Source organism: Aeromonas allosaccharophila (genome assembly GCF_000819685.1).
GTDB lineage: Bacteria > Pseudomonadota > Gammaproteobacteria > Enterobacterales > Aeromonadaceae > Aeromonas > Aeromonas allosaccharophila.
The window spans coordinates 1-43,418 of sequence record NZ_CDBR01000055.1; the positions used below are offsets into that span (position 1 = coordinate 1).

General features: G+C 57.5%; 43 protein-coding genes and 1 pseudogene. 21 read left to right on the plus strand and 23 right to left on the minus strand.

Features of this window, described 5'->3' with window-relative positions; translation table 11 throughout:
- A pseudogene (locus BN1115_RS21640) lies at nt 1-1,014 on the plus strand (IS4 family transposase); the annotation flags it as partial.
- A gap of 53 nt (nt 1,015-1,067) precedes the next feature.
- On the opposite strand, the gene nqrM reads toward BN1115_RS21640, so the two are convergent.
- The 9 genes from nqrM to BN1115_RS11020 all read right to left on the minus strand — a co-directional run bounded on the left by nqrM (nt 1,068) and on the right by BN1115_RS11020 (nt 8,927).
- Nucleotides 1,068-1,292 carry a (Na+)-NQR maturation NqrM gene (gene nqrM / locus BN1115_RS10980; protein WP_005338668.1) on the minus strand — a complete coding sequence of 75 codons (225 nt, stop codon included), beginning with the start codon at nt 1,290-1,292 and terminating at the stop codon, nt 1,068-1,070.
- A 9-nt stretch (nt 1,293-1,301) separates the two neighbouring features.
- Complete coding sequence (locus BN1115_RS10985; protein WP_042657195.1) at nt 1,302-2,339, minus strand: FAD:protein FMN transferase; 1,038 nt, start codon at nt 2,337-2,339, stop codon at nt 1,302-1,304.
- A gap of 3 nt (nt 2,340-2,342) precedes the next feature.
- Nucleotides 2,343-3,566, minus strand: a complete 1,224-nt coding sequence (gene nqrF / locus BN1115_RS10990; RefSeq protein ID WP_005338656.1) for an NADH:ubiquinone reductase (Na(+)-transporting) subunit F — start codon at nt 3,564-3,566, stop codon at nt 2,343-2,345.
- A gap of 32 nt (nt 3,567-3,598) precedes the next feature.
- Nucleotides 3,599-4,195 carry an NADH:ubiquinone reductase (Na(+)-transporting) subunit E gene (gene nqrE, locus BN1115_RS10995; protein WP_005338645.1) on the minus strand — a complete coding sequence of 199 codons (597 nt, stop codon included), beginning with the start codon at nt 4,193-4,195 and terminating at the stop codon, nt 3,599-3,601.
- 3 nt (nt 4,196-4,198) lie between these two features.
- A complete protein-coding gene (locus BN1115_RS11000) occupies nt 4,199-4,831 on the minus strand; it encodes an NADH:ubiquinone reductase (Na(+)-transporting) subunit D (protein WP_005338644.1) in 633 nt (210 codons plus the stop codon).
- The gene (locus BN1115_RS11005) at nt 4,824-5,612 is read right to left on the minus strand and encodes a Na(+)-translocating NADH-quinone reductase subunit C (RefSeq protein ID WP_042657196.1); all 789 of its coding nucleotides are present in this window, start codon (nt 5,610-5,612) and stop codon (nt 4,824-4,826) included. Before BN1115_RS11005 ends, BN1115_RS11000 begins: the two co-directional genes overlap by 8 nt.
- Nucleotides 5,602-6,831, minus strand: coding sequence for an NADH:ubiquinone reductase (Na(+)-transporting) subunit B (locus BN1115_RS11010; protein WP_042058348.1), 1,230 nt, complete (start codon nt 6,829-6,831; stop codon nt 5,602-5,604). The genes BN1115_RS11005 and BN1115_RS11010 overlap by 11 nt, the downstream gene beginning before the upstream one ends.
- A 3-nt stretch (nt 6,832-6,834) precedes the next feature.
- A complete protein-coding gene (locus BN1115_RS11015) occupies nt 6,835-8,178 on the minus strand; it encodes a Na(+)-translocating NADH-quinone reductase subunit A (protein ID WP_042058352.1) in 1,344 nt (447 codons plus the stop codon).
- A gap of 434 nt (nt 8,179-8,612) precedes the next feature.
- Nucleotides 8,613-8,927 (minus strand): BolA family protein, encoded by a 315-nt coding sequence (locus BN1115_RS11020; RefSeq protein WP_042058354.1) that lies wholly within the window; start codon nt 8,925-8,927, stop codon nt 8,613-8,615.
- A gap of 204 nt (nt 8,928-9,131) precedes the next feature.
- Here BN1115_RS11020 and BN1115_RS11025 point away from each other — a divergent pair, with 204 nt between their 5' ends.
- From BN1115_RS11025 to BN1115_RS11045, 5 genes are all read left to right on the plus strand, one after another.
- On the plus strand, nt 9,132-10,265 hold the full coding sequence (locus BN1115_RS11025; protein WP_042657197.1) for a methyltransferase: 1,134 nt from the start codon (nt 9,132-9,134) through the stop codon (nt 10,263-10,265).
- A gap of 17 nt (nt 10,266-10,282) precedes the next feature.
- The gene (locus BN1115_RS11030) at nt 10,283-10,867 is read left to right on the plus strand and encodes a YajG family lipoprotein (RefSeq protein WP_005349692.1); all 585 of its coding nucleotides are present in this window, start codon (nt 10,283-10,285) and stop codon (nt 10,865-10,867) included.
- Nucleotides 10,868-10,869: 2 nt separating this feature from the next.
- Nucleotides 10,870-11,457 (plus strand): peptidylprolyl isomerase, encoded by a 588-nt coding sequence (locus tag BN1115_RS11035; protein ID WP_042657198.1) that lies wholly within the window; start codon nt 10,870-10,872, stop codon nt 11,455-11,457.
- A 173-nt stretch (nt 11,458-11,630) separates the two neighbouring features.
- The gene (locus BN1115_RS11040) at nt 11,631-13,010 is read left to right on the plus strand and encodes an AmpG family muropeptide MFS transporter (protein ID WP_042657199.1); all 1,380 of its coding nucleotides are present in this window, start codon (nt 11,631-11,633) and stop codon (nt 13,008-13,010) included.
- A 156-nt stretch (nt 13,011-13,166) separates the two neighbouring features.
- A complete protein-coding gene (locus BN1115_RS11045; protein ID WP_042657200.1) occupies nt 13,167-14,018 on the plus strand; it encodes a nucleoside-specific channel-forming Tsx family protein in 852 nt (283 codons plus the stop codon).
- A gap of 107 nt (nt 14,019-14,125) precedes the next feature.
- On the opposite strand, the gene BN1115_RS11050 is transcribed toward BN1115_RS11045, so the two are convergent.
- Nucleotides 14,126-14,608, minus strand: a complete 483-nt coding sequence (locus tag BN1115_RS11050) for a YajQ family cyclic di-GMP-binding protein (RefSeq protein ID WP_042058365.1) — start codon at nt 14,606-14,608, stop codon at nt 14,126-14,128.
- Nucleotides 14,609-14,808: 200 nt separating this feature from the next.
- On the opposite strand from BN1115_RS11050, the gene BN1115_RS11055 reads away from it, so the two are divergent.
- Together BN1115_RS11055 and BN1115_RS11060 are read left to right on the plus strand one after the other, a co-directional pair.
- Nucleotides 14,809-15,762 carry a ketopantoate reductase family protein gene (locus tag BN1115_RS11055; protein ID WP_042657201.1) on the plus strand — a complete coding sequence of 318 codons (954 nt, stop codon included), beginning with the start codon at nt 14,809-14,811 and terminating at the stop codon, nt 15,760-15,762.
- 37 nt (nt 15,763-15,799) lie between these two features.
- Entirely contained in the window at nt 15,800-16,360 is a 561-nt protein-coding gene (locus tag BN1115_RS11060) for a DJ-1 family glyoxalase III (RefSeq protein WP_042657202.1), read from the plus strand.
- Between the two features lie 111 nt (nt 16,361-16,471).
- Here the strand turns inward: BN1115_RS11060 and BN1115_RS11065 are convergent, their stop codons facing one another.
- Entirely contained in the window at nt 16,472-16,678 is a 207-nt protein-coding gene (locus tag BN1115_RS11065; RefSeq protein ID WP_042657203.1) for a hypothetical protein, read from the minus strand.
- Between the two features lie 131 nt (nt 16,679-16,809).
- On the opposite strand from BN1115_RS11065, the gene dinB reads away from it, so the two are divergent.
- The 6 genes from dinB to rlmM all read left to right on the plus strand — a co-directional run bounded on the left by dinB (nt 16,810) and on the right by rlmM (nt 23,424).
- Entirely contained in the window at nt 16,810-17,865 is a 1,056-nt protein-coding gene (gene dinB, locus BN1115_RS11070; RefSeq protein ID WP_042657204.1) for a DNA polymerase IV, read from the plus strand.
- A gap of 66 nt (nt 17,866-17,931) precedes the next feature.
- The gene (locus BN1115_RS11075; protein WP_042657205.1) at nt 17,932-20,073 is read left to right on the plus strand and encodes a methyl-accepting chemotaxis protein; all 2,142 of its coding nucleotides are present in this window, start codon (nt 17,932-17,934) and stop codon (nt 20,071-20,073) included.
- A 283-nt stretch (nt 20,074-20,356) separates the two neighbouring features.
- Entirely contained in the window at nt 20,357-21,277 is a 921-nt protein-coding gene (locus BN1115_RS11080; RefSeq protein ID WP_042058376.1) for a transcriptional regulator GcvA, read from the plus strand.
- Nucleotides 21,270-21,899, plus strand: a complete 630-nt coding sequence (locus BN1115_RS11085) for an alpha/beta family hydrolase (RefSeq protein ID WP_042657206.1) — start codon at nt 21,270-21,272, stop codon at nt 21,897-21,899. Before BN1115_RS11080 ends, BN1115_RS11085 begins: the two co-directional genes overlap by 8 nt.
- 51 nt (nt 21,900-21,950) lie before the next feature.
- Complete coding sequence (locus BN1115_RS11090) at nt 21,951-22,337, plus strand: DUF423 domain-containing protein (RefSeq protein ID WP_042657207.1); 387 nt, start codon at nt 21,951-21,953, stop codon at nt 22,335-22,337.
- The gene (gene rlmM / locus BN1115_RS11095) at nt 22,330-23,424 is read left to right on the plus strand and encodes a 23S rRNA (cytidine(2498)-2'-O)-methyltransferase RlmM (protein WP_042058383.1); all 1,095 of its coding nucleotides are present in this window, start codon (nt 22,330-22,332) and stop codon (nt 23,422-23,424) included. Before BN1115_RS11090 ends, rlmM begins: the two co-directional genes overlap by 8 nt.
- A gap of 82 nt (nt 23,425-23,506) precedes the next feature.
- On the opposite strand, the gene BN1115_RS11100 is transcribed toward rlmM, so the two are convergent.
- The 7 genes from BN1115_RS11100 to queF all read right to left on the minus strand — a co-directional run bounded on the left by BN1115_RS11100 (nt 23,507) and on the right by queF (nt 32,733).
- On the minus strand, nt 23,507-23,965 hold the full coding sequence (locus tag BN1115_RS11100; RefSeq protein WP_042058386.1) for a hypothetical protein: 459 nt from the start codon (nt 23,963-23,965) through the stop codon (nt 23,507-23,509).
- 117 nt (nt 23,966-24,082) lie between these two features.
- Entirely contained in the window at nt 24,083-25,090 is a 1,008-nt protein-coding gene (locus BN1115_RS11105) for an isocitrate dehydrogenase (protein WP_042058388.1), read from the minus strand.
- Between the two features lie 159 nt (nt 25,091-25,249).
- Nucleotides 25,250-26,050 carry a flap endonuclease Xni gene (gene xni, locus BN1115_RS11110; protein ID WP_042657208.1) on the minus strand — a complete coding sequence of 267 codons (801 nt, stop codon included), beginning with the start codon at nt 26,048-26,050 and terminating at the stop codon, nt 25,250-25,252.
- 140 nt (nt 26,051-26,190) lie between these two features.
- Nucleotides 26,191-27,546, minus strand: coding sequence for a nucleotide 5'-monophosphate nucleosidase PpnN (ppnN, locus tag BN1115_RS11115; RefSeq protein ID WP_042657209.1), 1,356 nt, complete (start codon nt 27,544-27,546; stop codon nt 26,191-26,193).
- Nucleotides 27,547-27,694: 148 nt separating this feature from the next.
- The gene (locus BN1115_RS11120) at nt 27,695-29,311 is read right to left on the minus strand and encodes a GGDEF domain-containing protein (protein WP_042657210.1); all 1,617 of its coding nucleotides are present in this window, start codon (nt 29,309-29,311) and stop codon (nt 27,695-27,697) included.
- An 83-nt stretch (nt 29,312-29,394) separates the two neighbouring features.
- A complete protein-coding gene (locus tag BN1115_RS11125) occupies nt 29,395-31,674 on the minus strand; it encodes a tetratricopeptide repeat protein (protein ID WP_042657211.1) in 2,280 nt (759 codons plus the stop codon).
- A gap of 210 nt (nt 31,675-31,884) precedes the next feature.
- A complete protein-coding gene (queF, locus tag BN1115_RS11130) occupies nt 31,885-32,733 on the minus strand; it encodes an NADPH-dependent 7-cyano-7-deazaguanine reductase QueF (RefSeq protein WP_042657221.1) in 849 nt (282 codons plus the stop codon).
- A 204-nt stretch (nt 32,734-32,937) separates the two neighbouring features.
- Between queF and syd the strand changes: the two genes are divergently transcribed.
- The gene (gene syd / locus BN1115_RS11135; protein WP_042657212.1) at nt 32,938-33,486 is read left to right on the plus strand and encodes a SecY-interacting protein; all 549 of its coding nucleotides are present in this window, start codon (nt 32,938-32,940) and stop codon (nt 33,484-33,486) included.
- A gap of 101 nt (nt 33,487-33,587) precedes the next feature.
- Here the strand turns inward: syd and BN1115_RS11140 are convergent, their stop codons facing one another.
- The 5 genes from BN1115_RS11140 to BN1115_RS11160 form a co-directional block, all read right to left on the minus strand.
- The gene (locus BN1115_RS11140; protein ID WP_042657213.1) at nt 33,588-34,373 is read right to left on the minus strand and encodes a Zn-ribbon-containing protein; all 786 of its coding nucleotides are present in this window, start codon (nt 34,371-34,373) and stop codon (nt 33,588-33,590) included.
- A gap of 3 nt (nt 34,374-34,376) precedes the next feature.
- On the minus strand, nt 34,377-34,673 hold the full coding sequence (locus tag BN1115_RS11145) for a DNA-binding protein (RefSeq protein ID WP_042657214.1): 297 nt from the start codon (nt 34,671-34,673) through the stop codon (nt 34,377-34,379).
- An 83-nt stretch (nt 34,674-34,756) separates the two neighbouring features.
- On the minus strand, nt 34,757-34,993 hold the full coding sequence (locus tag BN1115_RS11150; protein ID WP_042058408.1) for a DUF2789 family protein: 237 nt from the start codon (nt 34,991-34,993) through the stop codon (nt 34,757-34,759).
- Nucleotides 34,994-35,067: 74 nt separating this feature from the next.
- Entirely contained in the window at nt 35,068-35,367 is a 300-nt protein-coding gene (locus BN1115_RS11155; RefSeq protein ID WP_042657215.1) for a DUF3301 domain-containing protein, read from the minus strand.
- 111 nt (nt 35,368-35,478) lie between these two features.
- Nucleotides 35,479-36,519 carry a DUF3549 family protein gene (locus BN1115_RS11160; protein WP_042657216.1) on the minus strand — a complete coding sequence of 347 codons (1,041 nt, stop codon included), beginning with the start codon at nt 36,517-36,519 and terminating at the stop codon, nt 35,479-35,481.
- 276 nt (nt 36,520-36,795) lie between these two features.
- Here BN1115_RS11160 and BN1115_RS11165 point away from each other — a divergent pair, with 276 nt between their 5' ends.
- The 6 genes from BN1115_RS11165 to ptsG all read left to right on the plus strand — a co-directional run bounded on the left by BN1115_RS11165 (nt 36,796) and on the right by ptsG (nt 43,164).
- A complete protein-coding gene (locus BN1115_RS11165; protein ID WP_005358652.1) occupies nt 36,796-37,131 on the plus strand; it encodes a YqcC family protein in 336 nt (111 codons plus the stop codon).
- Complete coding sequence (truC, locus tag BN1115_RS11170; RefSeq protein WP_042657217.1) at nt 37,128-37,901, plus strand: tRNA pseudouridine(65) synthase TruC; 774 nt, start codon at nt 37,128-37,130, stop codon at nt 37,899-37,901. Before BN1115_RS11165 ends, truC begins: the two co-directional genes overlap by 4 nt.
- Nucleotides 37,902-37,990: 89 nt before the next feature.
- Nucleotides 37,991-38,431, plus strand: coding sequence for a flavodoxin (locus tag BN1115_RS11175; RefSeq protein WP_042657218.1), 441 nt, complete (start codon nt 37,991-37,993; stop codon nt 38,429-38,431).
- Nucleotides 38,432-38,960: 529 nt separating this feature from the next.
- The gene (locus BN1115_RS11180) at nt 38,961-40,259 is read left to right on the plus strand and encodes a maltoporin (protein ID WP_042657219.1); all 1,299 of its coding nucleotides are present in this window, start codon (nt 38,961-38,963) and stop codon (nt 40,257-40,259) included.
- A gap of 91 nt (nt 40,260-40,350) precedes the next feature.
- Entirely contained in the window at nt 40,351-41,310 is a 960-nt protein-coding gene (locus tag BN1115_RS11185; protein WP_042657220.1) for a MalM family protein, read from the plus strand.
- A gap of 423 nt (nt 41,311-41,733) precedes the next feature.
- Nucleotides 41,734-43,164, plus strand: coding sequence for a PTS glucose transporter subunit IIBC (ptsG, locus tag BN1115_RS11190; RefSeq protein WP_042058424.1), 1,431 nt, complete (start codon nt 41,734-41,736; stop codon nt 43,162-43,164).
- Nucleotides 43,165-43,418 lie beyond the last annotated feature (254 nt).

Sequence of the window (43,418 nt, forward strand, 5' to 3'; positions counted from 1 at the left end):
CTGGTCTGGGCCATCATCGGCATGGCCATATTCCGCCACGTCCCCATGACCCAGCTGGTCAATCAGCTCGATATCCTCTTGCCCGGTGACCGCCCCTTTGTCGCCCACAGTGCCTTCCTGCAAGCTCGCCAAAAGCTCGGGGACAAGAGCATCGAGCGGCTGTTTAACGAGACCGACTATTGCAGGTGCGCATGCTCTGTCAGATGGAGCTCACCAGCCATCTGCTCACGCAAGCCGTCATGGAGAGCTGATACTGGCCGACAGCTTGCCGCACACACGCCAGACCACTCGCTGACCCTGTTTGACAGGGGGGGGCTATTCGCTTGGCCTGCTCCATGCCTAGCAAACCGCGGCTGTGAGCGTCACTGGCTGCTGCTGCTCAAAAAGGGCGCGCAGTATGAGGTGGTGCGCAAGCTGGGCCGCCAGGATGTGCTGGTGCGCCTGACGACCAGTCCATAGGGACGCAAGAAGTGGCCACAACTGCCCGAGACGGTGGAAGCCCGCTTGCTGACTTGTACTATCAACGGCAAGGCGCGGCAGGTACTGACCTCGATGGTCGACCCGATGCGCTTCCCGGGAGCAGACATCGTCAAGCTCTACAACCATCGCTGGGAAATCGAACTGGGTTCTCGGGAAATGAAGCACAGCCTGCAACAACACCGACTGACCCTGCACAGCAAGAAGGCGATGGGAATACGGCAAGAGCTATGGGGCGGGCTGCTGGCGTACAGCCTGCTGCGCAGCCAGATGGTGAAGATGGCGGCGAGCCTGAAGGGATACTCGGCGAGTCAGCTGAGTTTTCACATGGCGTCGGTGTATCTCATCCATGAACTGAGCTGCATGCCGTACCTGTCACCGGGTACTATCCCGAAGCGGGTAGCTGAGCTGGAGAAACAGGCGGGGCAGTTTGTGCTGCCGGAACGAAGGGAGCGAAGTTACCCCCGCTGTGTGAAGCCAAGGCCCCAGAGGTATAGTGTGAAAAAAGCCAATAAAAACAATGCCAGTCAGACTTAACTGACTGGCATTATGCCGATGGCGCGCTTTTGTTTACCGAAAAACCAGAGTCATCAGATGATGCGGTTCTCTTCCAGCATCTTGCGACGGGCCTCTTCCTTGGCCATCTTCTTCTTGCGGTTGTCGCAGGGTTCCGGGCAATCGCACTCTTTCTCGATGCCGACGCTACCCAGACCGCCACAGGAGCCGGAGATGGTCTTCTTCTGGAAGATGTAACCGATAGCCATGGCGGCTATCACCAGCATGAATACCCCGAAGGTGATCAGAAAAATCTGCATCTCTACCTCTTACTTCTTGACCAGATAGGGCTTGAAGGCATCGGAGTAAGCCTCTTCAAAGCCGTTGTCGGTCTTGGTGATCACGAAGATCGCCAGGCCGCGCTCGTTGGCATAGGCCAGGCTTTTCTCGGTCCCCATCACCATAAACACGGTGGCCAACCCGTCTGCAGTCATGCAGGAGGGATGGATCACGGTGACCGACACCAGACGGTGCTGGATCGGCTTGCCGCTGCGCGGATCTATGGTGTGGGAGAAGCGCTGACCATCCAGTTCATAGTAGTTGCGGTAATCGCCGGAGGTGGCCACCCCGTTGTCACCGGGCACGATCACCTCTTGCACCGTGCCGGTGCCTGCGGTGGGCTTCTCGATGGCCACGCGCCAGGGGTGACCCTTGCCGTTGACGCCATTGATCCGCAGCTCGCCGCCAATCTCCACCAGATAGTTGCGCGCACCCAGTGACTCCAGATATTCGGCTACCTTGTCCACACCAAAGCCCTTGGCGATGGCAGAGAGATCGACGTAGAGGTCCGGAATATCTTTTTGCAGGGTATCGGCATCCACCGAGGTGATGACGTGCAGGTTGCCAAGGCCGGTCTTCTGGCGAGTCTGGGTGATCAGCTCGTCGGAGGGGATCTTGGTCGGCTTCTTGTCCGGGCCAAAGCCCCACAGATTGACCAAGGGGCCGACGGTGACGTCCAGCGCCCCCTGGCTCTCACGGCCAATGTGAATGGCCTCTGTGACGACCCGCGCGGTGTCACGGGACACCACGATCGGCGTGGCACTGCGATGCTGGTTGAAGCGCGACAGTTCGGAATCGGGGCGATAGGTCGACATCTGATCGTTGACCCGCTCCAGCAAGACATCGACCTCGGCCTGCAATTTGGCCGGATCGCTGATGGCGCTGTCCGCCACCTTGATGGAGTAGTAAGTGCCCATGGTGCTACCGGTGATGTGGATCTCCGGTTTGGATTGGACCGTTTCCTGACCGCACCCAGTCAAGAAAAAGGCTAGCCCGAAGGCTAGCCAGGTCTTTACAACACTGTGCATGGATTAACCACCAAAGTCATCCAACAGGATGTTTTCGTCTTCAACGCCCAGATCTTTGAGCATGTTGATGACGGCAGCGTTCATCACCGGAGGTCCACACATGTAGAACTCGCAATCTTCCGGTGCCTCGTGGTTCTTGAGATAGTTCTCGTAGAGCACGTTGTGGATGAAGCCGGTGTAGCCGTCCCAGTTGTCTTCCGGTTGCGGATCAGACAGCGCGACGTTCCAGGTGAAGTTCTCGTTCTCGGCGGCGAGCATGTCAAAGTCTTCGACATAGAACATTTCGCGCTTGGAACGTGCCCCGTACCAGAAGCTCATCTTGCGCTTGGACTTCAGACGACGCAGCTGGTCGAAGATATGGGAACGCATCGGCGCCATACCTGCACCACCACCGATGAATACCATTTCGGCATCGGTGTCCTTGGCGAAGAACTCACCGAACGGACCGGAGATAGTCACCTTGTCGCCAGCCTTCAGGCTGAAGATGTAGGAGGACATCTGTCCCGGAGGGGCAGTCCAGTTGCTCGGGGGCGGGGTCGCGATACGCACGTTCAGCATGATGATGCCGAACTCTTCCGGATAGTTGGCCATGGAGTAGGCACGGATGATCGGCTCATCGACCTTGGACTCAAGCTCAAAGATCTTGAAGCGATCCCAGTCACCGCGATACTCCTCGGGAATATCGAAGTTCTTGTAGTGCACGTGGTGAGCCGGGGCTTCAATCTGGATATAACCACCGGCGCGGAACGGCACGCTCTCGCCATCGGGGATCTGCAGCTTGAGCTCCTTGATGAAGGTGGCCTTGTTATCGTTGGAGATAACAGTACATTCCCACTTCTTCACCCCGAAGATCTCTTCCGGCAGTTCGATATCCATGTCGGAGCGAACGGTAACCTGACAGGCCAGACGCTCGCCATGACGGGCTTCGCCCTTGCTGATGTGATCCAGTTCGGTCGGCAGAATGTCGCCGCCACCGGATTTCACCCGTACCTTGCACTGGCCACAGGAGCCACCGCCGCCACAGGCGGAGGAGACGAAGATACCGCTGCCAGCCAATACGCCGAGCAGCTTGCCACCGGCCGGGCTGGTCACAGCCTTGGCCGGGTCACCATTGATGCTGATTGTCACGTCGCCCGCGGTCACCAGCTTGGACTTGGCGAACAGAATGACTGCCACCAGTGCCAGCAGGATCACGGTAAACATGACCACACCCAAAATAATTTCCATCTATCGTTCCTTTCTGATTGCAGGAAAGCCGATTACAAGGAGATACCAGAGAAGGACATGAAGCCCAGCGCCATCAGACCGGCGGTGATGAAGGTGATGCCGAGACCACGCAGGCCTTCCGGAACATCGGAGTACTTCATCTTCTCGCGGATACCTGCCAGCGCAACGATCGCCAGCATCCAGCCTGCCCCTGAACCCACACCGTAGACCACAGACTCCATGAAGTTGTAGTCACGCTGCACCATGAAGGAGACGCCACCGAAGATGGCGCAGTTCACGGTGATGAGCGGCAGGAAGATACCCAGCGCGTTGTAGAGTGCCGGGAAGTACTTGTCCAGCGCCATCTCCAGGATCTGTACCAGTGCTGCAATCACACCGATGAAGGTGATGAAGCTCAGGAAGCTCAGATCCAGACCGGATACCAGAGCGCCATCTTTAAGCACGTAGTTGTAGATCAGGTTGTTGGCAGGAACCGCGATGGTCTGCACCACAATAACGGCTATACCCAGACCCATGGAGGTCTTTACCTTCTTGGACACCGCCAGGAAGGTACACATCCCCAGAAAGAAGGAGAGTGCCAGGTTTTCGATGAAGATCGATTTAATCAACAGACTCAGATAGTGTTCCATACCTTAATCCTTCGCCTCCACCTGCTTGGGATCCTTGGTGCGCACGCCCCAAATGATCAGACCAATGATGAAGAATGCACTCGGCGGCAGCAGCAGCAGGCCGTTCGGGACATACCAGCCACCGTTGTTCACCAGCGGCAGCAGCTCGATGCCGAACCAGGTGCCGGAGCCCAGCAGTTCACGCACGGTTGCCACGCTCAGCAGAATGGCACCATAGCCCAGACCGTTGCCGATACCATCCAGGAAGGAGGGCAGCGGGGCACTCTTCATGGCGTACGCTTCGGCGCGGCCCATCACGATACAGTTGGTGATGATCAGACCCACGAAGACCGACAGTTGCTTGGAGATGTCATAGGCATACGCCTTGAGCACCTGGTCAACCACGATAACCAGTGAGGCGATGATCGCCATCTGCACGATGATCCGGACGCTGTTCGGGATCTGGTTGCGGATCAGGGAGATGAACAGGTTTGAGAAGGCGGTGACCGCCATGACCGCGAGGGTCATTACAAACGCAGTTTTCATCTGGCTGGTAACCGCCAGTGCAGAACAGACACCCAGCACCTGCAAGGCGATGGGGTTGTTGCCCAGCACAGGCGTCAACAGCAACTTCTTCATTTCGCTCTTGTCAGCCATTGTTGATTTCTCCTGCACGAACCTTGGCCAGGAAAGGACCGAAGCCCTTGGGACCCATCCAGAAGTCGAAGGTATGCTGAACGCCGTTACCGGTCAGGGTAGCGCCGGACAGGCCGTCGATATCATGCTCTGAACCTTCCGGAGCATGGCCCTTGATGACGCGCAGCGCCGGCATGCCATTCTGGTCGAACAGTTTCTTGTCCTTGAACAGCGCCTGCCAGGCCGGGTTTTCGATCTCGCCACCCAGACCCGGAGTTTCACCGTGGTCGTAGTAGGTGATGCCCTTGATGGTCTGGCCATCAGCGGCAACAGCGACGAAGGCATACATGGTTGACCACAGACCCTGGCCATAAATGGGCAGAATGATGTTGTCTACCTTGCCTTCGGCATCTTTGGCGAAGAACACGGGAACCAGTTTGGAGATCTGGCGCAGGCTGGCTTTGTCGTCAACAGCGGCAAGACGGATGCTGCGAGCCGGATCTTTGGCTGCCAGCTTGGTGTCGAAGTTGTCGGCATCGCCGTCAACAAATTCACCAGTGGTCAGGTCCACCAGACGGGCTTCGATCTTCTCGCCGTACAGTTTGGCCAGGTCGCGCTTGGCGACATCGCTCACATCCACACCGGCTACGGCGAGAATGTTGCTCTGCTTGTCGAGCGCCTTGTTTTCCTGCTGGGTAGAACGCAGGCCCACAGCGGCAACGGATACCACGATGGAACAGGCCAGACAGAGGCCGGTAACCACGCTGACGGTGCCGAGGGTTGAATCTTTATTAAACGCCACGTGCAATCCTCCGCTTGATGTTTGCCTGAGCGACGAAGTGGTCAAACAGGGGAGCAAACAGGTTCGCAAACAGAATGGCCAGCATCATGCCTTCAGGGAACGCAGGGTTGACCACGCGCACCAGCACGACCATCACGCCGATCAGGGCGCCATACCACCACTTGCCCTTGTTGGTAAAGGCAGCGGAGACAGGGTCGGTCGCCATGAAGGCCATACCGAAGGCGAAGCCACCCAGTACCAGATGCCAGTGCCACGGCATGTTGAACATGGGGTTGGTATCGGAACCGATGACGTTGAACAGCAGGGAGGTGGCGATCATACCGATCATCACGCCGGCGATGATGCGCCAGGAGGCGATGCGCATGTAAACGATCATGGCAGCACCCAGCAGGATCATCAGGGTAGAGACTTCACCGATGGAACCCGGCAGGTTACCCAGGAAAGCGTCCATCCAGCTGATAGCCTGACCGGTTGCACCGTTGATCAGCGACATCTGGCCGCCTTGGGCCCACTGGCTCAGAGCAGTCGCGCCGGAGAAGCCATCAACGGCCACCCATACGGCGTCACCGGAGATCTGGCCCGGGTAGGCGAAGAACAGGAACGCACGACCAGCAAGCGCCGGGTTCAGGAAGTTCTTGCCGGTACCACCGAACACCTCTTTGGCCATCACCACACCGAAGGTGATACCCAGCGCAGCTTGCCACAGGGGCAGCTCGGGCGGCACGATCAGGGCAAACAGGATGGAGGTTACGAAGAAGCCTTCGTTGATCTCGTGTTTGCGCACCATGGCGAACAGTACTTCCCAGAAGCCACCGACCAGGAATGCGGTCAGGTAGATCGGGAAGAAGTGGGTGGCGCCAATCAGCATCTTGCTGCCGATACCGGCGACAGCCGGATCGAGGGAGGCACCCAGCATGGTGGCCAGCGCATATTGCCAGCTGCTGGCACCAGCAGCCGAGCCCATGTGGGCAATGGCGGCAATCGCCTGGTTACCCACGTTGAACATGCCCCAGAACATGGCCGGGAACACGGCCAGCCACACCATGATCATCATGCGCTTCAGATCGAGCGCATCACGAACGTGGGAGGCGTTGCGGGTAACGGTACCCGGGGTGTAGAACAGGGTGTACGCCGCTTCGAACAGGGCGTAGTACTTGGCGTACTTTCCACCCGGTTCGAAGTGGTGTTCCATATTTTCAAGAAGTTGCTTGAAACTCATCGCTTAACCTTCCAGTTCAATCTTGGTCAGGCACTCACGCAAGATCGGGCCGTACTCTGTCTTGCCGGGGCAGACAAAGGTACAGAGCGCCAAATCTTCCTCATCCAGCTCCAGGCAGCCCAGTGCTTGCGCACCATCGCTATCGCCGGAGACCATGTCCCGCAGCAGCAGGGTAGGCAGGATGTCGAGTGGCATCACCCGCTCATAGTTGCCGATAGGCACCATGGAACGGTCACTACCGTTGGTAGTGGTGGTGAAGTTGATCAGCTTGCCCTTCATCAGATGAGAGAGGGTGGTCCGGGTGATAGAGAACTTGTTGGCGCTGGGGTTGATCCAGCCCAGGAACTCTTTCTCGCGACCTTCACCCAGCACGCAAACCTGATTGTGGTAGCGACCCAGGTAGTCGTGAACCCCTTCGGCTTTGGCACCACTCAGGATAGAACCGGAGATGATACGGTTTTCGTCGGCACGCAGCTCGTTGTTGGTGAGCTGGCTGATGCAGGCGCCCAGGCGGGTACGCAGCAGACGCGGCTTGAGCACGTTCGGGCCAGCCAATGCGATCACCTTGTCGGTGCAAATCTGACCGGTGGTGAACAGCTTGCCCAGCGCGATCACATCCTGATAGTTGATGTGCCACTGCACCTTGGTGCTGCTGACCGGATCCAGGAAGTGGATATGGGTACCCGGCAGACCGGCAGGGTGCGGACCGACAAAGATCTCTTCCTTGACCTGGGTCAGCGGAGAGTGGGGCAGGCTGCCTTCGCCTTTACAGACGTAAACGGTGCCATCGGTCAGGCGGGTCAATACGGCCAGGCCATCGAGGAAGGCCTGGGGCTGTTCCTTGATGATCAGCTCGGCATCGGCTGCCAGCGGGTTGGTGTCCATTGCGGTCACAAAGATGGCGCGCGGGGCTGTGCCTACCGCGGGGACTTTGCTGAACGGACGGGTACGAAACGCAGTCCACTGACCTGATGCGACCAGGATCTCTTGCACCTTGCTGCGCTCGAGCTTGGCCAGCTCGGCAGAGGCAAAATGCTCAAATGTCACCTGTTCATCGGAACCGTCGAGGTCGATGACCACGGACTGGAGAACACGTTTGGCACCACGGTTGATTTCTGAAACCACACCGGTGGCAGGAGCTGTGAATTTAACGCCCGGATTCTTCTTGTCTTCAAAAAGATCCTGACCTTTGATGACGCGATCACCTACTTTGACGAACATAGTAGGTCGCATCCCCACAAACTCCTCGCCCAGTGTCGCAACACGGGTGATGGCGGGGCCATCGTAGATTACTTGCTCTGGCGCACCCAGCACGGGGATGTCCAGTCCTCTTTTGATTGTAATCATACTCAATTGCACTACCGTTACGGGAGAGGTTGGTTAGCGCCGAGAAATACATCACGACGGGTGGTTGAATGAGTCGATGTTGTGGCTGCGCCAGGTGGTCAGGCTCAACAATTATTCAACATGCAAGCTCACTCAAAAGCGCTTGAGTTTACCACTTAAGGTGCATTTTCTGCCATGCCAAATGGGCAAAATCCCCGTGCCATCACAAAATTAACCTGCAATGAATAAGCCCCTGACACCTTGTAAGTCGTGGTTTTAAAGGTTTTTTTATTTCACTACCTCAATGGGGGTATTTGCTGTTGTTTTAACTGTCAACAACAAGCCTCGATGCGGAAAAATACCCCCTTGGATGTAGTCTTTTCGGGGCCAATGGGGGAAATTTGTTTCATTTTTGTTGGCAGGTGCGCGATGGGAATGGTGTGGTGCCGCCCGGTTCAGGAGAGTGACGGTTTGCCAACGCAGCTCGGGGTGCGCGGGGCATGGCCTTTTTCCTGCCATTCGCTTGTCGTGTAGGTATGCAGCGCCAGTGCATGAATTGCGCCGGCCAGCTCGTCGGCCAGCACGGCATTGACCTGACGATGGCGGGCCAGCAGCCGCTGCCCTGCAAATTGCTCGCTGACGATCACCACCTTGAAGTGGCTCTCTGAGCCGGGTTCCACACGGTGCATGTGGCTCTCGTTGATCACCTCCAGCACGGTGGGGGAGAGGGCGGCGGTCAGCTTGGCTTCAATCAGTTGTTGGATGGTCATCGGATCGGCTTCCAGAGTGAATGTCGGGCCATTCTATCGGCTGTCGCGTGATCGAATAAGCCCCCGTAAGGGGGAAATCACCGGTCAGTTGCCCCCTTGATGCGCATCGAACTGGTGAAATTCCTGCTCCTCGCTAGAATAGCGCCACTTTGCGTCGCCCCTGGCGCCTGTATACACGAATCAAGCCGAGGTTGGACTCTTCCTATGCAAACCCTTCTCGACACTCCCCATTGCCAGCTCACGCTCTACCGCTATCCGCGCCAGAGTCAGGAGACGCTGCAAGCCTGGGATGCGGCTGACGAATATCTGATCAACACCCTGGCGGAGTCCCCCCTCGAGCAGGCGGGCCCCGTCATCATCATGAATGACGGCTTTGGCGCGCTGGCCGCCTATCTGTATCCTCACTCCCCCTGCAGCGTCACCGACTCCTACATCAGCGAGCGGGCGACCCTGGCCAATCTGGCTGAAAACGGGCTGGATGCAGGCGGGATTACCTTGCAGGATGCGCTGGCACCGCTGCCCGATGCTCCTGCGCTGGTGGTGATCAAGGTCTCCAAATATCAGGCACTGCTGGAGCAGCAACTGCTGGCATTGCGTGCGGTGGTGACACCGGCGACCCGCGTCATCGCAGCTGGCAAGGCGAAGGATATTCATACCTCCACCCTCAAATTGTTCGAGAAGTATCTGGGGCCGACCCGTACCTCGCTGGCCTGGAAAAAGGCGCGTCTCATTCACTGCGAGCCGCAGGCAGAGCGTCCCGCGCTGGCCCATCCCTTCCCGACCGTGTGGCCGCTGGAGGGAACTGACATGCTCATCCACAACCATGCCAACGTCTTCTCGCGCACCAGTCTCGATATCGGTGCCCGCTTTATGTTGGACAACCTGCCCATCCACAGCGCCCGCAAGGTGATCGATCTGGGCTGTGGCAACGGGGTGCTGGGGTTGTCGCTGCTTGCCAAAGACAGCGAGGTGGAGGTGACCTTTATCGATGAATCCTATATGGCGGTCGCCTCGGCACAGCTCAACGTCGAGCACAATCTGCCCGATGCACTGCCGCGCGCCCGCTTTATGGTCAATAACTGTCTCGATGGCGTGGCGGTCGGTTCGGCAGATCGGATCCTCTGTAACCCTCCTTTCCATCAGTTGCAGGCGATCACCGACCATATTGCCTGGCAGATGTTCAGCGATGCGCACCGGGTGTTGCCTCAAGGGGGTGAACTCTGGATAGTAGGCAACCGTCATCTGGACTATCACAACAAACTCAAGCGCTTGTTTGCCAACGCACAAGTCGTTGCGTCGAACAGCAAATTCGTTATTTTGAAAGCCATCAAACGCTAAAGCCAAAGGAAACCATGATGAAAAAGTCACTCTTGCTGCTGGCCGCCCTGATGCTGGGCGGGTGTGCCACTCATTGGCCGGAGACGGCGCTGCTCAATCCGCAGGTGATCCCCGCCAACCAGCAATACTACTCTGGCAATCGCATCACCATGGAAGGGGTAGACAAGCGTGAGGCTGCCTACGTCTTCTCCATTAAACATAAAGAGAAGGCGCCGGTGCTGGTCAACAGTGAGCGTCCGCTCAACCTGCTGATGGCCGAGCGGCTGGCCGAAGGGCTGCGTAGCCAGGGTCTGGAAGTGGGCAACAGTGGCACCACCAACCTGACGCTGGTGATCTCCAATGCGGCAGTCAATGTGGAAGAGAAGACCTTTACCTATGTCACCAAGTCCCGTGTCAGCCTGCAGGTGATCGCCGATTTCCAGGGCAACCGTCTGACCAAGCAGTTCAACATGTCCTCCAGCAAGGAGAGCCCAAGCGAGCCAAGCATGGCCGATCTGGAGTCTACACTGAACCTGCAACTGGGTAGCGTGCTGCAGCAGATCATGGCGGATGATGCGCTGCGCGGTTACCTGAAAGGTCAACCGAACGGTGCAGGGGTCTGATGATGAAAAAACTCTGGTTGCTGGCCATGCTGATCGCCCCGCTGGCGTTCGCGGGCCCTAAAGTCAGAATGGAGACCAACCACGGCAATATCGTGGTAGAGCTGGCGTCCAAGCAGGCGCCGCAGACTGTAAAGAACTTCCTGCGCTACGTGGCTGATGGCAGCTACGATGGCAGCATCTTCCACCGGGTGATCCAGGACTTCGTGGTGCAGGGAGGCGGCTACAACCAGCAGTTCCAGCAACTGCCTACCTATGAGCCGGTGGTTAACGAATCCCGTGGCGGTCTGCCCAACAAGCGTGGCACCATCGCCATGGCCCGTACCCAGGCGGTCGACAGCGCTACTCGCCAGTTCTACTTCAATCTGGTCGACAACAACAACCTCAACGCCGGTGGCGCCGCGGGTTATACCGTGTTCGGTCAGGTGGTGCAGGGGATGGAGGTGCTGGACAAGCTGGCTCAGGTGCAGACCGGTTACAGCTCCATTCTGCGTGCCAACGATGTGCCGACCAGCCCCATCATCCTGAAGAAGGTGGTGTTGTTGGCAGAAACCCCGGCGGACAAGAAAGTCGACAAGAAAGCGGGCAAGTAACTCTCGCCGGACGTGGTTCGGCACCACGATCCCGTCATGCCACAATGCAAGGCTCATCCCGCTTGGGATGGGCCTTTTCTCTATACGGCTTCTTTGGGCCTATCTCTTTGCTCGCCTTGGCTATCTGCCATCAACCTGCCAAAATGACGCACTTTTCCAACGTCGTCAGGTAGTTGAACATGATCCGCAAACCAAGCTGGAGAGAGTCCCTCGCCGTCTATCTCGAATTTCGGGTGTTTATTCTCTTTGCCATGGGTTTTTCATCGGGTCTGCCGCTGCTGCTGGTGTTCGGTACCCTCTCATTCTGGTTGCGTGAGGCCGATGTCAGCCTGACCGATATCGGTTACATGAGCTGGGTGGCGCTCGCCTATGGCTTTAAATGGTTGTGGTCACCGCTGGTGGATCGCATGCCGCTGCCGTTGCTCTCCACACTGCTGGGACGTCGCCGCTGCTGGATGTTGTTCTCCCAGCTGCTGATCGCCGCTGCGCTGGTCGGCATGGCGTTCTGCGATCCCAAGACCGAGCTGGCCCAGCTGGCGCTGTTTGCCCTGCTGGTGGCCTTTGCCTCGGCCACGCAGGATATCGTTATCGATGCCTATCGCATCGAATCCGCCCCCGAGCGGCTGCAGGCGGCGATGGCGGCCTCCTACATGACTGGCTACCGACTGGCGATGATCATGGCGGGTGCCGGTGCGCTGGCGCTGGCGGCCTGGTTTGGCAGCAACAGCGGCTATGACTATCGTGGCTGGCAGGTCACCTATCTGGTGATGGCGGGCTTGATGTCACTCGGGGTCATCACCACCCTGTTTTGCCACGAACCGGATATCGATCTGGCCGGGCAGGGCAAGCAACAGGCTGAGCGCAAGGCGTTGCTGCTGGAACAGGGATGGCCTGCGCCGCTGGCTAGTGCCGGAGCCTGGGGCTATGAGGCGGTCTGGTGTCCGTTTGCTGACTTCTTCCGCCGCTATGGCGGCTCGGCGCTGCTGATCCTGGCGTTGATCGCCTGCTATCGGGTCGCCGATGTGGTGATGGGGGTGATGTCCAACAGCTTCTATGTGGATATGCAGTTCAGCAAGACTGAAGTGGCCACCATTACCAAGGTGTTTGGTGTCATTATGACGCTGGTCGGCGCTGCATTTGGGGGCGTGCTGGTGATGCGCTTTGGCACGTTGCGCATTCTATTTTTGGGGGCGCTGCTTACCGCCAGTACCAACCTGCTGTTTGCCCTGCTCCATCAGGTTGGTCACAACCTGGAGCTGCTGACTCTGATCATCTCGCTGGATAACCTCAGTGCCGGTATCGCCACTGCGGCCTTCGTGACCTATCTCTCCAGCCTGACCAATGTGGCATTTTCGGCCACTCAGTACGCGCTGTTCAGCTCGGTGATGTTGCTGTTGCCCAAATTGCTGGCCGGTTTTTCCGGGCAGGTCGTGGAGCAGATTGGCTACAGCGCCTTCTTTGTAGGAACCAGTTTATTGGGCTTGCCCGTGTTGTTGTTGATAGTGCTGGTAGCCAGAAAGGGGAGTGAGTTGCTCTCAGCGGCTGACAAATAGCAAGCGTTTGCGTAGAATCGGGGGTGATTAGATTCACACTTCCGGATAAAGTTCCCGAGAAGTTGTTTCTCCCCTGATTTTATTTGATTAGAATTCCTCTCGCTCCTTGTGGGCAGGCTACGGAAAACCTCAACTAACGCACAAGAGACCAATAAAATGGCCAAATTTACCAAGACTCTGATCGCTGCCGGTCTGCTGGCTGCTGCCGCTACTCCGGCCTTTGCTGCTGATTACAGCGGTGATATCCACAAGAATGACTACAAGTGGTTGCAGTTCAACGTAATGCATACCATCGACCAGCGTCCGTTCACCGATGCTGAAGGTGATTACAACGATACCTATCTGGAGATGGAATTTGGTGGTCGCTCCGGTCTGTTTGATCTGTACGGCTATGTTGACGTATTCGATATTTTCGACTCCCGCCACAGCAATAAGCATGGCACAGGTGCGAGCAATAACATCTTTATGAAGTTTGCCCCACGCCTCTCGCTGGATGCCCTGACCGGTAAAGACCTCTCTTTCGGTCCAGTTCAAGAACTGTATGTTGCCTCCTTGAACAGTATTGATGGTGGCATGATGGAAAACCTGATCGGTCTGGGGGCCGATGTGCAGGTGCCTTGGTTTGGTAAAGTAGGCATGAATCTTTATGCTCGCCACCCGACCGAAAACGACAACTTTACCCAAGAAGAAGGTCACTGGAACGGCTATCAGTTCTCCATGAACTGGTTCAAACCTTTCTACACCTTCTCCAACGGCAGCTTTGTTTCCTATCAAGGCTATTTGGATTATGCCTTCGACATGGACACCTATGATGTTGCTTCCCGTTCCGACTACGGTGTAGGCACTTTCCACGGTATCTACTGGCACTCCGATCGCTACGCCGTTGGTTACGGTCTGAAGTACTTCAACAACCTGTATGGTGTGAAGGATGGTTCGACTTCTTACAACGGCTCTGCTTGGGATAACAAAGGTTTCGGCCACTACTTCTCTGTTACCTACAAGTTCTAATCAAACTTGGGGTACAAAAAACCGGAGCATCTGCTCCGGTTTTTTTATGGCCGCGATTTAGGTAGCGTGGCGCGAGTCATCAAGTGCGCCACGGCTGAGTGGATAAATCAGTCGCGGAAGTTCTGGAACTGCATCGGTTGACCCAGTTCGGCGCCACGGACCAGTGCCATGGTCTCTTGCAGATCGTCACGCTTCTTGCCGGTGACACGCACTTCATCACCCTGGATGGCGACCTGTACCTTGATCTTGGAGTCCTTGATCAGCTTGACCAGCTTCTTGGCGATCTCTTTCTCGATCCCCTGCTTGAACTTGACGGTCAGGTGGAAGCGCTTGCCGGAGTGAACTGAGTCACCCACCTCCATGGAGCTGTTTTCGATGTTGCGCTTGAGCAGTGCCGCGCGCAGGATTTCGACCATCTGCTTGAGCTGGAAATCGGCATCGGCTTCCAGTTTTACCTCTTCCTTGTTCAACTCGAAGCTGGCTTCTACCCCACGAAAATCGAAACGGGTGGCCAGTTCACGATTGGCGTTGTCGACTGCGTTCAACACCTCGTTCATTTTGACTTCAGAGACAATATCGAATGACGGCATAGCCGGAGCTCCTCATGTTGCGTTATCGGGGGGCAAATCTACCAGAAAACGGGCAAATTTGCTGATTTTGATAGGGCTGCTCTGCTAGAATCCCCTGCGCACAGGATGGGTGGACCCGTTAGCGTCCACCAGCGAGTTCTTCACTTATCTCCGGTAACAGGTTGAGAGGATTGCAACCCTTACCCTGACAGAGTCACACCATGCCAAGCGGATTAAAAAATTCCCGACAGCCCGTTATGCCACCTGTGATCCCGCAGTGGTCACTGTTGGGTTGTGGCGCCCTCGGCGGCGTTTTTGCCTCCCTGCTGACCCAGAGCGGTCAATCCACCCGAGTCTTGTTGCGCGAACACCATAAGTCCACGCTCCATCCGGGGTTCGATTTCACCTCGCTGGAGGGGCAGGTACAACTGCTCAATATCGAGCGTGGATTTGTCAGCAAACCTGGCAAGATCAAGCGCCTGCTGGTGATGACCAAGGCCAGTCAGGTGGTTGCCGCACTGGCACCGCTGGTAAGCAAACTGGATGCTGGCGTGCCGATCGTGCTGCTGCACAACGGGATGGGCATTGCCGAGCAGGTGGTCGAGATGTTCCCGCACAATCCGGTGATTGCCGGCGTCACCAGCCATGGTGCCATGCAGGGCGGCCATTTCGTCTTCCGTCATACTGGCAAAGGCGAAACCTGGCTCGGCCCGATCAATGAAGCCGCCAAGGCCCACGCCGCGCTCGCGGATGAGCTGGCGCTGGCGCTGGGTCAGGCTGGTTGGGATGAGCAGGTATTGGTACGTCAGTGGCAAAAGCTGGCCATCAATTGTGCCATCAATCCCCTGACGGCCCTCTACAAGCTGAAAAATGGCGAGCTGGCTGGCCCCCGTTTTGCCGACGCCCTGCAGCAGATCTGCGTGGAAGTGGCGGATGTGATGTGCGCCGAAGGCATTACTACCACGGCAGAAGAGTTGCAGCGCCGGGTGATGACAGTGGTGGAACTGACCGCTGACAATTACTCCTCCATGTATCAGGATATGGAGCTGGGACGAGAGACCGAGATTGAGGCCATTACCGGCTTCCTGCTGGCCAAGGCTGCCCGGCATGGCATTGCCGTGCCGGTCAATCAGGGCCTCTATCAGGCGATCAAAGAGAAGAGTCAGACCGCCTGATCCTTTACATGGCAGAGCAAGCAGCAAGGAGGCGAACGTGAGTGTACTGGTGCTGGTGGCCCCCGGGTCGGAAGAGATAGAGACGGTCGCCATTGTCGATACCCTGGTGCGTGCCAGCATCGAGGTGGTGCTGGCTTCTTGCTGCCCCGCCGGATCCCGGCAGGTGAAAGCGTCGCGGGGGGTACAGCTGGTGGCCGATTGTCATATCGACGAGCTGACCCGTCGGGACTTTGAAGCCATCGTGGTACCCGGCGGTCTGCCCGGCAGTGAAGTGATCCGCGATACCCCGCTGGCCATCGATCTGCTCAAAGAGCAGGCCGCTCTTGGTCGCTGGCGTGCTGCCATCTGCGCCGCCCCCGTGGTGGTGTTGCAACATCATGGCCTGCTGGAGGGTGCCATCGTCACCTGTCATCCTGGCTTTCAGTCCCAACTACCGACATTGCAGCTGTCACATGAGCGGGTAGTCAGGGATGAGGCTCATCGCCTTATCACCAGTCAGGGGCCGGGCAGTGCCATCGAGTTTGCGCTCGAACTGGTCCGGGTGCTGCGCGGGGATGAGGTGGCGACCGCCGTGGCTGGCCCTATGGTGCTGCCTTGAGCGCACGCTGCTGCTGAATCAAGCTAGCCATGGGTTGAAAAACGGGCCCCGATCATCTTGATCGGGGCCCGTTTGTTATCTGCCGTTGTCAGTCACGCCATATTGTAAGGCTCAGTAGTCGTACTGTGAGCACTGTTTTTTGTTGTACTCAGTTTTCCAGCGTGCCAACTCCTGTTCCGTACCCAGTTTGTCCCCTTTCTTGATGGCCTGTTCCAGTATCTCAATCCGGTCGTACAACCAGCGGCACTCTGCCGTCGGGTTGTTCTTGCCGATGCCGGTCAGCGGCAGCAACCCGAGTCCCAGCCAAAGATATTTCATCCCGAACGCTCCTTGTCATTGTGGTGGTAAAGGTCTCCTTGGAGTCTATGATTCTAGCTCCAATGAGAGAGATAGAGCTGCGGTTATCCTTGGGGTAAGATGATGCTATGTCTGTTTATTTATACAGTGGTATGCGCAAAATCATCCATATCGACATGGACTGCTTTTTTGCCGCGGTGGAAATGCGGGACAACCCGGCGCTGCGGGAGGTGCCGCTCGCCATCGGTGGGGCCTCAGAGCGGCGCGGCGTCATCTCGACCTGCAACTATGTGGCGCGCCGGTTCGGGGTGCGCTCCGCCATGCCGAGTGCCCTGGCGAAAAAGCTCTGCTCGCCGCTGGTACTGATCCCGGGGCGGATGGCGGTGTACAAGGATATCTCCCGTCAGCTCCGGGCCATTTTTCTGCGCTATACCGATCAGGTTGAACCGCTGTCGCTGGATGAGGCCTATCTCGACGTGACCCACAGTCGCTGTTGTGGCGGCAGCGCCACCCTGATGGCGCAAGAGATCAGGCAAGCCATCGTCACCGAACTGGGATTGACCGCTTCGGCGGGTGTAGCGCCCAACAAGTTTCTCGCCAAGATCGCCTCGGAGCAGCGCAAACCCGATGGTCTGTTTGTCATTCGCCCTGACGAGGTGGCCGAGTTTGTCTGCCAGTTGCCCCTTGGCAAACTGCCCGGGGTGGGCCGCAAGACCGCCGAGCGGCTGGAGGCGCAGGGGCTCTACACCTGCGAGGATGCGCGAACCTTGTCGGCACAAGAGCTGTGCAGTCGTTTTGGCAAGCTGGGGGAGATGCTGACGACCCGGATCTGGGGGCTGGATGAGCAGCCGGTGCAGGCGCAGCGGATCCGCAAAACCATCGGGGTGGAGACTACCCTGGCGAGCGATCTCTGTGACGAAGCCGCCTGCCTGACGGTATTGCAACAACTGTTGCCGGAGCTGGAGCGGCGATTCCAGCTGGCGTGCCCTGCCGGGCAGGTGATGGGTCAGGGAATCAAGCTCAAGTTTGCCGATTTCCATCAGACCACCGTTTATCGCAGTCAGGGTGGTTATCAGCCAGCCTTGTTTGCCCCGCTGCTCAAGGAGGGATTGCAACGGGCGCAGGGGCGTTCGGTACGTCTGCTAGGGCTGGTGGTGGGTCTGCCAAAAGAGGGGGAAGTTAACCAGCTATCGCTGGATTTGCTGTGAGAGAGTTAAGTTTTTGTTTATAAAGTCGATACTCTACCCATATCTGCATGAAGTAGGAATATTGGCATGAATGCTCTTTCTGTCCAGGGTCGGATTACCCTGATCACCGGTTGCTGTCTGCTGCTCACCGCCGCCGCTCTGGTTGCCTCCTCGATTTACAACGCGAACAAGATGCAAACGCAGGTGCGACAAGCCACCCTGCACGAGGCGCAGCAGTCAGCCGAAAACTGGATGAAGGCGATGGGCTCGGAGCAGGCGGCCAAGGTGACCAGCTATCTCGATGAAGCCTATTTTCGTGCCAGCTTGCTGGCCGAGAGCGTACTGTTTCAGCGCAAGAATGGGGCCGAGAACTTTGTCCCGTCAGAGGCGCTGCGCAGCGCCATCAATCAGCAACTGCACGATGCTGCCGCCTCATCGACCAATCTGCTCGGCGTCTATACGGTGTTCGAGCCTGACCAGCTGGATGGGGAAGACAGTAACTATGAGGGCTCGACCGCGCTCGGCGCCAACGACAAGGGGCGCTTCTCCAGTTATTGGGCGTATGACAACGGCAAGTTGGTGCCCGAGGTGCAGAATGAAGATGTGCTTGCTGACGACAGCCCGACCGAGGCCGGTGGTGTTGAAAACGAGTGGTATCGCTGCAGCATTCGCACCCAGGCACTCTGCCTGCTGGAACCCTATCTGGACGATGTCGGCGACAAGAAAGTCTTGATTACCTCAGTCTCAGTGCCTTTGCTGGAGCAGGGAACATTACTGGGGGTAGCTGGCGTCGATATCTCCCTGACGACCTTGCAGGATCTGGTCTCTACCATGGACAAGGAGCTCTATGACGGCAAAGGCAGAATATTGCTGGTCAGTCATGAGGGGCGCGTGGCGGGAGCCGATGAGTTTGATGTGACCTTGGGGCGGGAGCTGGACCAGAAGTATCAGGGGCTGGCCACCGAGCTGAAAGGCTGGCTCAATCAGGGTCAGGAACAGACGCGCTGGAGCCGCGATGGCGCCCTGTTGCAGAGCTTTGTGCCGGTCTCCATGCGTGGTACCGATCGTAAATGGGGCATCTACATTGAATTACCGCGGGCCGTAGTGCTGGCCTCGGCCCAGCAACTGCAGGATGATCTGGCCAGTGAGGCCAATCGCAGCGTGGTTTCGCAACTCTCTATCGGAGTGCTGATCTCGCTGGTGGCCCTGAGCTTTATCTGGTGGATGGCGCGCCAGATCGTGGCGCCCATTCGCGCCGTGGTTGCTCGCCTCAAGGATATCGCCAGCGGCGAGGGGGATTTGACCCAGCGCATCGAGATCCAGCGGCAAGACGAGATTGGCGAGCTGGCCAAGTGGTTCAACAGCTTCCTCAACAAGCTGCAATCGACCATCAGCCAGGTGATTGATACCGTTGCCGGCACCCGCAACAGTGCCGAGCGGGCGGCGCAGGTGGCCGAGCGCACCAGCAGCGGCATGCAGGCCCAGTATCAGGAGATCGATCTGGTGGCGACGGCATTTGAAGAGCTGAGCGCCACGGCAATGCAGGTCTCCGGCAATGCCAGCTCGGCGGTGGCGGCCGCCAACACCACCGATGCCGCGGCGCAAGAGGGCAAATATGTGGTGGCTGACACCCAGGAGGCGATGCGCAAGCTGATGACCATCATCAACGATGCCCAGCCGGTGGTGGAGCGGCTCTCGGCCAACAGTGGCAACATCAATGACATTCTCACCGTTATTCAGGGGATTGCCGAGCAGACCAACTTGCTGGCGCTGAACGCGGCCATTGAAGCGGCGCGAGCCGGTGAGCAGGGGCGTGGCTTTGCCGTGGTGGCCGATGAGGTGCGCAATCTGGCCGGTCGTACCCAGAATGCCATCGTCGAGATCCAGACACTGATCAGCCAGCTGCAGTCCGGTACTAGCGCTGTGGTCAAGGCGATCCGCGATGGTCATGGCCAGGCTGACGAGACGCTCGCCAAGGTAGATCTCTCGGTGCAGGTGCTGGAGCAGATCATCCAGTCGGTCTCCACCATCCATCAGATGAACGAGCAGATTGCCCGTGCCGCACAGGAGCAGAGCCGGGTGGCGGACGAGATCAACCGTAACGTCAGCAACATTCGCGATGTGAGCCACACCATTCGGGCCGAAGCGGCGACCTCTGCCGAAAATGGTCGCGAGCTCTCCGCTCTCGCTGACAAACAGCAGCAACTGGTGGGGCAGTTCAAGGTATAGCGGGATCAAAAAAGGCGCCATCCAGCTGGAGGCGCCAAACACATTCAGATGACAGACTGGGTCAAATCGAGAAGATTTGAGCCCCTCTTCCCGCAGAGGAAGAAACACAACACCACAATCACAGTCGAAAGACTCACGAAAAACACATGTAAACCAACATGTAGTAGAAAATGTGAGCCATATGACGACTGATTGCTGGGCGAATTATGTTTATTCACTGGTCGACCCGCAACCGACAAATTATAATGCGCCCCATTAGAAAAACTCATCGTCGGCTGGTGTCATGTCTCGTCGTTTACCTCCGCTCAATGCCCTCAAGGCGTTTGAAGCAGCGGCTCGTCACTTAAGCTTTACCCGCGCAGCAGAAGAGTTGTTTGTGACTCAGGCTGCCATCAGTCACCAGATCAAGGCGCTGGAGGAGTATCTTGGCATCAAGCTGTTCCGCCGTAAAAACCGCTCCTTGTTGCTGACCGAAGAGGGGCAAGGCTATTTCCTGGATATCAAGGATATCTTTGCCTCCATCTCTGAGGCGACCGACAAGCTGCTGGCCCGCAGTGCCAAGGGGGCGTTGACCGTCAGTCTGCAGCCGAGTTTTGCCATCCAGTGGCTGGTGCCGCGCTTGGTCAAGTTCAGCGAGCGCCACCCTGACATCGATGTGCGTATCAAGGCGGTCGATCTTGACGAAGGGTCGCTCACCGACGACGTGGATGTGGCCATCTATTACGGGCGCGGCAACTGGCCGGGTCTGCGTTGTGACAAGTTGCATACCGAATACCTGATCCCGGTCTGTTCCCCCTTGCTGTTGACCGGGCCCAAACCGCTGCGTACGCCGCAAGATTTGACTCTTCATACCCTGTTGCACGATACCTCCCGTCGCGACTGGAAGGCCTGGTTCCGTCAGCTCGATATTGACGCCCCCAACGTCAATCAGGGGCCCATCTTCAGTCACTCCACCATGGTGATCCAGGCGGCGATCCACGGCCAGGGGGTGGCGCTTGGTCACAGCGTGCTGGCGCAACCCGAGATTGAGGCCGGCCGCCTGATCTGCCCGTTCGAGCAGGTGCTGGTGAGCAAAAATGCCTTTTATCTGGTGTGCCAGGAGCAACAGTCGGATCAGGGCAAGATCGTTGCCTTCCGCGACTGGATGCTGGAGCTGGTTGAGCAGGAAGAGGCGCGTCGCAGGGCAAGGCTTGCCGATGCCTGAGGTGATCCGCGAGGGGGCAGTTGATGCCCCCGTTCGCATTTTGCTGGCCCACGGTGCGGGCGCCGGGATGGAACACGCCTTTCTTGCCGAGTTGTCACGGCTGCTGGCTGGCCCCGACATCGAAGTGGTGCGCTTCAACTTTCCCTACATGACCAGGCGGGCAGAGGATGGCAAGCGCCGCCCGCCGGACAGAGCGCCGGTGTTGCTCGCCCATTGGCATGAAATGATCCGCGAGTTTGCCCATCCACGGCTGTTTCTGGCGGGCAAGTCGATGGGCGGGCGGATGGCGGCGGAACTGTATAGTGAAGGCGAGGGTGAGATGAATGCTGCAGGATTGCTCATTCTCGGGTATCCTTTCCACCCTCCGGCCAAGCCCGACAGTTGGCGAGGCGAGGTACTCAAGCATATTGCAGTGCCAACCCTGCTGTTGCAGGGGGAGCGCGACACCTTCGGTAGTCGCGCCGAACTGGCCGATTTCCCCTTCTCACCCACCGTATCGGTCCATTGGTTGACCGATGGTGATCATGGTTTCAAACCGCGTAAAGCCAGTGGTGTGAGTGAGCAGGAGAATATGCAGCATGCGGCGGCGGCCATCTGCCATTTTATCGCCCGGCACGGATAGCACGAGAGGGTTGGCCTTATGGCCAGCCGTGATGAGAGAGGGAGAGTGAGGATGCAGATCCATCGACATTGGCTGATACTGGCCGGTCTCTTCGGGTTGACGGCTACCATGCTGGGGGCGTATGGCGCCCATGGATTGGCGGCGACCGGTATTACGCCCGAGCGTCTTGCGGCGTTCAATACCGCCGTGCAGTATCAGTTTTTTCACGCATTGGCCCTGCTGGTTCTGGGCTGGTGTGGTGTGCGCAGCAAGGTGATCCACCTGGCTGGCACCGCCTTTGTGCTGGGGATCATCGGATTCTCCGGCAGTATTTACGCCATGGTGCTGCTTGGCAGCAAGGGGCTGGGGCTGATTACCCCGGCCGGTGGCCTCTGTTTTATGTTGGGATGGGCGGTTTTGATTTGGGCCGGCTGTCGTCTTGGAGGAAAAAATGAATAATCTGCTGCTTTATTGCCGCCCCGGTTTTGAGAAAGAGGCGGCTGCAGAGATCACCGAGCGTGCCGGTAACATGCAGTGCTACGGTTTCGCCCGGGTCAAGGACGACAGCGGTTATGTGATCTTCGAACTGTATGACGAGGAGCAGGCGGACCTGCTGGCTCGCAAGCTGCCGTTCCGGGAGCTCATCTTCATCCGTCAGATGCTGGTGGTGACCCATGAGCTGAAGGCGCTGGATGTCGCAGACAGGATCACCCCCATCATCGAGGCGGTTCGCGAATACACCATTTGCGGCGATCTGCGAGTCGAGACTGCGGATACCAACGAAGCGAAAGAGTTGTCGGCCTTCTGCCGCAAGTTCACCGTGCCGCTTCGTCAGGCGCTGCGCAGCAACGAGATCCTGACCAAGAAGGAGACGCCGAACCGTCCGGTGTTCCACGCCTTCTTCATGGCCAATGATCACGTGTTGCTGGGTTACTCCTACTCGTTCAACAACTCCGGATTCCACATGGGGATCCCGCGTCTGCGCTTCCCGGCCGATGCGCCGAGCCGCTCCAGCCTCAAGCTGGAAGAGGCGTTTTACGTGTTCGTGCCGCGGGAAGAGTGGGATATGCGTCTCTGCTCCGGCCTGAAGGCGGTGGATCTGGGCGCCTGCCCGGGCGGTTGGACCTATCAGCTGGTGCGTCGTGGCATGATGGTGACGGCGGTCGACAACGGCATGATGGCCCAATCCCTGATGGATACCGGTCAGGTCAAGCATATCCGGGATGACGGTTTCGTCTGGCGTCCGAGCAAGAAGAACACCTACTGGCTGGTGTGCGACATGGTCGATAAACCGGCGCGGGTCGTTCACATGATTGCGGACTGGTTCCGTGAGGGCGACTGTCAGGAGGCGATGTTCAACCTCAAGCTGCCGATGAAGAAGCGGTATGCCGAATCGGTGCACAATATCGAGGTGTTGCGCGAGATGCTCAAGGAGATCGACAACGCGTTCGTGATCCAGGCCAAGCAGCTCTATCACGATCGTGAAGAGATCACCGTGCATGTTTACAACAAGTACTGGGTCTCCAAACTCGAGCCCAAGGCGTGATGTAGGCGTTCAGCTCGTACGATAAATACCAAGGCCGACAGGGAAACCTGTCGGTCTTTTGCTATCCGGCTGCCGGAAAATATCAGAAACGGTAATCGAGGCGCAGGGAAGATTCGTCGTCGGTCACCTTGATCTCGATCTGCAGCGGGATGGTTTTGTCGACCGGATTGAACTGCATTTTTATCCCGTCTCCTCTCAGCCTGACGGCGGTGTTCATGCCGCCAGCCTTGAACTTGACCTTGGGTCTGAAGCGTTCGACCGACAGACTGACGCTCTTCTCCGGGGTCAGATTGAGCTGCGGGTAGGAGGTTATCTTTTGATTACCAAAGTTGTCGGTGGAGACTTCAATACCAAACGACAGGGGTTTGGGCGCCTTGAGCAGGTCGTTGGTATCCAGGCTCGAGCGCCATACCTCGGTGGCAGTCCGTTTTTCCTGCTGCGGCAGTTTGGCGGTTTGGGTTGATTGAGCCTGTTCGAAGGCACTGGCAGTGCCACACACCAGCAGTAGACCCGAAACCAGATAGCACCCGTATCCCTTCATGAAAAACACTCCCTGTTCTTCTTCTCTATTGAACATAGTTGCTGTTCGGGGAGTGGCAAAGGATTCGGAAATATAAAAAAGGGAGCCGAGGCTCCCTTTTAAAATCAATGAATTAACTCACAGTCGATCGATGATCGCCTGGGTGAATTCACTGGTGGAGGCGCTGCCGCCCAGATCGCGGGTGACCCGATCACCGGATTCGATGGTAGCTCGTACTGCCTCGCGGATCCGCTCTGCTTTATCTTGCATGCCGAGGTACTCCAGCATCTGGATGGAGGCGAGGATCACCGAGGTCGGGTTGGCAATGTTCTTGCCTGCGATGTCGGGCGCAGAGCCATGGACCGCCTCGAAAATGGCGGCGCCATCGCCGATGTTGGCACCAGGCGCCATGCCCAGCCCGCCGACCAGACCGGCGCAGAGATCCGAGAGAATGTCGCCGAACAGGTTGGTGGTGACCATCACATCGAAACGCTCCGGATACATCACCAGATTCATGCAGGCGGCATCGACGATCATCTCTTCGCTCTGGATATCCGGGTAGTGGCTGGCGATTTCACGGGCCACTTCGAGGAACAGGCCGGAGGTCGACTTGAGGATGTTGGCCTTGTGGATGATGGTGACCTTCTTGCGCCCTTCCTGACGAGCCAGCTCGAAGGCAAACTTGACGATGCGCTCTGCCCCTTCGCGGGTGATGATGCTCATCGCCTCGGCGCTCTTGTTGTCATCGCTGCGCTTCTGACCGGCACCCGAGTACATCCCTTCGGTATTTTCACGCACCGTGATGATGTCGATGTTGTCGTAACGGCTCTTGGTACCTTTGAAGGAGATGACCGGACGCACGTTGGCGTAGAGATTGAATTTCTTGCGCAGGGAGACGTTGATGGAGGTAAAACCACCGCCGACCGGCGTGGTCAATGGCCCTTTCAGGCTCACCTTGTTCTTCTCAATCAGATCCAGGGTAGCCTGGGGCAGCAGCTCGCCATGCTTCTCGAGGGCAACCAGACCCGCATCAGCATATTCGTATTCGAAATCGCAGCCCGCATGGGTCAGGATCTGGATGGCTGATTCAATGATGCTGGGGCCGATGCCGTCGCCGGGGATCACGGTAATTTTTCTTTTGGACATGAGAGGGTTCCACTTCCAGGGTATAGGGGAGGATGGGGCTGCTTTATAGCATTTACTCAGCAAACCAACCACATTCCTTTACATTCTACTCACTTTCATCAACAGCGAGGGTGAGTCTCGTCATGGTTCGCACCCTTGCCTGCATTTTTGTTCGGTCATTTAGTCCGGCTGGGGCGGGTAGCGGATGTCCCGCAGGTTGAATCCCAGCACAATATCCCGCTGCAAGCGTACCAGCCGTTGGGCCAGCAGGGCTTCATCCTGATGCTGGCGCAGCTTGAGCAATGGCTTGGCGGCATCCTCTTGCTGGCAGGCCTCGAGCATGGCCGCCAGATTGCCATATTGCTGCAACAGCTGGGTAGCGGTCTTGGGGCCGATCCCCGGAACCCCCTTGATATTGGAGCCGCTGATACCGGTCAGGGCCCAGAAGTCGACCAGCTGAGCGGGCGTTACCCCATATTGCTGCTGGACGAAGGCGGCATCCAGCCAACGTTTGTTGAAGTAGTCGCGTACCCGGATCTGCGGGCAGATCAGTTGGCAGAACCCCTTGTCGGTGGAGATGATGGTTGCCTGATGGCCGTGGCTGGCGATGCCGCAGGCGAGAGTGGCGATGAGATCATCTGCCTCGTCGGTCTCGGAGAGCAGGGCATCGACACCGCACTCCCAGAAAGCATCCTGCAGGGTTGCCAGCCCTTCACGCAGCTCGGGGGGCATGGGCGTGCGCCCCTCCTTGTAGGCTGGATAGACCTCTTTGCGCCAGCTATGCACCTCGCCATCAAACACGGCAATGACATGGGTCGGCTCGCTATTGGCCAGCAGCTTGCGGCAGGTATTGATGAGGTTGGCGCGGGTAGCGACCAGCGCCTGGGCAGGGGTCAGTGCCTGCTGGGCTTGTACCGCATGCAGACGGCGAATGAGGTTGAGGGCATCGATGATGAGCAGGTGTGGCCGGATAGTTGACATGGGGCACTCTTGGCGGTCGGGACGCCCCATTGTAACAAACCACTCGCCTGATGGGGGATTGATGGTATTCGGGAAGGCATAGAGCCAATAAAGAGGGGCGCCAATGCGCCCCCTCTGTCGATGATGTGGTTGTCTGTACCCTAGCGAACGATTTCGTAGCAGGGCACATATTGGCTGCCCGGCAGCTTCATCCGCTGTTGCTTGACGAAGCTCTCCAGCAGCTTGTCCATCAGGTGCATCAGCTCCTTGTCGCCGTGCAACTTGAAGGGGCCTTTCTTCTCGATGGCGCGAATGCCCCCTTCCTTGACGTTGCCAGCGACGATGCCGGAGAAGGCACGGCGCAGGTTGGCAGCCAGCAGTTGCGGCGGTTGATTGCGGTGCAGATCCAGACTGGCCATGTTGGCGTGATCCGGCTCGAACGGGAGTTGGAACTCCGGTTCAATCTTGAGGGACCAGTTGAAGGAGTAAGCATCGCCGACCGATTTGCGATATTCGCGAATTTTCGGCATCGCCTCTTTCATCACCCGGGCTACTTCCGGCGCATCGCCGACGATGATCCGGTAGAGCCGGGTAGCAGGCTCGCCCAGGGTCGCCTTGATGAAGTCGTCGATGGCACGGAAGTAGTCGGCGCTCTCTTTCGGGCCGGTCAGAATGATCGGCATCGGCTGGCGTTCGTTGGCCGGGTTCATCATGATGCCAAGCAGATAGAGCAGCTCTTCGGCGGTGCCGACCCCGCCCGGGAAGATGATGATGCCGTGGCCCAGTCGCACGAAGGCTTCCAGTCGCTTCTCGATATCCGGCAGGATCACCAGCTCGTTGACGATGGGGTTGGGCGGTTCGGCTGCAATGATGGAAGGCTCCGTGAGGCCGATGTAGCGTCCGTTGCGTACCCGCTGTTTGGCATGGCCGACGGCGGCACCTTTCATCGGGCCTTCCATGGCGCCCGGGCCGCAACCGGTACAGATGTTCAGCTCTCGCAGGCCCAGTTCGCTGCCCACGGCGCGGGTGTACTGGTACTCGATCGCATTGATGGAGTGGCCACCCCAGCAGACGATCAGGTTGGGATCGGCGCCCGGCAGGATCACCTTGGCGTTGCGCAGGATGGCGAACACCACGTTGGAGATATGGGTGGAGTTGGTCAGATTGACCTGGCGGTTGGACTCGAGCTGATTGGAGACATAGAGAATGTCGCGCAGCACCGAGAAGAGGTGCTCCTGAATGCCGCGAATGATCTCGCCATCGACAAAGGCGTGCTCGGGGGCATTGAACAGTTCCAGCTTGACCCCGCGCTCGCGCCGGATCACATGAATATCGAACGACTTGAAGCGCTCCAGGATCTCCTTGGAGCTGTCGGTATGGCTACCGGAGTTGAGCACTGCCAGCGAGCAGTTGCGAAACAGTTGATAGATATCGCTGGAGGCAGTCTGCTTGAGGCGATCCACCTCAAGCTGTGACAGCAAATCCATGCTGCCGACGGGATTGATGTGCGTAATCATAGGTTCCCCTTTACTCACTTGTTATCGTTGTGTTTTTCCCTGGGGAGAAAAGGGGACGCCATGTAGCATCCCCTGAGATCGATAGTAGTGGTAACAGAGGGGGGAGGGAAATAGGGTGACGACTGTTCGCTGTTTTTTTAGCCGGTTGTCAGGCCAGTGTCACTTGATCCCGACCGGTGTTCTTGGCGTGGTAGAGCGCCTTATCCGCCCGCTCGAACACATCGGACGGGTTATCCCCATCCTTGAACAGGGTGGCGCCGATGGAGATGGTGATCTCCACCTTGGCATCGCGAAAACGGAACGGGATGCTCTTGATGGTCTGGCGCAGGGTCTCCAGCGGCTTCTGGAACTTGTCCGGGTTGATGTTGGGCAGCAACACCACGAACTCTTCCCCGCCGAAACGGGCGATGAAGTCAGTGTCACGCAGGGCACTTTGCAGCGCCTTGGCGACCACTTTCAGCGCCTTGTCACCCGCCATATGGCCGTAGTTGTCATTGATGTTCTTGAAGTGATCGATGTCGATGATCGCCATGCAGAGCGGAGTGCGGTAGCGCAGCCAACGTTTGTACTCCTGCTCCAGCCGTTCATCGAGGGCGGCCCGGTTGTGTACCTGGGTCAGGCTGTCGAGGAACAGCTTGTGCTTCTGAATGGTCAGCCGCTTCTTGTACTCGGCGGTCTCCTCCTTCATCAACCGCAGCTTGGACTCCATGGTGGAGAGGCGGGTGAGCAGGTGACGCTCTCGCGCCGCCGTGCTCTCGCGCTCTTGCAGCAGCAGGTTGATGGCGCCCATGTGGCCTGAGATAGTCCGCTTGAGCGCATCGAGGGAGTTATGGCTGGCCAGGGATTGATCGATGGCCTGCAGCTCGTTAACCAGCGCCTCGCGGGTCTCTCTGGTTTCGTTTTGCAGCGCGCGCCCCTCGTCGAGGGATTCGGTAAACCCGACATGCACCGCGGACAGGCTCTCGTTGAGGGAGCTGAGGAAGGCGCGGGAGGCTTTGCGCTCCTCACGGGTGCCTTCGATGATGAGCTCAATCACCTGCAGGCAGGTTTCCGCCAGCAGGGCAGGGTTGATCCCGATCAGCAACTGGCGGCGAATGTCGCCCAGACTCTCGCCGATGGCACCGGCAAAGTCGAGTTCGGTGATAAGCCGCTGCAGCTCGTCGGCGATGCGGGCGTGATCCTTGAGATCAAACGGGTCGAGATCGGGCTGGCCATCGTGGCTGGTGGGGGCGTTTTCTTGCTGAGCTGCGCCTGCCGGTGCCAGCAGGGGCTGGCTGGGCAGCAGTTGGATCTTGATCGCCTGCTGGTAGAACTCTAGCAGTTTGATCACCTTCTTTTGCTGATCGGCAATGCCGTAACCGGCGGGACTGGCCAGAAACTCCTTGAGGGATTTGCGGGTCTCTTCCGGGAAGCCCTTGATGGTTTTCAACTGTCTGGAGCCAAGATCGATGGCGGTCTGGGTCAGGGTGATCGACTCTTCCAGCGCATTGCTGTGTTGCTGCAACAGTTTTTCGATGGCCTGCAGATCCTCATCCAGCGCGGTAAAGGCCGGATTGTTATCAAGTTTCTGCTTGAGTTTGGCGAATCGATTGTCCAGCTCGCGGTCGAAGCCACGGCAGGAGAGCATCAACTTGTTGATAAACTGGATGCCGCGGGCACGCTCTGCATCGGAGAACGAGAGAACGCCGTCGAGTTCCAGCTGTTTTTGCTGAAGGGATTCCCTGAGCCTGGCCAATTGTCCTGCTACGGCAGCGATGTCATTCATTATCAGGTCGCCCTGTTGTCATTATTGTTTTTGGTGTTGGATAGCAACAGTGGTCGAACTTGGTTTCGATCCTCGCCTGTTATCTACATTGCCTGGTGGTTATCGACAGCCGGCTTCCTTGCAAGGCTGGGCCAATTAACCCATTGCTTTTCATGAGAAGAATTGACTTTTACCAGCCCCTTGTCAATTGCCATCAAGCCGCATTGCCACACATCCCCATTAAAAAATGCGGCCTGTTGGCAATCGATGGCGGCGAGCTCCAACCAGACGTTTTGCTGGCATTTTTCACTGAGCTGAATGGCTCCCGACAGGGCGAGGTAGCAGAGGTCAAACAGGCCATTGTGATCGAGTGCGGTGGCCGCTTTGGGCAGGAAGGGGTGACTGACAATCCCGAGGCTGATCCGGCGATCCAGCGGATAGCTGCAAGGGAAGGCGGCGATGGCCGTCAGCAGGTCTCCCGCCAGTTGATGCAGGTTGGTGACGTGGCGCTGTGGCACCACATAGAGCATGTGCCCTTCACGCAAGTCATAGATGCGGCCATCTTGCGGAGTCAGGGTATCCATATAGGCACCGAAGGCCTGCTCGATCTCGCTGCTGGCCTGATAGCCATGGCGTTCCAGCGTGTTGACCAGGAAGGGCACCCGGAACAGCAGATAGTGCAGCTTGTCATCAAACTCGCTGGCGTGTTGTTCACTGAGATACCAGCGATCCGATTTCAGCTGGCGTTTTGCCATCTCCCGCGGCCAGCGGTTCATCAGCCGCTGCCAGTTGGCCAGCCCCGAGCGTGGCTCGATCAGCAGGGCCTCACCGGTTCGTTTCAGTTGCAGGCGAGCGGTGCGCAACTTGAGCCAGAGGGTGAAGAAGAGGTAGATAAAGAGCGCCAGCAGCAGGCTGGTGGTGATGCTCGACCAGAGATAGCGCTCCTGCTGGTGCTGGCTGTTGCTCAGGCGCTGTTCCAGCTCCTTGATATGCTGCACCCGTTCGACCTGGACATAGTTGTCGCGGATTGCGGCCTGCTCCATGGCCAGCTCCTGCTGGCGCACCTCTTCGCCAAGGCGGTGGAAGCGCTTGTAGCTGTCGAGGGCCTGGCGCAGATATCCCTTCTGCTCATAGGCGAGGGAGAGCAGGCGGAAGACCTCGTATTGACGGCGGGTATCGCCGAGCTGGTTGGCCAGCGCGCGGGCGTTCTCCAACTGCAGAATGGCGATGGCGGCCTCCTGTTTCTTCAGATAGAGCTCGCCGAGCAGCAGCAGGGTATCGATCAGCGGCTCTTTGGCATCGCTCAGCTCGTGGGACTGACGGGCCGCATTGAGGTAATTGCTGGCCAGCGACAGGTTGCCGCTTTGCAGGTAGGTCTTGCCGATTTCGTACTTGAGCAGGGAGGCCTGCGGCCGGTTGCTCCCCTCATCGAGCAGGTCCAATGCATTGAAGAAGTAGACCAGCGCCATATTGAGGTCGCCCTGCTCGCGGTTGAGCCGCGCCAGCACCATCAGGGAGTCGCACAGCAGGGAGGGGTTGCCGATGGAGTGGAAGTAGTTGGCTGCCTCATTGGCATACTGCAGCGCTTTCTGGGGCTCCTGTTCCTGCTGGTAGAGTTTGACTATCTGGTTCGACAGCAGGCCGAGAAATAGCGGGTCGTTGAGACTTTTGGCCTGTTGCTGGGCATCGATATATTCCCCCAGCGCCAGCTGTGGCTGCTGCAGCGCGCGATAAAGATCGCCGCTGATGGCGCTGACCCAGGCACTGGCGAGGGGATTGGGGGTCTTGGCTGCCCAGATCCGCGCGTCTGCCAGATGGGCTTTGGCATCATCGAAGTGCTGGTTCTCGATGTCGTAGCTGGTGCGTTGCAGGCGGCCATAGATCTGCAACTGGCTCTGCTTGAGAGCGGGAACGGCCAACTGCTCGTCCAGCTGAGCCATCAGGGCGCGGCTGGTGCTCTGGTTATCCGGTTTAAGGGCCTGACTGCGGATCTTGAGATAGAGGCCGTGGGCCTTGAGTTCCGGTTGCCGCTCTTTGTCGGCCAGCGCCATCGCCTTGTCGAGCGCTTGCTGGGTGGCCTGATATTGGCCAAGTTGCAGCAGACACTCCCCTTTGAGCAGATGGGCACCTATGGTCTGGGCCACCGTGCTGTAACTCAGGATCGGTTCGCGATAACCGAACTCCTGGCGATTACTGATGATTTGCTGGGGATTATTGGCTGCGCGCGCCAGGAAGGCGGTGGTGATCTGGACACATCTGGCAGGATCGGCCAGGACCATCGATTGCGCTTGTTGCAGATCGATAGAGAGTTGCTCCTTGTCCAGATCCAGATTCGGAGCTGACAGGGAGGACATCATCATGGCCAGAAAAAACAGTTGATTCATTGGATTAAGGACGGCGCAGAGGTGTTGGCATGTTATCCAAGCCCCCCCCTGCGAGTCCAGCGTTTACTGTGGTTTGCAGGTGGCCAGCAAGTGGGGTTCGTCTGGAGTTTATTATCCAGCGCCCTCATTCTTGCCATATAAAGCATCGATCGAAACCCTTTTGCCAGTCATGGAGGGCAGTGCGACTGCCCTCTCTGTCGCAACTCAACTTTATTGGCGGATCAGGCGCAGGTTGGCGGGCACTGCTTCGAAATCGGTGCGGAACGGGTTGATGTCGAGGCCGCCGCGGCGGGTGTAGCGGGCATAGACGGTCAACTGCTCGGGCTGGCAATAGTGTTTGAGGTCGATAAAGATCCGCTCGATGCACTGCTCGTGGAACTCGTTGTGTTGGCGGAACGAGATAAGGTAGCGCAGCAGCTTCTCCCGATCGAGTTTCGGCCCCTTGTAGCGGATCACCACGGAGCCCCAGTCCGGCTGGCTGGTCACCAGACAGTTGGATTTGAGCAGGTGGCTGTGCAGGGTCTCTTCTACCTGCTCGCTGCCGGCCGCCCCTTGCAGCAGGGTCGCATCAAATTCGTAGGTGTCTACCTCGATATCCTGCTCGTCGATGCACTCGCCGGGCAGCAGGGCAATCTGGTGCGGTGCCTGATCGAGAGGGAACAGGGTGACCTTGACGGTTTCACCGGCACAGGCACTCAGATCCTTGGTCAGCATGGCGGCGACTGCCTCGATGGAGTCGCAACGGGTCTGGTTGAACGAGTTGAGATAGAGCTTGAAGGATTTGGATTCGATCAGATTCGCGCTGGTGGCCGGAATGGTCACTTCACCCACCGCCACCATCGGCTTGCCCTTGGCGTTGAGCCAGGAGAGCTCATAGAGGGTCCAGACATCGCAACCGGTAAAGGGCAGATCATCGCCCAGCTGGAGGTCATCCCGGTTCAGGCTGCGGGGAACCGGCTGCAGCAGGGAGGGGGTGTACTGGCTGATGTAATCGGATTGCTGGCCCAGGCTCAGGCCGGTCAGGGCGCTGGCCCCGGCGTATCTATCTTGTTTGCTCACAGGGTTGCTCACGTAATCTGCTCATGATGAGTGGAATAAAACGGGCCATTGCACGGCCGGATGGTTGCAGCCGTTTGGTTTGGGCGTCTGCCTCTCTGTATTCCAGGTTCTGTATCCCGGCTCGCAAGGTCGGCAGGCAACCTTGTCTGTTACCGGGTTTGGTGGTGCAATAGCGGACTTTGCCAGCAATTGTGGGGATTTTCGATGTCGGATCAAGTTTTGTCTGCCCTGGAGCACTTTTTTGCCCGCTGGCAACGGGATGGCGAGGCCAGACGAGGCCTGCCCCTGTGCGAGTGGGAGGCGGACTGGCGTTCCCCCTGCCAGCTTGGTGAGCCCGCCGATGGTCGGGTGGCCTGGCGCCCTCACCATCGCTCCGAGCCGGCAGATTTTACGGCCATGGCCGATGCCCTTGAGCTGACGATTCACCCCAGCGCCATCGCTCTGTTCGGGCACTGGTTTAGCCGCCCCATCCCCTGCCTCTTCAAGGGGTTGCGCCTTGAACTGATCTTGCCGTGGAACGATGCGGATCTCGACATGCTCAAGGAGAACCTTATCGGCCACCTGCTGATGCTGCGCAAGCTCAAACGCGAGCCATCTATTTTCATCGCCACCACCCGCAACGAGATGACGCTCATCTCGCTGGATAACGAGAGTGGCCAGGTGTGGATGGAGTGGCTCGATTCTGGCCGCCGTCTGCCGCTGGCCCCCTCCCTGCCTGCATTTCTGGAACGGCTGGAGACATTGCCGCAATAGATGCTGGTTCGAGCCAAGGTTACTCATTGGAACGAAAAGAGCCTTGCCATGCGGCAAGGCTCTTTTCTATGGCTTTATGGCGTCACGTGCTGGGAACGCGCTTAATCCTTGAAATCCCAAGAGAGGTTGGAGACCAGGCGGCAGCTGTCGCACTTGAAGTCGAAGATCTCGTGCAGCGGTTCTGCCAGTGCCCACTCACCGCCACAGCTGGGGCAGGGGCGCGCCTTCTCCTCGGCGGCGCTCAGCCCGCCTACCCGGTAGAGGTAGTAGTAGGTGGGGATGCCGCTCAGCACCTCCAGCCGTTTGGCGAGATCGCTGCCACGCCGGTAGAGGCGGCTGCCCACTTCGCCGATTTCGTACAGCGCCGCATGCTCGGCGATGGAGCCGTTCATCTGCAACTGGTCGCACGCCTCCCAATCCTCCTGCCACTTGATGATCTGTTTCTGATCGCCGTTGGCGACGGCGGGCAGCCGGTAGAGCGGGATGGGGGCGAAGTGGTCGCCACAGCGTAGCGGCGAGCAGGTGTGCAAAAAGCTGGTATAGAGCAGCATCCAGCTCGGCCGCTCGCCCTGCTCGCCGCAAGGGTCCGTGCTGTCAGAGAGTAAATCCGCCCCCTGCAGCTGCAGTTTAGGCGCCAGCAGCCCGGCCTGATTGAGTTGCTGTTCAGCCAGTCTGACCTGATCGCTCTGGTTGTCGGGGTGCAGGCTATCCTGCTCCGGGCAGACCACCCGGCTGACGAAATAGCCTTCGTGCATGCTGGTGGGGAACTCGCGGCCGAGGATCTGGCCCTGATAACGCAGCATGTCGAGGTAGTTAACGATGGCCCGCTCGGCGTCGCCAAGGGAGGTATCGCGGTAACACTCAAAGCAGAGTTCGACGATATACATGGTTCAGCCTTGCCCCTGCTGGATGAGCAGGTCGGTCAGACGATCCACCTTCTGTTCGATGCGCGCGAGCTGCTCGGCGAGTTGCTGCAGGGTGAGCGCCGGTGCTGGCTGGGGGGCCGCTTCGGGCAGGCTCTCGCTCTCGGCGGTCGCGACGGGCTGCTGCTTCCACTGGCTCAGCACTTTCAGCAGCTCGGCCATCGGCACGGGCTGGGTGAGGCGGGCCTTGATCATGGCGGTGGTGGGCGTCAGGCCCTTGGCGGCCAGCTCGTTGGCAATTCGGATGATCTCGTGGGCGGACATAAGCATGCTCTGGGTGAGAAGGGGGATCGATATCGGGGCGGGATCTTAACCAAAGCCGGCAGGGGAGGAAAGGGGCGGGCGGCTTAGCGGGGCTGGCGCAGCATCACATCAAGCTGGTCGATCGCCTCGCACCAGTCGGAGTCGTGCCACAGGGCGTCGCGCAGAAAGCTGGCCTGGGCGGCGCTCCAGAAACTGGCTTCCGGTAGCAGGGTCTCATTGTCGAGGTGATGGTCGTGCACAAAGCGGTGCAGGCTCAGCTCGTCGTTGGCCATCCCGAGCTGGGCAAACAGGGCTGGCAGATCGTGGACAAGGGGTTCCATCTCGTCTCTCCCTTTGTTTAATCCCTGAGATTATAGACAGGCATAGCCTCCTGGCGCAGAGACGAGATTGGGGATCAGGCGGAGGGGATGCGGTGAGGTGGCAGATCGACGCCGACGACGTGCAACCCCTGCATCTTGAGGGTGCCCTGATAGTGGCTCTCGCCGTCGCTGGAGAATTCAAACTGGTAGTGGGTCAGCAGCCGCAGGGGATTGCGGGCCAGCTCCCGCCGATTACGGGCCAGCGACAGCAGTTGCAGATCATGGTGCTGGCAGTAGCGGCGCATATATTGCCAGGCCACTTCTGCCTGTTGGCGTTGCAGCCAGAATAGGCCAGCAATGGCAATCAGCAACAAAATTCCGAGCATCTCTCCCATAGGCGGGCTTCCTTATCGTGATGTCGATAACCGGGAGTCCTGCTCGGCACTCCCGATCTCCATTTCTATTTCCCGCCGTGTTGCCTCGTGGCGTAAGGATGAGGCGAGGGATCAGGCCGAGGCAAACAGACGGCCGATGGCCTTGCCCAGCGCCTCGCTGCGGTCGGGGTCGCGCAGTCTGGCCAGCATATCATTGCGCAGGGCCGGTAAAGTGACCAACTCGGCAAAAACCTGATTGAAGAACTGGGTCGGTTGCAGTGCCAGCTGTTCCAGATAGTGGCTGAGCAGATTGGCATCTTTCAGATCGGGCCAGAGCCGACCGGCGATAGCGAGCAGCAGCGCCGGGCTCGGCTGGGTTTGCAGCAGGGTCAGCAGCTTGTTGCTGCGCAGTGTGCTGCCGGGGCAGGAGGCCATGGCGCGGCAGAGGTAGGCCAGGGTCTCCGGGTTGGGGGCGGCGCACTCCTGCTCCTTGCCGATCCGCTCAAGCAGGGCCCCCTGTACGGCTGGTGGCAGCGGGGCGTTTTCAAGGCTCTGGCAGAGGGCATAGAGCGGCTCTTGCGGCAGCTTGGGCAGTGCCTTGCACACCAGCGCCAGATTGCGTTCATCATGCAGTCGCTCCGCCAGATCGGCAAAGCCCTGTAGTCCCAGCGTCTGCCAACCGGTGTCGTTGGGGGCGGCCAGATAGTGGCAGAGGGCATCATAATAGGCCGAAGGGGCCTGCTCCAGCTGGCGCGCCAGCTTGGCGTGCAGACTGGCCATCTTGGCCTCCGCCGGGCGGAAGGTGTAGGGATTGTCGGCCAAGCGCTGGGCTTTTTCTTCATCCAGATCACCGGTGAGCTTGTAGCCCAGGGTCTCCACCACCTGATCCATGAACAGCTTGGGGCCGTTTGACATCAGCAGGCCGCGCTCATCGAGGGCAAATTTGAGGAACCAGAGGTAGTGGCGAGACTCGCTCGGCTGGAAGAAGTGGACGCCAAGCCAGGCGTGCTGTTGCAGCGGCCAGGGGTAGGGCTCCTGCTGCTGTTCGATGCGGACAAAGGTGTCGCTTGCCAGTGGCCGCACCTGGCGGCCCATGTCAAACAGCTGGAACTGGGTGCCAGCCTGAGTCAGAAATTCGGTCAAGGTATTGATGGCAGTAGGCGTCGCAGACATGGTGAGATCCGGCTAATGGTGATGCGGGCCGATTATAAGGCCCTTGCCGAGGATAGCCAGTGGCAGCAGACGCGCGCTGCGGCAGATATCAACATGGCAGCCATGCGGGGGGCGGTGTATAGTATCGCCCTTTTTTAACGGCGGCAGGCCGCGCTGGCTGCCGTGTATGTCGTTGACCCGGCTGAATCGCCGGTGCTGCGCGACTGAATGTATCGGCATCCTGGCTGATCCTGTCGGGTCAGCGGATCAATCTGTGGTTATGAGGAAGAGAGCGAGATGAATCAATATTTGCTGGTAGCTGGCCTGTTGGGGGAACTCACCGCCGAGTTGCAGCGCCTCGAGCGCTGGCAAGCTGACCATCCCGGTGACGAAGCTCTGGCAAGCACCCTGCCTTTTTGTGTCGATACCCTGAGCTTTGATCAGTGGCTGCAGTTCGTGCTGATCCCGCGTATGGAGCAGCTGGTGATGTTGCAGGCGCCGTTGCCCACCAGTGTCTCCCTCTATCCCATGGCCAGCGAAGTCTACAAAGAGGAGCTGGCTGAGGTGGAAGCGCTGCTGCGGCTGATCGCCCGCTTCGATCTGCTGCTTTCCGGTAAAGTGATCGAACAATGATGCCAGAGCAAACGCGAGAAGAGAGTGACCTGAAGCTGACCCTGCTCTATCAGGATGAGTGGCTGGTGGCAGTCAACAAGCCGTCCGGCCTGCTGGTGCACCGCAGCTGGCTCGACAAGGCCGAGACCCGCTTTGCCATGCAGATGACTCGGGATCTCATCGGCGGTCGCCATGTCTATCCGGTGCATCGCCTCGACCGTCCCACCTCCGGCGTGCTGCTGTTTGCGCTCGATCCGGTGATCGCCCGCGCACTGACCGAAGCCTTTACCCAACGTCAGGTACACAAGGAGTATCTGGCACTGGTGCGTGGTTGGGCACCCGAGCAGGGGGTGATCGACTATCCCCTCAAGGAGCTGCTGGACAAGATAGCCGATGCCATGAGCAACCCGGATCGCCCGGCGCAGGATGCCGTCACCACCTTCCGTCGCCTGCATCAGGTTGAGCTGCCTCATGCGGTCTCCAAGAAGCACCCCACCAGTCGCTACAGCTTGGTCAGATTGTTCCCGAAGACTGGCCGCAAGCATCAGTTACGCCGCCATATGGATCATCTGTTCCATCCCATCGTCGGGGACACCACTCACGGAGATGGCCGTCATAACCGCTTCTTCCGCGACCACTTTGGCTGTGAGCGGCTGCTGCTGGTGGCCCGCACCCTGAGCTTTACCCATCCGGTGCTCAAGGTGCCGATGCGGATCCAGGCACCGCTCGGTCAGGATGTGCTGCGCCTGTTTGCCGAGCTGGGCTGGCCCGCCAGCGAGAGCGACTACTAAGCGCCTGATCCTCGGCCCTGAACGGGTGGTATCTGACGCCAGCTTGCTGATAGAGTTGCTAAAAGAGTGACTCAAGCAGGGAGAGGAGAATGGCGCAGATCGATATCGTGGTAGGGAGTGTCTACGGCGCAGCCATGCTGGTGGCCGAGACCCTGGCAGATGAGTTGGAACGCAAGGGGCATCTCTGTACCCTGCACGAAGAAGCACGGCTGGCGGACATCGACCCCGGCCGTTTTTTATTGCTGGTCAGTGCCACCACAGGACAGGGGGACATTCCGCCCAATCTGCAGCCCTTTGCCAGCGAGCTGGCTGACAAGGCCCCCTGGCTCAAGGGGCTGCGTTATGCCCTGATTGCCATGGGTGACAGCAGTTATGAGCATTTCTGTGGCGCGGGCCGTCGGCTAGACGGATTGCTGCAAGAGCTGGGGGCCACGCGAGTGATTCCCCCGCTGGAGCTGGATGCCACTGTGCACGATGAACCCGAACAGGTGGCACTCAGCTGGCTGAAAAAGTGGGATATTCAGCCCTGAATATTCTCTGAAATCGAGCCATATCAATCCCCTGATCCCTAATCGGCAGGGGATTGTTATTTGTACAAATTCAATAGCCTGTCACCGGCATATTTCCCTAACTGAAAGAGGGATATTCCCCTCACGCCGTATCCCATGGCTGAAATGGTTGCAACCTTGCTGCAGACCCGTCATCTAAATAAAAGTTCAATCTTGAAAGCGATCTCAGTCATGTTTTTGTCATCCAATCGTAAAATAATGACTTTGGTTCTATCGCGAATTAATTGCTGGTAACGCTTTCAGGTTTGTTATGATTGCATAATTTATGTGATTGTTGGTTTTTTATTGCCTTGGTTGGTGATTTTTAACTTGCTAGTGTTGTGGCGATCGTTTGCCGAGCGATTTGTCGCCATTTTGTGAGTCGCTTCATATTTGTCGTGAAATACGCTCCCTATAATCAACCTCGGTTATCACCAACAGGATTATGTGGTGATAAGAAGTTGAATATTCAGGATCACACTCCTCACTGCGGGAAATAAGGAATATGACAATGAAAATGAAGTGGCTCCCGATTGCAGCAGCTGTTACTGCCGCCCTGGCTTCCCAAGCCGCCTTTGCTGTAGATTTCCACGGTTATATGCGTTCTGGTGTCGGTGTTTCCAGTGATGGTGACATGCAGACTTTGAGCAAACAAAAAGTGGGTCGTCTTGGTAATGAAGATGACACTTATGGTGAAGTTCAGCTGGGCCAGGAAGTATTCAACAAAGATGGCAAAACTTTCTATGTTGACTCCATGTTTGCCATGAGCTCTAACGGTTCCAATGACTGGGAAGGTACTGGCTCAGTATGTAACTTCGATGAAAAACAGTGTAGCGGCGACTCTGAGTTCGCTCTGCGTCAGTTCAACGTACAAGCCAAAGGCTTGCTGAACTTTGCTCCTGAGGCCACATTGTGGGCTGGTAAGCGTTACTACCAGCGTCACGATATTCATATCTCTGACTTCTACTACTGGAACATCTCCGGTGCTGGTGCTGGTATTGAAGGTGTTCAAGCTGGTCCGGGTAAAGTTTCTTTTGCATGGGTTCGTAATGACCGCGGCTGGGATGGCAAAGAGGGTTGGACCAAGTTCGATGGAATGGATGTAAACACCCTTGATCTGCGTTATGCAGGTATTCCGCTATGGCAGGATGCTTCTTTAGAAGTCGGTGTTGATTATGCGCTTGTTAACCCCACTGATGCCCAAAAGGACTCTTCAAACAGTCAGTACAAAAATGCCAAAGATGGTGTAATGCTGACAGCTGAGCTGACAGCCAGTGTGCTGGGTGGCTTCAACAAGACTGTGCTGCAATACGGTACCGAAGGTTATTCCAAGACCATGGCTTTCTATGGTGATGGTTCTTGGTATGGTGCTGAAGCCAAAGACGGTGCCGATGGTTATCGCTTGATCAACTGGGGTGTGATCCCGATGGGTAACTCCTGGGAGATGGGCCACCAGTTGGTCTACGGTGTAGGCAATGATATGTGGGATACCAATGACAGCTGGGAAACTATGTCTGTTGTTGCTCGTCCTATGTACAAGTGGGATGATTTCAACAAGACCATCTTCGAAGGTGGTTACTTCAAAGACACCAACAAGTCTACCGATGGCTCTGAAGCCAAAGATTCTGGTTATAAGTTGACACTGGCGCAGGCTTGGTCTGCTGGCTCAAGTTTCTGGGCCCGTCCTGAGATCCGAGTGTTTGCCTCCTATGTTGCGTTAGAAGACAACGACATGGCTGGTACACCATACGACAGCAAAACTGCTAAAGATACCTGGAACTTTGGTGTTCAGGCGGAAGCCTGGTGGTAAGCATAGGTTTAAGTTAAGTTAGTGACTGCCCCCGTATGGGGGCAGTTTTGTTTCGCCGGATCACGGCCACCGGGTTATGGAGATAAGAAAAATGAAACGGGTAAAGATGTCTATTGCAGCCGTAATCACTGCGCTATTAACCGGTTGTGCCGGAAACATGGTTGTTCCTCTGCAAGAACATGGCTCTATCTTGAGCGATGCAGACCAGGCCAAGCAAGCGCTGGCCAAAGCCTCAAGCTGCTGTGTGGCGTTTAAAGATTTCAGTTATACCCCCTTGCCTGAAGGTGAGACCTTGCTGGCCATCGATGGCAAGCAACCCGCTTTTCAGTTTGATGAGGGGATGAGCTACTTTGCGGCTTATCGCCTGCCAGCCAACACAGGCAACCTGGCCATCAAGGTCGCATCTCAGGTAAGCAAGACGGTGTTGGTACCCAAGGTCATTATGCTGGATAGTCAGTTCAAGGTGACGCGCGTGCTGGGTGAATCTGTGTTCAGTTACCAGCCGGCGCATCTGTTGGACAACGACAGGATCGAAGGAAAGGTATTCGTTGATCGCAGCATGCCGGGCAATCCTGCAGCTGAAACCTATATGATTATTTATGCCCCAGCCAGCCAGCTGGCTGGCAGTACCACCATATTGCACCCGGCAAAAGCCTTCGCTCGTGCCAACCAAACGGTTGAGCCAGCAATGCCGGATCCCGTGATCCCGCATTCACCGTGGGGGCTGGTACAGATTGAGGTGGTCGATATGGCCAAGGGGCAGGGCCTTGAGGCTGTGTTCAAACCCGAGTACGCAGATAAGGTTGCGATGAGTCAGGCCGCTCCGGCGACGGCTGTTGCTGTTACCACAACTGCAACAGCTGCGGTCGTAGCCAAACCTGCTCCTGCCATGCTGAGTGAAACGGAAGCCTTCTATCAGAGCCAGATTGAAAAAGCGGTCAAGGCGGGGGATATCGACAAGGCGATGAAGCTGGTGAACGAGGCCGAGCGGGCCGGTTCAACCAAGGCAAAAACCGTGTTTGTCGATGCAGTAAAGCGCTCGCAAAAATAGAGTAATATCGGCTGTTGTTGGTCAGATATATTTATTAAGGCCTCCCTTGTTGGAGGCCTTTTTAATCGGTAGACTGTAATAAATAAAAATGATGCTGTTACATTTGGTTGCAATTGGTTTCTCAGTGATGCATATTGCATTATTAAAATACAAAGTGAAACTGCAATTCATATATGTTTGTAATAGAGTGATAATGCCGATTACTAACTTATATTAACGTTGTTTTTTCGCTGCTAAACAAGTTGTGATCTTCCCTCCAAATTCAATATTCCCCCGCTTCCTAAAGCAGCAATTTATGACCCACTGGGTTATATTCTGATGGTCAAAATAAACAAGCCCGACTCGAAGATATCTGGATGAATCAGTGCTTATTTCATTCAGATAGATCGTTCAGGGAAGACAATCCATTCAGGAGCGCACACAATGTTCAAAAATGCTTTCTCTAATCTGCAAAAGGTTGGTAAGGCGCTGATGCTGCCAGTATCAGTCTTGCCGGTCGCAGGTATTCTGCTGGGGGTGGGTGCTGCCCACTTCAGCTGGTTGCCAGAAATTGTCTCCCAATTGATGGAACAAGCTGGTGGTTCCGTATTTGGTCAGATGGCCCTGCTGTTCGCAGTGGGTGTTGCTCTGGGCTTTACCAATAACGACGGCGTATCCGGCCTGTCAGCCATCGTTGGCTACGGCATCATGGTCGCTACCCTGAAGGTCATGGCACCTGTGATGGGTGTTGAAACCATCGAGACCGGCGTGCTGGGTGGTATCATGGCCGGTGGTATCGCTGCCTGGGCGTTCAACCGCTTCTACAAGATCCAGCTGCCAGAGTATCTGGGCTTCTTCGCGGGCAAACGTGCCGTACCCATCATCACCGGTTTCCTCTCCATCGGTCTGGGTGTGATTCTGTCCGTGATTTGGCCGCCAGTGGGTGGCGCTATCGGTGCCTTCTCTGACTGGGCTGCCAACCAGAACCCGGTACTGGCCTTCGGTATCTACGGCGTAGTCGAGCGCTCCCTGATCCCGTTCGGTCTGCACCACATCTGGAACGTGCCGTTCTTCTATCAGGCTGGTACCTGCGTTAACGGCGCCGGTGAAACTGTTCACGGTATCATGACCTGCTTCCTGACTGCTGATGACGCTTCCCGCGCTGCCGGTAACGGCTTCGGTCAGCTGGCTGGTGGCTACCTGTTCAAAATGTTCGGTCTGCCTGCTGCTGCGTTCGCCATTGCTCACGCTGCCAAGCCGGAAAACCGCGCCAAGATCGTGGGTATCATGGCCTCTGCTGCCCTGACCTCTTTCCTGACCGGTATCACCGAGCCGATTGAATTCTCCTTCCTGTTCATCGCTCCGGTGCTGTACGCCATCCACGCTGTACTGGCTGGTCTGGCTTATGTGCTGACCAACTCTCTGGGTATCGTACACGGTCACACCTTCTCCAACGGCTTCATCGACTTCGTGGTGCAATCTCCGCGTGCCGACAACATGCTGTTGCTGGTAGGTCTGGGTCTGGTTTACGCTGCCATCTACTACGTCGTATTCAGCTTCGTTATCCGTGCCATGAACTTGAAAACTCCGGGTCGTGAAGACGAGACTGCTGAAGAGACCGTTGGCCATGGCAAAGACGAAATGTCTGCTGCGCTGGTTGCTGCCTTCGGTGGTAAAGAGAACATCGCTTCTCTGGATGCCTGCATCACCCGTCTGCGTGTTGGCGTGAAAGATGTCGCCAAAGTTGACCAGGCTGGCCTGAAGAAACTGGGGGCTGCCGGTGTGGTAGTGGCTGGTTCCGGCGTACAAGCCATCTTCGGTACCAAATCTGACAACCTGAAAACCGACATGGACATCTGGATGAAGAGCAACTAATCCTGTTGCCTGAATATCAGAGTGTTTGAAGAGGGAGGCGAAAGCCTCCCTCTTGCTATTTGTGGTTGCTTGTAGCGTGAGTCGGGGCTTAGCAGGGGTTGTGTTGTCCAAGGGGGCGATGTGTAACGTTGCCCAATGGTGGCCCAACAGCACAAGGTGGCGGGCCTCGCTCATCTCATCCAACGCCTCATCAGGTCAGATAAAACCCGCCAATAAAAAGAGCGCCACCAGGGCGTAATGCCGATCAGTTAAGG

What these genes read in the sequence shown, in the direction of transcription:
- BN1115_RS11090 (WP_042657207.1), top strand. Translation starts at nt 21,951, where the DNA reads ATGCAGATCCATCGACATTGGCTGATACTGGCCGGTCTCTTCGGGTTG.
- BN1115_RS11150 (WP_042058408.1), bottom strand. Translation starts at nt 34,993, where the DNA reads ATGGAACCCCTTGTCCACGATCTGCCAGCCCTGTTTGCCCAGCTCGGG.
- truC (WP_042657217.1), top strand. Translation starts at nt 37,128, where the DNA reads ATGATGCCAGAGCAAACGCGAGAAGAGAGTGACCTGAAGCTGACCCTG.
- BN1115_RS11055 (WP_042657201.1), top strand. Translation starts at nt 14,809, where the DNA reads ATGCCAAGCGGATTAAAAAATTCCCGACAGCCCGTTATGCCACCTGTG.
- BN1115_RS11025 (WP_042657197.1), top strand. Translation starts at nt 9,132, where the DNA reads ATGCAAACCCTTCTCGACACTCCCCATTGCCAGCTCACGCTCTACCGC.
- BN1115_RS11105 (WP_042058388.1), bottom strand. Translation starts at nt 25,090, where the DNA reads ATGTCCAAAAGAAAAATTACCGTGATCCCCGGCGACGGCATCGGCCCC.
- nqrM (WP_005338668.1), bottom strand. Translation starts at nt 1,292, where the DNA reads ATGCAGATTTTTCTGATCACCTTCGGGGTATTCATGCTGGTGATAGCC.
- BN1115_RS10985 (WP_042657195.1), bottom strand. Translation starts at nt 2,339, where the DNA reads ATGCACAGTGTTGTAAAGACCTGGCTAGCCTTCGGGCTAGCCTTTTTC.
- syd (WP_042657212.1), top strand. Translation starts at nt 32,938, where the DNA reads ATGTCGGATCAAGTTTTGTCTGCCCTGGAGCACTTTTTTGCCCGCTGG.
- BN1115_RS11165 (WP_005358652.1), top strand. Translation starts at nt 36,796, where the DNA reads ATGAATCAATATTTGCTGGTAGCTGGCCTGTTGGGGGAACTCACCGCC.
- BN1115_RS11180 (WP_042657219.1), top strand. Translation starts at nt 38,961, where the DNA reads ATGAAAATGAAGTGGCTCCCGATTGCAGCAGCTGTTACTGCCGCCCTG.
- BN1115_RS11120 (WP_042657210.1), bottom strand. Translation starts at nt 29,311, where the DNA reads ATGAATGACATCGCTGCCGTAGCAGGACAATTGGCCAGGCTCAGGGAA.
- BN1115_RS11155 (WP_042657215.1), bottom strand. Translation starts at nt 35,367, where the DNA reads ATGGGAGAGATGCTCGGAATTTTGTTGCTGATTGCCATTGCTGGCCTA.
- BN1115_RS11125 (WP_042657211.1), bottom strand. Translation starts at nt 31,674, where the DNA reads ATGAATCAACTGTTTTTTCTGGCCATGATGATGTCCTCCCTGTCAGCT.
- xni (WP_042657208.1), bottom strand. Translation starts at nt 26,050, where the DNA reads ATGTCAACTATCCGGCCACACCTGCTCATCATCGATGCCCTCAACCTC.
- ppnN (WP_042657209.1), bottom strand. Translation starts at nt 27,546, where the DNA reads ATGATTACGCACATCAATCCCGTCGGCAGCATGGATTTGCTGTCACAG.
- nqrE (WP_005338645.1), bottom strand. Translation starts at nt 4,195, where the DNA reads ATGGAACACTATCTGAGTCTGTTGATTAAATCGATCTTCATCGAAAAC.
- BN1115_RS11065 (WP_042657203.1), bottom strand. Translation starts at nt 16,678, where the DNA reads ATGAAATATCTTTGGCTGGGACTCGGGTTGCTGCCGCTGACCGGCATC.
- BN1115_RS11140 (WP_042657213.1), bottom strand. Translation starts at nt 34,373, where the DNA reads ATGTATATCGTCGAACTCTGCTTTGAGTGTTACCGCGATACCTCCCTT.
- BN1115_RS11045 (WP_042657200.1), top strand. Translation starts at nt 13,167, where the DNA reads ATGGCCAAATTTACCAAGACTCTGATCGCTGCCGGTCTGCTGGCTGCT.
- BN1115_RS11175 (WP_042657218.1), top strand. Translation starts at nt 37,991, where the DNA reads ATGGCGCAGATCGATATCGTGGTAGGGAGTGTCTACGGCGCAGCCATG.
- BN1115_RS11080 (WP_042058376.1), top strand. Translation starts at nt 20,357, where the DNA reads ATGTCTCGTCGTTTACCTCCGCTCAATGCCCTCAAGGCGTTTGAAGCA.
- BN1115_RS11020 (WP_042058354.1), bottom strand. Translation starts at nt 8,927, where the DNA reads ATGACCATCCAACAACTGATTGAAGCCAAGCTGACCGCCGCCCTCTCC.
- BN1115_RS11185 (WP_042657220.1), top strand. Translation starts at nt 40,351, where the DNA reads ATGAAACGGGTAAAGATGTCTATTGCAGCCGTAATCACTGCGCTATTA.
- BN1115_RS11100 (WP_042058386.1), bottom strand. Translation starts at nt 23,965, where the DNA reads ATGAAGGGATACGGGTGCTATCTGGTTTCGGGTCTACTGCTGGTGTGT.
- BN1115_RS11085 (WP_042657206.1), top strand. Translation starts at nt 21,270, where the DNA reads ATGCCTGAGGTGATCCGCGAGGGGGCAGTTGATGCCCCCGTTCGCATT.
- BN1115_RS11030 (WP_005349692.1), top strand. Translation starts at nt 10,283, where the DNA reads ATGAAAAAGTCACTCTTGCTGCTGGCCGCCCTGATGCTGGGCGGGTGT.
- BN1115_RS11015 (WP_042058352.1), bottom strand. Translation starts at nt 8,178, where the DNA reads ATGATTACAATCAAAAGAGGACTGGACATCCCCGTGCTGGGTGCGCCA.
- nqrF (WP_005338656.1), bottom strand. Translation starts at nt 3,566, where the DNA reads ATGGAAATTATTTTGGGTGTGGTCATGTTTACCGTGATCCTGCTGGCA.
- BN1115_RS11000 (WP_005338644.1), bottom strand. Translation starts at nt 4,831, where the DNA reads ATGGCTGACAAGAGCGAAATGAAGAAGTTGCTGTTGACGCCTGTGCTG.
- BN1115_RS11050 (WP_042058365.1), bottom strand. Translation starts at nt 14,608, where the DNA reads ATGCCGTCATTCGATATTGTCTCTGAAGTCAAAATGAACGAGGTGTTG.
- BN1115_RS11075 (WP_042657205.1), top strand. Translation starts at nt 17,932, where the DNA reads ATGAATGCTCTTTCTGTCCAGGGTCGGATTACCCTGATCACCGGTTGC.
- rlmM (WP_042058383.1), top strand. Translation starts at nt 22,330, where the DNA reads ATGAATAATCTGCTGCTTTATTGCCGCCCCGGTTTTGAGAAAGAGGCG.
- BN1115_RS11010 (WP_042058348.1), bottom strand. Translation starts at nt 6,831, where the DNA reads ATGAGTTTCAAGCAACTTCTTGAAAATATGGAACACCACTTCGAACCG.
- dinB (WP_042657204.1), top strand. Translation starts at nt 16,810, where the DNA reads ATGCGCAAAATCATCCATATCGACATGGACTGCTTTTTTGCCGCGGTG.
- BN1115_RS11160 (WP_042657216.1), bottom strand. Translation starts at nt 36,519, where the DNA reads ATGTCTGCGACGCCTACTGCCATCAATACCTTGACCGAATTTCTGACT.
- ptsG (WP_042058424.1), top strand. Translation starts at nt 41,734, where the DNA reads ATGTTCAAAAATGCTTTCTCTAATCTGCAAAAGGTTGGTAAGGCGCTG.
- BN1115_RS11035 (WP_042657198.1), top strand. Translation starts at nt 10,870, where the DNA reads ATGAAAAAACTCTGGTTGCTGGCCATGCTGATCGCCCCGCTGGCGTTC.
- BN1115_RS11145 (WP_042657214.1), bottom strand. Translation starts at nt 34,673, where the DNA reads ATGTCCGCCCACGAGATCATCCGAATTGCCAACGAGCTGGCCGCCAAG.